This is a genomic window from Peribacillus sp. NPDC060253, from assembly GCF_042727425.1.
Classification (GTDB): Bacteria; Bacillota; Bacilli; order Bacillales; family DSM-1321; genus Peribacillus.
The window spans coordinates 1-57,671 of record NZ_JBHXAS010000007.1; the positions used below are offsets into that span (position 1 = coordinate 1).

At 40.0% G+C, this 57,671-nt stretch carries 52 protein-coding genes, 1 tRNA gene, 1 other RNA gene and 1 pseudogene (1 of these 55 running past the window's edge); 44 read left to right on the plus strand and 11 right to left on the minus strand.

The features are described from left to right. Positions 1-37: 37 nt before the first annotated feature. Positions 38-646, minus strand: coding sequence for an ATP-dependent Clp endopeptidase proteolytic subunit ClpP (clpP, locus tag ACFWE9_RS03215; RefSeq protein WP_230158996.1), 609 nt, complete (start codon positions 644-646; stop codon positions 38-40). 287 nt (positions 647-933) lie between these two features. Between clpP and ACFWE9_RS03220 the strand changes: the two genes are divergently transcribed. The 13 genes from ACFWE9_RS03220 to ACFWE9_RS03280 all read left to right on the plus strand — a co-directional run bounded on the left by ACFWE9_RS03220 (position 934) and on the right by ACFWE9_RS03280 (position 14,635). Further along, positions 934-1,005 (plus strand) — tRNA-Arg (locus ACFWE9_RS03220). 338 nt (positions 1,006-1,343) lie between these two features. Further along, positions 1,344-2,681 (plus strand): RNA polymerase factor sigma-54, encoded by a 1,338-nt coding sequence (gene rpoN, locus ACFWE9_RS03225; protein ID WP_230158995.1) that lies wholly within the window; start codon positions 1,344-1,346, stop codon positions 2,679-2,681. A 15-nt stretch (positions 2,682-2,696) separates the two neighbouring features. Next, a complete protein-coding gene (locus ACFWE9_RS03230) occupies positions 2,697-2,939 on the plus strand; it encodes a glutaredoxin family protein (RefSeq protein ID WP_230158994.1) in 243 nt (80 codons plus the stop codon). A 140-nt stretch (positions 2,940-3,079) separates the two neighbouring features. Beyond that, positions 3,080-4,114 (plus strand): sugar-binding transcriptional regulator, encoded by a 1,035-nt coding sequence (locus ACFWE9_RS03235; RefSeq protein ID WP_230158993.1) that lies wholly within the window; start codon positions 3,080-3,082, stop codon positions 4,112-4,114. A gap of 32 nt (positions 4,115-4,146) precedes the next feature. Next, a complete protein-coding gene (gene gap / locus ACFWE9_RS03240) occupies positions 4,147-5,154 on the plus strand; it encodes a type I glyceraldehyde-3-phosphate dehydrogenase (RefSeq protein ID WP_377355554.1) in 1,008 nt (335 codons plus the stop codon). Between the two features lie 247 nt (positions 5,155-5,401). After that, positions 5,402-6,586, plus strand: coding sequence for a phosphoglycerate kinase (locus ACFWE9_RS03245; protein ID WP_230158991.1), 1,185 nt, complete (start codon positions 5,402-5,404; stop codon positions 6,584-6,586). 46 nt (positions 6,587-6,632) lie between these two features. Beyond that, complete coding sequence (tpiA, locus tag ACFWE9_RS03250) at positions 6,633-7,394, plus strand: triose-phosphate isomerase (protein ID WP_377355555.1); 762 nt, start codon at positions 6,633-6,635, stop codon at positions 7,392-7,394. After that, positions 7,387-8,922 carry a 2,3-bisphosphoglycerate-independent phosphoglycerate mutase gene (gene gpmI / locus ACFWE9_RS03255; RefSeq protein WP_377355556.1) on the plus strand — a complete coding sequence of 512 codons (1,536 nt, stop codon included), beginning with the start codon at positions 7,387-7,389 and terminating at the stop codon, positions 8,920-8,922. The genes tpiA and gpmI overlap by 8 nt, the downstream gene beginning before the upstream one ends. Positions 8,923-8,952: 30 nt before the next feature. Then, on the plus strand, positions 8,953-10,248 hold the full coding sequence (gene eno, locus ACFWE9_RS03260) for a phosphopyruvate hydratase (RefSeq protein WP_230158988.1): 1,296 nt from the start codon (positions 8,953-8,955) through the stop codon (positions 10,246-10,248). A gap of 154 nt (positions 10,249-10,402) precedes the next feature. Beyond that, the gene (locus tag ACFWE9_RS03265) at positions 10,403-11,308 is read left to right on the plus strand and encodes a tyrosine-type recombinase/integrase (protein ID WP_377355558.1); all 906 of its coding nucleotides are present in this window, start codon (positions 10,403-10,405) and stop codon (positions 11,306-11,308) included. 599 nt (positions 11,309-11,907) lie between these two features. Further along, positions 11,908-12,456 carry a GIY-YIG nuclease family protein gene (locus ACFWE9_RS03270; protein WP_377355560.1) on the plus strand — a complete coding sequence of 183 codons (549 nt, stop codon included), beginning with the start codon at positions 11,908-11,910 and terminating at the stop codon, positions 12,454-12,456. 276 nt (positions 12,457-12,732) lie between these two features. Beyond that, positions 12,733-13,992, plus strand: coding sequence for a hypothetical protein (locus tag ACFWE9_RS03275; RefSeq protein ID WP_377355562.1), 1,260 nt, complete (start codon positions 12,733-12,735; stop codon positions 13,990-13,992). Between the two features lie 193 nt (positions 13,993-14,185). Beyond that, positions 14,186-14,635 (plus strand): hypothetical protein, encoded by a 450-nt coding sequence (locus ACFWE9_RS03280; protein ID WP_377355563.1) that lies wholly within the window; start codon positions 14,186-14,188, stop codon positions 14,633-14,635. Positions 14,636-15,097: 462 nt separating this feature from the next. Here ACFWE9_RS03280 and ACFWE9_RS03285 read toward each other — a convergent pair whose 3' ends face one another. Continuing rightward, complete coding sequence (locus tag ACFWE9_RS03285) at positions 15,098-15,733, minus strand: hypothetical protein (protein WP_377355564.1); 636 nt, start codon at positions 15,731-15,733, stop codon at positions 15,098-15,100. Positions 15,734-16,384: 651 nt separating this feature from the next. Between ACFWE9_RS03285 and ACFWE9_RS03290 the strand changes: the two genes are divergently transcribed. After that, positions 16,385-16,948: a recombinase family protein gene (locus ACFWE9_RS03290; protein ID WP_377355566.1), complete on the plus strand. Its 564-nt coding sequence runs from the start codon at positions 16,385-16,387 to the stop codon at positions 16,946-16,948. Between the two features lie 372 nt (positions 16,949-17,320). Continuing rightward, positions 17,321-18,448, plus strand: a complete 1,128-nt coding sequence (locus ACFWE9_RS03295; RefSeq protein ID WP_377355568.1) for an Ig-like domain-containing protein — start codon at positions 17,321-17,323, stop codon at positions 18,446-18,448. 134 nt (positions 18,449-18,582) lie between these two features. Here the strand turns inward: ACFWE9_RS03295 and ACFWE9_RS03300 are convergent, their stop codons facing one another. Continuing rightward, entirely contained in the window at positions 18,583-18,807 is a 225-nt protein-coding gene (locus tag ACFWE9_RS03300; RefSeq protein WP_377355570.1) for an AbrB/MazE/SpoVT family DNA-binding domain-containing protein, read from the minus strand. 847 nt (positions 18,808-19,654) lie between these two features. Here ACFWE9_RS03300 and ACFWE9_RS03305 point away from each other — a divergent pair. Then, positions 19,655-20,788 carry a restriction endonuclease gene (locus ACFWE9_RS03305; RefSeq protein WP_377355572.1) on the plus strand — a complete coding sequence of 378 codons (1,134 nt, stop codon included), beginning with the start codon at positions 19,655-19,657 and terminating at the stop codon, positions 20,786-20,788. 305 nt (positions 20,789-21,093) lie between these two features. Continuing rightward, positions 21,094-21,210, plus strand: a pseudogene (locus ACFWE9_RS03310) (hypothetical protein); the annotation flags it as partial. 316 nt (positions 21,211-21,526) lie between these two features. On the opposite strand, the gene ACFWE9_RS03315 reads toward ACFWE9_RS03310, so the two are convergent. Then, positions 21,527-22,351: a M15 family metallopeptidase gene (locus tag ACFWE9_RS03315; RefSeq protein WP_377355574.1), complete on the minus strand. Its 825-nt coding sequence runs from the start codon at positions 22,349-22,351 to the stop codon at positions 21,527-21,529. Positions 22,352-22,406: 55 nt separating this feature from the next. After that, a complete protein-coding gene (locus tag ACFWE9_RS03320) occupies positions 22,407-22,949 on the minus strand; it encodes a hypothetical protein (protein WP_377355576.1) in 543 nt (180 codons plus the stop codon). 176 nt (positions 22,950-23,125) lie between these two features. On the opposite strand from ACFWE9_RS03320, the gene secG reads away from it, so the two are divergent. From secG to ssrA, 5 genes are all read left to right on the plus strand, one after another. Then, positions 23,126-23,359, plus strand: a complete 234-nt coding sequence (gene secG / locus ACFWE9_RS03325) for a preprotein translocase subunit SecG (protein ID WP_063233970.1) — start codon at positions 23,126-23,128, stop codon at positions 23,357-23,359. A 145-nt stretch (positions 23,360-23,504) separates the two neighbouring features. Beyond that, the gene (locus tag ACFWE9_RS03330; protein WP_377355579.1) at positions 23,505-24,251 is read left to right on the plus strand and encodes an alpha/beta hydrolase; all 747 of its coding nucleotides are present in this window, start codon (positions 23,505-23,507) and stop codon (positions 24,249-24,251) included. A 33-nt stretch (positions 24,252-24,284) separates the two neighbouring features. Further along, entirely contained in the window at positions 24,285-26,654 is a 2,370-nt protein-coding gene (gene rnr, locus ACFWE9_RS03335) for a ribonuclease R (protein ID WP_377355581.1), read from the plus strand. A 66-nt stretch (positions 26,655-26,720) separates the two neighbouring features. After that, complete coding sequence (gene smpB, locus ACFWE9_RS03340; protein ID WP_230158983.1) at positions 26,721-27,188, plus strand: SsrA-binding protein SmpB; 468 nt, start codon at positions 26,721-26,723, stop codon at positions 27,186-27,188. A gap of 123 nt (positions 27,189-27,311) precedes the next feature. Then, positions 27,312-27,673, plus strand: a transfer-messenger RNA (tmRNA) gene (gene ssrA, locus ACFWE9_RS03345). Positions 27,674-27,707: 34 nt separating this feature from the next. Here ssrA and ACFWE9_RS03350 read toward each other — a convergent pair. Further along, positions 27,708-27,944, minus strand: coding sequence for a hypothetical protein (locus tag ACFWE9_RS03350; RefSeq protein ID WP_377355583.1), 237 nt, complete (start codon positions 27,942-27,944; stop codon positions 27,708-27,710). On the opposite strand from ACFWE9_RS03350, the gene ACFWE9_RS03355 reads away from it, so the two are divergent. Next, positions 27,930-28,898, plus strand: coding sequence for a nuclease-related domain-containing protein (locus ACFWE9_RS03355; RefSeq protein WP_377355585.1), 969 nt, complete (start codon positions 27,930-27,932; stop codon positions 28,896-28,898). The genes ACFWE9_RS03350 and ACFWE9_RS03355 overlap by 15 nt on opposite strands. Positions 28,899-29,136: 238 nt before the next feature. Here the strand turns inward: ACFWE9_RS03355 and ACFWE9_RS03360 are convergent, their stop codons facing one another. Beyond that, complete coding sequence (locus tag ACFWE9_RS03360) at positions 29,137-29,613, minus strand: helical membrane plugin domain-containing protein (RefSeq protein ID WP_063233974.1); 477 nt, start codon at positions 29,611-29,613, stop codon at positions 29,137-29,139. Between the two features lie 20 nt (positions 29,614-29,633). Beyond that, positions 29,634-32,573: a formate dehydrogenase subunit alpha gene (gene fdhF / locus ACFWE9_RS03365; RefSeq protein WP_377355587.1), complete on the minus strand. Its 2,940-nt coding sequence runs from the start codon at positions 32,571-32,573 to the stop codon at positions 29,634-29,636. A 332-nt stretch (positions 32,574-32,905) separates the two neighbouring features. Here fdhF and ACFWE9_RS03370 point away from each other — a divergent pair, with 332 nt between their 5' ends. The 17 genes from ACFWE9_RS03370 to ACFWE9_RS03450 all read left to right on the plus strand — a co-directional run bounded on the left by ACFWE9_RS03370 (position 32,906) and on the right by ACFWE9_RS03450 (position 49,455). Next, complete coding sequence (locus ACFWE9_RS03370; RefSeq protein ID WP_230158980.1) at positions 32,906-33,268, plus strand: Na-translocating system protein MpsC family protein; 363 nt, start codon at positions 32,906-32,908, stop codon at positions 33,266-33,268. An 85-nt stretch (positions 33,269-33,353) separates the two neighbouring features. Continuing rightward, a complete protein-coding gene (gene fdhD / locus ACFWE9_RS03375) occupies positions 33,354-34,136 on the plus strand; it encodes a formate dehydrogenase accessory sulfurtransferase FdhD (protein WP_377355634.1) in 783 nt (260 codons plus the stop codon). A gap of 159 nt (positions 34,137-34,295) precedes the next feature. Continuing rightward, positions 34,296-35,168 carry a LysR family transcriptional regulator gene (locus tag ACFWE9_RS03380; protein WP_230159098.1) on the plus strand — a complete coding sequence of 291 codons (873 nt, stop codon included), beginning with the start codon at positions 34,296-34,298 and terminating at the stop codon, positions 35,166-35,168. 155 nt (positions 35,169-35,323) lie between these two features. Further along, a complete protein-coding gene (locus ACFWE9_RS03385; protein ID WP_230158978.1) occupies positions 35,324-36,250 on the plus strand; it encodes an AEC family transporter in 927 nt (308 codons plus the stop codon). Between the two features lie 159 nt (positions 36,251-36,409). Further along, positions 36,410-37,435 (plus strand): tripartite tricarboxylate transporter substrate binding protein, encoded by a 1,026-nt coding sequence (locus tag ACFWE9_RS03390; RefSeq protein ID WP_377355590.1) that lies wholly within the window; start codon positions 36,410-36,412, stop codon positions 37,433-37,435. A 57-nt stretch (positions 37,436-37,492) separates the two neighbouring features. After that, positions 37,493-37,948, plus strand: a complete 456-nt coding sequence (locus ACFWE9_RS03395; protein WP_230158976.1) for a tripartite tricarboxylate transporter TctB family protein — start codon at positions 37,493-37,495, stop codon at positions 37,946-37,948. Between the two features lie 18 nt (positions 37,949-37,966). Beyond that, positions 37,967-39,493 (plus strand): tripartite tricarboxylate transporter permease, encoded by a 1,527-nt coding sequence (locus ACFWE9_RS03400; protein WP_377355592.1) that lies wholly within the window; start codon positions 37,967-37,969, stop codon positions 39,491-39,493. Between the two features lie 81 nt (positions 39,494-39,574). After that, entirely contained in the window at positions 39,575-41,164 is a 1,590-nt protein-coding gene (locus tag ACFWE9_RS03405; RefSeq protein ID WP_230158974.1) for an ATP-binding protein, read from the plus strand. After that, the gene (locus tag ACFWE9_RS03410) at positions 41,161-41,871 is read left to right on the plus strand and encodes a response regulator (RefSeq protein WP_230158973.1); all 711 of its coding nucleotides are present in this window, start codon (positions 41,161-41,163) and stop codon (positions 41,869-41,871) included. The genes ACFWE9_RS03405 and ACFWE9_RS03410 overlap by 4 nt, the downstream gene beginning before the upstream one ends. A 387-nt stretch (positions 41,872-42,258) precedes the next feature. Continuing rightward, positions 42,259-43,311, plus strand: coding sequence for a Delta(5) desaturase DesA (gene desA, locus ACFWE9_RS03415; protein ID WP_377355595.1), 1,053 nt, complete (start codon positions 42,259-42,261; stop codon positions 43,309-43,311). Positions 43,312-43,405: 94 nt separating this feature from the next. Beyond that, positions 43,406-44,527 (plus strand): sensor histidine kinase, encoded by a 1,122-nt coding sequence (locus ACFWE9_RS03420; protein WP_230158971.1) that lies wholly within the window; start codon positions 43,406-43,408, stop codon positions 44,525-44,527. Between the two features lie 12 nt (positions 44,528-44,539). After that, on the plus strand, positions 44,540-45,148 hold the full coding sequence (locus tag ACFWE9_RS03425) for a response regulator transcription factor (RefSeq protein ID WP_230158970.1): 609 nt from the start codon (positions 44,540-44,542) through the stop codon (positions 45,146-45,148). Between the two features lie 142 nt (positions 45,149-45,290). Further along, positions 45,291-45,812 (plus strand): peptide-methionine (S)-S-oxide reductase MsrA, encoded by a 522-nt coding sequence (gene msrA, locus ACFWE9_RS03430; protein ID WP_377355598.1) that lies wholly within the window; start codon positions 45,291-45,293, stop codon positions 45,810-45,812. 202 nt (positions 45,813-46,014) lie between these two features. Next, positions 46,015-46,710 carry a response regulator transcription factor gene (locus ACFWE9_RS03435; protein WP_230161959.1) on the plus strand — a complete coding sequence of 232 codons (696 nt, stop codon included), beginning with the start codon at positions 46,015-46,017 and terminating at the stop codon, positions 46,708-46,710. Beyond that, positions 46,707-48,062: an ATP-binding protein gene (locus ACFWE9_RS03440; protein WP_377355600.1), complete on the plus strand. Its 1,356-nt coding sequence runs from the start codon at positions 46,707-46,709 to the stop codon at positions 48,060-48,062. Before ACFWE9_RS03435 ends, ACFWE9_RS03440 begins: the two co-directional genes overlap by 4 nt. Before the next feature lie 65 nt (positions 48,063-48,127). After that, entirely contained in the window at positions 48,128-48,676 is a 549-nt protein-coding gene (locus ACFWE9_RS03445; protein ID WP_230161955.1) for a PepSY domain-containing protein, read from the plus strand. 296 nt (positions 48,677-48,972) lie between these two features. After that, positions 48,973-49,455, plus strand: coding sequence for a tetratricopeptide repeat protein (locus tag ACFWE9_RS03450; protein WP_230161952.1), 483 nt, complete (start codon positions 48,973-48,975; stop codon positions 49,453-49,455). A 251-nt stretch (positions 49,456-49,706) separates the two neighbouring features. Here ACFWE9_RS03450 and shc read toward each other — a convergent pair whose 3' ends face one another. The 3 genes from shc to ACFWE9_RS03465 form a co-directional block, all read right to left on the minus strand. Next, positions 49,707-51,602, minus strand: a complete 1,896-nt coding sequence (gene shc, locus ACFWE9_RS03455; RefSeq protein ID WP_356715294.1) for a squalene--hopene cyclase — start codon at positions 51,600-51,602, stop codon at positions 49,707-49,709. A gap of 155 nt (positions 51,603-51,757) precedes the next feature. Further along, positions 51,758-53,413, minus strand: coding sequence for a M14 family metallopeptidase (locus tag ACFWE9_RS03460; RefSeq protein ID WP_377355603.1), 1,656 nt, complete (start codon positions 53,411-53,413; stop codon positions 51,758-51,760). 296 nt (positions 53,414-53,709) lie between these two features. Continuing rightward, positions 53,710-54,051, minus strand: a complete 342-nt coding sequence (locus tag ACFWE9_RS03465) for a DUF1450 domain-containing protein (protein WP_377355605.1) — start codon at positions 54,049-54,051, stop codon at positions 53,710-53,712. Between the two features lie 259 nt (positions 54,052-54,310). Here ACFWE9_RS03465 and ACFWE9_RS03470 point away from each other — a divergent pair, with 259 nt between their 5' ends. The 4 genes from ACFWE9_RS03470 to ACFWE9_RS03485 form a co-directional block, all read left to right on the plus strand. Further along, positions 54,311-55,261, plus strand: coding sequence for an ABC transporter permease (locus ACFWE9_RS03470; RefSeq protein WP_377355607.1), 951 nt, complete (start codon positions 54,311-54,313; stop codon positions 55,259-55,261). Further along, positions 55,254-56,201 carry an iron chelate uptake ABC transporter family permease subunit gene (locus ACFWE9_RS03475; protein ID WP_230161946.1) on the plus strand — a complete coding sequence of 316 codons (948 nt, stop codon included), beginning with the start codon at positions 55,254-55,256 and terminating at the stop codon, positions 56,199-56,201. The genes ACFWE9_RS03470 and ACFWE9_RS03475 overlap by 8 nt, the downstream gene beginning before the upstream one ends. Next, positions 56,195-56,953 (plus strand): iron ABC transporter ATP-binding protein, encoded by a 759-nt coding sequence (locus ACFWE9_RS03480; RefSeq protein ID WP_377355609.1) that lies wholly within the window; start codon positions 56,195-56,197, stop codon positions 56,951-56,953. Before ACFWE9_RS03475 ends, ACFWE9_RS03480 begins: the two co-directional genes overlap by 7 nt. Positions 56,954-57,166: 213 nt before the next feature. Continuing rightward, positions 57,167-57,671, plus strand: partial view of a siderophore ABC transporter substrate-binding protein gene (locus tag ACFWE9_RS03485; RefSeq protein ID WP_483878212.1) — the 5' portion only. Its footprint extends 440 nt past the window's final position; only the first 505 of its 945 coding nucleotides appear in the window; its start codon is at positions 57,167-57,169; the stop codon falls past the right edge of the window.

Genomic DNA, 57,671 nt, shown 5'->3' on the forward strand with positions numbered 1-57,671 from the left:
GTCGCTTAACACGCCTTTCGGGGCCTTTTAATCATTATTATTTATTGTCTTTTTTATCTTCAAGATTGCTGCGAGTGATGACTTTGTCAATCAAGCCATATTCAAGAGCTCTTTCAGAAGTCATGAAGTTATCACGTTCCGTATCTCTTTGAAGGACTTCAAGAGGTTGTCCAGTACGTTCCGCTAAGATTTGGTTTAACTTATCTTTCAGGTGAAGGATTCGGCGGGCAGCAATTTCGATTTCCGTCGCTTGACCTTGAGCTCCTCCAAGTGGTTGGTGAATCATGACTTCACTGTTTGGCAACGCATAACGTTTGCCTTTTTCACCAGCAGCCAATAGGAATGCACCCATGGAAGCAGCCATACCAATGCATACAGTGGATACATTAGGTTTGATATATTGCATCGTATCGTAAATGGCCATACCGGAAGTGATGCTTCCACCTGGGCTGTTGATGTATAAAGTGATATCTTTTTCAGGATTTTCTGCTTCTAAAAATAGTAATTGAGCAACAATGGAGTTGGAAACATTATCGTCAATTGCACTTCCTAGCATAATGATCCGATCTTTTAATAAACGGGAGTAAATATCGTAGGCACGCTCCCCACGACTTGTTTGTTCAATAACTGTAGGAATTAAATTCATGTTCATTTCCTCCTTCGATTAAGAGAATCATTTAAATTCTTTATGTATGTATGATACACTTTTTGGTCAATTTAGGTCAAACAAAACAAACCCTATAATTGATAATTTGTTCGACAATTTTCTGACTAAGTCTCCTTCCGATTAAAATCATTCATAATTATGCCGCACAGGGATGAATTTCCACATTATCCATAATACCCAAAAGATAAAGTTTTAAACCTGATAACCCTTGCAAAGGAAGGCATTCTATCATATAATGAAGTCTGTCGAAAAAATATAGTTTTCTCGCCCTCGTAGTGCAACGGATAGAACGCAAGCCTCCGAAGCTTGAAATGCAGGTTCGATTCCTGCCGAGGGCATTACCAATCTCCTGCTTTATTATTGAAGTGGGGGATTTTTTATTGAGCTTTTTTATGCGTAGGCATCGAATGGTCCTTTCTCGATTTTTGATGAATTTACTCGATTCTAGTAAATTTCTATCGAATCGTGGTATGTTGGCAAACACTTGGGATATTTTGGTGTGTATCCCTTGAAAAATGGCGATTTCTCAATAAAAGTAGTTGTTAAAATCTCATTTCTAACATATAGTAGTTTAAAACAAATACACTATTCTGAAAAAAAACGTAAGCGTTTTCATGGGTTTTTGTGTAGAATTTTCTCCTGATAATGTAAAATGGAATGGGGGAGGGATGAATCGATGAGTATGAATATGAAAGCAGGACTATTTCAACAGCAAACATTAAAGATGGCAATGACCCAGGAGCTTATGCAGGCTATTACACTGCTGCAATACTCCGCACAGGAGCTTTCCGCTTTCTTAGAAAATAAAATCGCGGAAAATCCATTACTGTCCCTAGATCAGCCAACATCTGCTTTATTTCAGCCAACCTTTGATCGGAAAAAGGGTAAACGGACTCTTAAAAATACGTATGATGCCAACTATTGGATTGAACAAATCAGTGAAGATACACTTTCACTTGAGCAGCATGTCATGTCCCAAGTGAATCATCAGGAACTTTCCGGTGAGCAGCAAAAGGCGATGTTGCTCTTAATTCATAACCTGGATGAAAACGGTTACTTGCGCATTCAGCTGGAGGATATTTGTGTCCCAGGTATATCTTTAGACGTTTTGGAAGAGAGCCTCTCGATTTTACAGCAACTCGAACCGCATGGGCTTGCGGCGAGAAATCTTCAAGAGTGTCTTTTACTTCAGGTAAAGGCAGAAGGAGTGAATCTGCTGGCAGAATCGATCATAGAAAACCACTTCCTCGATTTTGCTGAAAAGCGTTGGAAAGACTTAAGCAAGAAGATCGGTGTTACGATGAAGGAGATTCAAGAAGTTTTTGATTATGTCCAGACGTTGAACCCGCGACCGGCTTCACTCTTTTTTCAAGAAAAACCTTCCTATATAGTGCCGGATGTGGTCGTGGAGGTTCGTGATGGGATACTGCTTGTAGGGAATTATGATGGCAACACACCCAATCTTAATGTGGATAAAGGGTATTTAAACCGAATGAAGAGTCATAAAGATCAGGGAGTTCAACGCTTTATTCAAGATAAGTGGCAGGAATACCAATGGATCTCAAGAGGAATTCAGCAGAGAAAAGAGACTATATTGAAGGTTATTCAGTGCATAGTCGAAAAACAGCCAGGGTGCTTTCATCACGGACTGAACTACTTGAAGCCCATGACGATGAAAGAAGTCGCAGACGAGCTTGGCATACATGAGTCCACAGTCAGTCGGGCTGTTAAAGGGAAATACGTGCAGACACCATTTGGTACGATAGAAATGCGAATATTTTTCACCACTTCTTTACAGTCAGTCGGCCTTGATGAGGATATGTCTGGCATGCAAGCAAAGAAGAGCCTCCAGGCAGCCATCAATGGTGAAAATAAGCAAAAGCCGCTTTCGGATCAAGATTTGGCTGAAAGACTGAAAGAGGAGCATGGAATTATCCTGGCACGCCGAACTGTCGCCAAATACCGTGAACAACTGGGGATCCCTTCTTCATCTAAACGAAAAAGATATGATTGAAAAGGATGAGTGATTTTGGAATCAAGTGCGTTTGTTTTATATAGTAGGGATAAATGTCCCTTATGTGATAAAGCCAAGCTAATACTTGAAGAAATGAAATTGGAATCGGGAATAGGGTATAAGGAAATTGATATCCATTCCGATGACGATTTGCTTGAGAAATTCGGACTGATGATCCCTGTCATAGAATGGAAAGATGATATCGTTCAATTCGGAAAGGTTGATAAATCAGCTCTAAATAAGCTTTTGGAAAAATAATTTTTCAAATCATTTGAAGAAACATTCCGTTCCTGCTAGAATAAAATATGTAGCAGGAATATTTTTTTGTTTTAAGTGGGACAGAAAATGACTACGCGGGACATTATACGTCCAACTTAAATTTTTAGGAGTTTTAAAATATGCGTACATTACTCGAGGTACAAAGAAAATTATTACCTGATTTCCTTATGGTTATGCAAAAAAGATATGATATCCTGCGTTATATCAAAATGATGCAGCCAGTGGGAAGGCGAAGTCTGGCTGTAAGCCTTAACTTGACTGAGCGGACGCTTAGAAGCGAGGTTGATTTTCTGAAAAGTCAGAGTCTGGTTAATATATTCAGTTCTGGTATGACGCTGACAGATGAAGGGATGGAAATCCTGGATAAGTTAGAAGGAATAATGCGTGAAGTAATGGGTATAGACATAATGGAACGGCAGTTGCAGGAATTGTTACAAGTGGATGAGGTCATCATTGTCTCAGGAAATTGTGACGAAACCCCTTGGGTAAAAAAAGAATTGGGTAAAGCCTGTGCCAACCGTATGAAACAAGAATGGAACTCAAAGAATATCATTGCAGTTACTGGTGGATCGACAATGGCCGAAGTGGCCAATTCGTTGTCACCTGATGAAGCGTCTAAGAAATTGACATTTGTCCCAGCCCGCGGGGGAATTGGTGAGGCAGTGCAGAATCAGGCTAATACGATTGTCGAAAGAATGGCACAGAAGGCGCATGCCTCATACAGAGTGTTATATGTACCCGATCAATTAAGCGGTGAGGTCTATGCTTCCTTCATGAAGGAACCTGCTATTGAAGAAGTCATTTCCAAAATTAAATCTGCTGATATGATCATTCATGGAATTGGTGATGCCATTGCGATGGCAGAGAGAAGAAATTCTTCGCCAGAAACGTTAAAGAAACTGTTAGATGGAAATGCTGTAGGAGAAGCATTCGGTTATTACTACGATGAAAATGGCAAAGTTGTTCATAAAGTTTTGACAGTCGGTATCCAGTTAGATGATCTCAGCCCTGAAAAGCGAGTGATAACTGTGGCGGGTGGGAAAACTAAAGCTAAGGCTATCCGTTCTTACATGAAAGGAGCGCCTTCATCAACGGTTTTGATCACGGATGAAGCGGCAGCACAAGAGTTAATTCAGGGGAATTACACCCCTTAATATATTTGCGAACTTAAAAGGAGGAATTTTTCATGGCAGTAAAAGTTGGTATTAATGGTTTTGGACGTATTGGACGTAATGTATTTCGTGCAGCATTGAGTAATCCTGAGGTGGAAATTGTAGCTATTAACGACTTAACGGATGCTAATATGTTAGCGCACCTTCTTCAATACGATACAATTCATGGATCTCTTAATGAAAAAGTGGCAGTTGATGGGGATTACTTGGTTGTTGATGGCCATAAAGTCAAAGTATTGGCTGAACGTGATCCTGCACAATTAGCATGGGGTGAGCTAGGAGTAGAAGTAGTTGTAGAATCTACAGGTCGTTTCACAAAACGTGCAGATGCAGCTAAACATTTAGAAGCTGGCGCGAAAAAAGTAATCATCTCTGCTCCTGCATCTGATGAAGATATCACAATCGTCATGGGTGTAAACGAAGACAAATATGATGCAGCGAACCACCATGTAATCTCTAATGCTTCTTGTACAACAAACTGCTTAGCGCCATTTGCTAAAGTGCTTCATGAACAATTCGGAATCAAACGCGGTATGATGACTACTGTTCACTCATATACAAATGATCAGCAAATCCTTGATTTGCCTCATAAAGATTACCGCCGTGCACGTGCAGCTGCCGAGAATATCATTCCTACAACAACTGGGGCAGCAAAAGCTGTTGCACTTGTTCTTCCTGAACTTAAAGGGAAATTGAATGGTATGGCAATGCGTGTACCTACTCCAAACGTGTCTGTAGTCGACCTTGTTGCAGAGCTTGAAAAAAACACAACAGTTGAAGAAGTTAATGCAGCATTCAAAAAGGCTTCTGAAGGCGAATTAAAAGGAATTCTTGAGTACAGCGAACTTCCGCTAGTATCAACTGACTATAACGGTAACCCATCTTCATCTACAATTGATGCCCTTTCCACAATGGTAATGGAAGGAAACATGGTTAAAGTATTATCTTGGTATGATAATGAAACAGGATATTCTAGTCGTGTTGTTGATTTAATCGACTATTTGGCTAAAAAAGGATTGTAATTAGAATAATAAAAAAACCTCACCAAGGTGAGGTTTTTTTTATAACACCTCTAAAAAAACTTGGCAGAAGATGATATTATTAGTAAGTCATTAAACAGTCAAGCGTTTACATTTCTTGTTTTTGGATAATTTCCTGGAAACCGACTATAATGAAAAAGAGAAAAGGGGAGTTGGGATATTTACCCTCTCCCTTTTTGGCTAAGAGAATCAAAAATATGATAACAATATCTAAGGAGGTTCTTGGATTATGAATAAAAAGTCGATTAGAGATATTGAATTAAAAGGGAAACGCGTTTTTTGCCGTGTTGATTTCAACGTTCCGATGCAGGACGGAAAGATTTCGGATGATACGAGAATCAGAGCGGCATTGCCGACGATTTCCTATCTGACGGAACAAGGTGCTAAAGTCATTTTAGCTAGCCATCTTGGACGTCCTAAGGGACAAGTCGTTGAAGAATTGCGTTTAGCTCCTGTTGCAAAAAGACTGAGTGAGCTTAGTGGAAAAGATGTACAAAAGGCTGAAGAAGCTTACGGGGATTCAGTTAAGTCCATCATTGATAACATGGAAAATGGTGAGATTCTGTTATTGGAAAATGTTCGTTTCTATCCAGGAGAAGAGAAGAACGATCCAGAATTGGCGAAGTCATTTGCTGCACTGGCGGATGTTTATGTTAATGATGCATTCGGAGCTGCTCATCGTGCACATGCTTCAACGGAAGGAATCGCACACCATCTTCCAGCTGTTGCCGGATTGCTTATGGAAAAAGAACTTTCGGTGCTTGGAAAAGCTTTATCCAACCCAGAACGTCCTTTTACAGCTATAATTGGCGGCGCAAAAGTAAAGGATAAAATAGGCGTTATCGAAAACCTTTTGGAAAACGTCGATCACTTGATTATTGGTGGCGGACTAGGTTATACATTTATTAAAGCTCAAGGTCATGAAATCGGAAATTCTTTATTGGAAGAAGACAAAATAGAATTGGCCAAATCTTTCATCGAAAGCGCTAAAGAAAAAGGCGTAAAATTACATTTGCCAATCGATGCAGTTGTAGCGGCTGAATTCTCACCAGATGCAGAAGCCGAGAATGTCGATATAGATGCTATTCCAGCTGATAAAATGGCTCTTGATATCGGTCCAAAAACAAGTGAATTATTTGCGGATGTAATCAAAGGTTCCAAGCTTGTCATTTGGAATGGACCAATGGGTGTATTCGAGTTCGATAAATTTGCAAATGGAACGAAAACCGTTGCTGAAGCATTGGCGGAAGCAAAAGATACGTACAGCATTGTAGGCGGAGGGGATTCTGCCGCAGCTGCTGAAAAGTTTGGCTTAGCAGAAAAAATGTCCCATATTTCAACTGGCGGCGGTGCATCTCTTGAGTTCATGGAAGGCAAAGAATTGCCTGGCGTTGTAGCATTGAACGATAAATAAGCGTGAACCGTTAAAAATTTCAACTTTAGAAGGGATGAGAAACCAAATGCGTAAACCGATTATTGCAGGAAACTGGAAAATGAATAAAACACTATCTGAATCGACTGCTTTTATAGAAGAAGTGAGCAATCTGATTCCGAAGCAAGATTTAATCGATACGGTGGTATGTTCTCCAGCTTTGTTTTTGGATCAACTTGTTCAAGCAGCAAAAGGAACCGATGTGAAAATCGGTGCGCAAAACATGCACTTCGAAGAAAGTGGTGCCTTCACAGGAGAAATCAGTCCGATTGCATTAACTGATCTCGGTGTATCTTATGTCATTCTTGGTCATTCTGAACGCCGGGAAATGTTCAACGAAACGGATGAAGCCGTCAATAAAAAAGCTCATGCCGCTTTTGCCCACGGGTTAACTCCTATCGTTTGTTGTGGTGAAACACTTGAACAAAGGGAAGCTGGCGAAACGAATGAATTTGTTGGCAGCCAAATAGAAAAAGGCCTAGCTGGATTATCTAATGAACAATTGAAACAAGCCGTTATCGCTTATGAGCCGATCTGGGCGATTGGAACAGGGAAATCTTCATCGGCTCAAGATGCCAATGAAGTTTGTGCACATATCCGCTCAGTTGTTGCTGACAAGTTTTCAAACGAAGCAGCTGCAGCCATCCGAATTCAGTACGGCGGCAGTGTTAAACCTGAGAATATTAAAGAGTATATGTCACAGCCTGATATTGACGGTGCGTTGGTAGGCGGGGCAAGCTTAAAAACTGATTCCTTTTTACAATTGCTGGAGGCTGGTCATTATGAGTAAGTCGCCTGTGGCACTTATCATCTTAGACGGTTTTGGCTGCCGTAGCGAAGAGAAAGGAAATGCTGTTTTTCATGCGAAAAAACCGAACTTTGATCGTTATTGGGAACAGTATCCGCATTCCCATTTAACTGCAAGCGGGGAAGCTGTAGGCTTGCCTGCCGGTCAAATGGGGAACTCTGAAGTGGGTCATTTGAATATAGGGGCAGGACGGATCGTTTATCAAAGTCTGACCCGTGTGAATCTGGCTATTCGTGAAGGTGAGTTTGCAGAAAATCCAACTTTGGTAGAGGCCATGAGCTATACGAAGAAAAAGGGCACGGACCTTCATCTCTTCGGACTTCTCTCAGATGGCGGCGTGCACAGTCATATTGAACATATGTATGCCTTGCTGAAATTGGCGGCTAAAGAAGGAGTTAAAAATGTATATGTACATGCATTTTTAGATGGACGTGATGTCGGCCCGAAAACGGCACAGGGTTATATTAAGGATGCAGAAGCAAAAATGAAGGAATTCGGTGTTGGTCAGTTTGCGACCATATCCGGAAGATATTATTCGATGGACCGTGATAAACGCTGGGAGCGTGTGGAGAAATCCTATCGATCAATGGTGTATGGTGATGGGCCTGCTTATTCTTCTGCGATGGAATGTGTCGAGGATTCCTATGAACATGGTATTTTTGACGAGTTCGTGATACCTTCTGTGATAACGGCGGAAGACGGAAAACCAGTGGCAACGATTAAAGATGATGATGCCGTTATCTTTTATAATTTCCGTCCTGACCGGGCGATCCAGATTTCCAATACATTCACGAATGAGGACTTTCGCTCATTTGACCGTGGTCCTGGACATCCGAAGCATCTCCATTTTGTCTGCTTGACACATTTTTCAGAAACAGTTGACGGATATGTTGCTTTTAAGCCGACAAATCTTGATAATACATTAGGGGAGGTACTTTCCCAAAACCAGCTTACCCAGCTTCGTATTGCTGAAACTGAAAAATATCCGCATGTGACGTTTTTCATGAGTGGCGGACGTGAAGAGAAGTTTCCTGGTGAAGAGAGAATATTAATTAATTCTCCGAGAGTCGCTACATATGATTTAAAGCCGGAAATGAGTGCCTATGAAGTGACGGATGCGTTGATGGAACAAATAGAGGCTGACCGCTTCGATGCGATCCTCTTGAATTTCGCCAACCCGGATATGGTTGGTCATTCAGGGATGCTAGAACCGACCGTCAAAGCGATTGAAACCGTGGATGAATGCCTAGGCAGGATTGTCGATTTAATTGTCTCAAAAGGCGGTACAGCAATCATTACCGCTGACCATGGGAACGCTGATGAAGTCGTAACGCTTGAAGGCAACCCGATGACTGCCCATACAACGAATCCTGTGCCTGTCATTATTACTAAAAATCAGGTAACATTAAGAACAGATGGTATATTAGGCGATTTAGCTCCAACAATGCTTGATTTGCTTGGAGTCGAAAAACCTGTTGAAATGACAGGGAAATCCCTATTATCTAAATAAAATTGTGAATTGGAAAAGGAGAGATTTATAATGCCGTACATCGAACATGTATATGCACGCGAAGTGTTAGATTCTCGTGGTAATCCAACAGTAGAAGTAGAAATCCAAACAGAGTCCGGATACTTCGGACGTGCAATCGTACCATCGGGAGCTTCCACAGGAGAACACGAAGCAGTTGAGCTTCGTGACGGAGATAAATCTCGTTACCTGGGTAAAGGGGTACAAAAAGCAGTTGATAATGTAAATGATGTCATTGCTGAAGCTGTCATTGGTTTGGATGTAACGAACCAAGCAGGCCTTGACCTTACAATGATCGAACTGGATGGTACTGAAAACAAAGGGAACTTGGGAGCGAACGCAATCCTTGGTGTATCAATGGCTGCTGCTCACGCCGCTGCGGAATTTTCCGGTTTACCATTGTATCGTTACCTTGGAGGGTTCAACGCGAAACAACTTCCAACTCCAATGATGAACATCATTAACGGTGGATCACATGCAGACAACAATGTAGACTTCCAGGAATTCATGATCCTTCCTGTCGGTGCTCCTAGCTTCAAAGAAGCAGTTCGTATGGGTGCCGAAGTATTCCATGCATTGAAATCCGTTCTTTCTGCTAAAGGCTTGAACACGGCTGTTGGCGATGAAGGTGGCTTTGCTCCTAACCTTGGTTCAAACCGTGAAGCGCTGCAAGTCATCATCGAGGCAATTGAAAAAGCAGGCTATAAAGCAGGCGAAGATATCTACCTTGGTATGGACGTAGCTTCATCTGAATTCTATAACAAAGAAACAGGCAAATACGATCTTGCAGGCGAAGGCCGCAATGGCGTTACATCCGAAGAAATGGTTGCGTTCTATGAAGAGCTAGTGAATGAATTCCCAATTCTTTCAATTGAAGATGGCTTGGATGAAAATGACTGGGAAGGCCACAAGCTTTTAACTGAACGCATTGGTTCTAAAGTTCAATTAGTTGGTGACGATTTATTCGTAACGAACACAAAAAAATTGGCTGAAGGCATCGAAAAAGGCATCGGTAACTCCATCCTGATTAAAGTGAACCAAATTGGTACACTGACTGAAACGTTTGAAGCAATCGAAATGGCTAAGCGCGCAGGCTATACTGCAGTCGTTTCCCACCGTTCCGGTGAAACGGAAGATGCAACTATCGCTGACATCGCCGTTGCAACAAACGCAGGACAAATCAAAACAGGTTCCATGTCCCGTACAGACCGTATCGCTAAATACAACCAACTTCTTCGCATCGAAGACCAGCTTGGTGACTTGGCTGTATATGCAGGCTTGAAATCTTTCTATAACTTGAAGAAGTAATCATTTTGAGTTATAAAGGGTTGAATTTAGTCGTACAAGACTAACTCGTAGGGCTTGAATTGTTTCATACAAAAACATGAACTTAGTCGTACAGTTTATTACTTTTAACCTCCTATTTATGTGTGGTAATCCACATTAATTAGGAGGTTTTTTTATGTTTATAAAGGATCTATTGAAAGAGTTTTCATTTGATTTACAGATTAAGAACTATTCTAAGCGGACGATAGAGACGTACAAATACAATATCGATCAATTGATTATTTTCTTGGATAAGCAACATGAGATATCTGATATTGAGGATATTTCTTCTTTACACATTAAGAGGTTTGTTCAATATCAATTAGAAATAGGAAACAAATCTAACTACATCAATACGATAATTAAGTCTATGAGAGCATTCTATGGTTATTTATTTAGTGAGGAATACGTCAGTCATAATGTGCTTGCTAAGATAAAACTGTTAAAAGAAGACAAAGTCGTTATAAAAACTTTTACAGATAAAGAAGTTGCTAAGATGATTGAGGTCTATGACTTTAAAAGTTACTTAAACGCACGTAATAAGGTCATTATTGCTATGTTTGTCGATACAGGGATAAGGATGACAGAGTTAATCAATGTACAGTCAGGGTGGATGAATGAGACAAATATTAGGGTGTTTGGTAAAGGAGCAAAGTGGCGTTATGTCCCAATTAGTCTGATGCTCAAGAAGTACATGATTAGATATGAGAGGATAAAGGAAGGCTACTTTAAAAATAAGAAATTAGAACATGACAATTACTTCTTATCAAGAAGCGGAAGACCTTTGACTGGGGTTCAAATACAAAATGTTGTTAGAAATGCTGGTGTCAAAGCAAATGTAAGAGAAGATATTAGATGTAGCCCGCACACATTACGACACTACTCTATTCAATCTAACTTGAGGAATGGATTAGACTTATATAGTTGTTCAAGGATTGCTGGACACGAAAATATTCAAGTAACTAAGAGGTATTTGCAAGGGCTGGAAACAGAGAATATTCTAGAACTAGCATCAAAATCTAGTCCTTTGATGAATTTGTAATCGTATGTTTGTTGAAACTCCATTGCTTGTATCTTCTCGCAAAAGGGTATATGTATTCCCCGATGGGCAACCGAATGGTTGCTCTCTTTATTTTATCCTGAAGAGGGGAAGAGACTTTGTTAATCATCATCTCACTCATCATAAAATGGTAGGTAGCAGGTTAATCCACATAAAACGTTTTATATAATCTCCGATGCGAAGCGAGTATTTGCTACTCTACAACCAACCAAAACACCTACTTTCCAAGTATTTATAATAATAATCTCGAAGCACATATACCGCACTATTGTTTTCCTTAAATACCATTTTTCTTCGACTTACCATCATAACCATAAATTACCTATAAAAAGTTCTTGGTGGACACTTTTACGAGATTCCCTTGATTTTTTCTGACGGATTTTGCGAAAATCGGAAATTTTGGATTTTGTATAATGGAATTATAGACATCAAACTAATATGTTTGAGCAGTATATAGACCCAAATAAGCAATCCAAAACAAATCCAATAAAAGAAAGCGGGGTGATGGAGTTGCTGAAAATCGTAGTGTCGGGCAATGACATATTGTCGAGAGTGAGGGCTTACACTAGCTTCAAATATCATTGTCAAATCAAGTTTTTAGATTTAAATTTACTGACATTCAAAATCATCAAGATCAATTGAAAAAAGAAAGCGGTCTGTACTTCTATCATATAGATGGAAGCTTAAAGTACGTGGGAATAAGTGATGACTTAGGTTTCAGATTTTATGGTGGATATCTTAAAGAAGATAGTAAACAACATCGTAATTCTAAGCTAATGCAATTGATTGATTCAAAGCCAAATGAAATTGAGGTAATATTCAAGACCATGGATAAGGAATTGTTAAAGGAAGAGGAGACTAAAATCATTCAAGATTATATTCCCCTTTGCAATGAGAAAGAGAATCCTAGATATCAAGTACGTCCGATTCAAAAGGTGATTGGTAAAGTTGTGAATGAAACCAATTGTGAATGGTCGTTCGCTGATATGAGAGAGAATCTTTTCAAAAAATGGCGTGGTCAAGTGTCGTTTCAAAGAATAGATGAAGCACTTAGGGATGAAAAGAATAACCTTGGAAAATATTGCAGTAAGAAACGAGGACAAGACATACTAATGCCCAAGAAAAATTGAGTACTGAGTTTTGAGTGTCATTTTAGAAGGTTCTAGTACCTCGAATCATCAATAAAAAGCGAATGAATCAAGGGGGAAAAAACTGTACCGAATCGGGGTACTAAGTACTTTATATTAAGAGGTCGATTCGGTACAGAAATTTATAACATGAATCATCAAAAAAAATAAGGGATACTTGAGCATTGAAATGTTCATTTTTGAAGCCCGAAATTAAAAGGACTGAATTACATGGCTGCCAAAAATAGCGAATCTTAGTCATGAGAAAAGGGAATTATATTGAAGCAGGAATTTACATTAGTAGAATTGGTTAAGAAGTATGGATCAAAGGCTCAGAAAGCATCGTTAAAGAGAAACAAAGGTAATCTTACAGGGAAAGAATTCACTCTCCTCATTAAATCAGTTGAACAAGAGTGGGAATCATACTCGGTTGAAGGTAGAGGGGCAAAGCGGATTATTACATGCAGCGGTAAACGCTCTAAAAAGGCTGAACGAGTTGATAAGCGATCTAACAATGGACAGGGACAACTTGTTGGTGAATTTGAATTGAACTCGCTTGTGGTAAACTATCTGATTCAGAATAATAATAAAGTAAAACCTATGAGTGCGACAAAATGGCTTACTGAACTAGGTATCATTGATGGAAAACTTATTGGTGCATTATATGGTGCTAGAGGTAAACACCTAGAAAAACTGCAAGAGCAGTTCAGCAAAGAAATTATCGATTTCAACAAGGATGATTCAGATATGGATATGTTAGATGAGTTTCTTCAAGTATCATTGAAGCATATGAAATCCAGCCTTGTATCAGTGTTTGGCAAGTTGGCTAAGGTAGAAATCATCATCCATCGGGTAGAAAGATGGGGATGTACAACCAAAAACAAGCATAGGAAACTAACATCAAATGAGATTAAAGAAATAGATATTATTAGAGGTAGTCTGCTCATTTTGCACGGACTTAAAGGTTCTGACCTGTTCATGACAAGAAAAAAAGAAGTTAAGGCTTTCAAGGTAGAATTAGACAAACAATTAGAGGATGAGTTGGGACTTAAATTCTTTTATGATGCACATTACTGCGTAATCCCAGAAAGTGAGTTAGGATTACGAGATTATCTAGATAAAAAGCGAGAGAAAGGTGACTTAGACTTTACACATAACCTAACAGAGCAGTATGCACTAATCATGATAGATATGTTCAAGGACATGTACAGCAAGCATTCCTTAGAACTTGCTAGAGGTAGGCAGAAAAACACCACTAACAATTCTGATATAGATAGAATCAAATGCTTAAAGATAATGACTCAATATGCTCCAATGTGGGAACTACTATTGAAGTACTTTGGATGCACGAGCAGTATGAAATTAAATACATCTGCAGTTGAAGAAGCAGCTCCAACTACAATCGAAGTTGATGGAGTTGAGTTTGAAGTTGCTAAAGAATCAAAGAGAACTAATCCTTTAGCACAGTTCCAAGCTATCCGTATGATTGCTGAAATGAATAAGGAATCAATAAGAATCACAGGCGTGTCTTTTAATTGAGGCTCGCCCCTTTTAGTATATTGGAGTGGATGATTGAACAAATTGGGTAGTAATTCATCGATAGATACACATGTTAATAAAACCCGTCTTTTATTGTTTGCTACAATAAGCTATATTGATTGTGAAAGAATGTACTTAAACTAACGGGGCAGAATAGCTATATAAAGTGATTCCAAAAAAAGGAAGGTTAAATATGCTTTTTCACATTATCGTTGGGTTTATTTTTCCTTGGATTTTAGGTGCTTATTTGGTTAGAAATCAGACAATGCTATTTATTATTTTTTATCCAATTGGTGTAGCTATAAGTATTTTATTAAATGAAATTGGTTTTAACTACTTTTGGAGGATGGATATAGTATTTCAAGAATCATCGTTAACTGGAATTCCATATGATTTAGGTCTTTATCCTATACTTGGTTGTTTATTTATTTGCGTTATTCACTATAAAAAAATGCCTATTCTTATTACATTTTTAGTTTTTACTTTAGTGACAACCTTTGGAGAGTACATACTAGTGTGTTTAGAGAAAATAGTATACAGGAATGAATGGACTATCATTTGGACTGGAGTTAGTTATTTATTGGCTTATTCAATTTTTTATGTTTATTACAAATTAGTTCGTAAGTTTATTTTATTAAATTAACGGGTGCTTACCTCAATAAGAGAGTTGCTTTGGCGCTCTTTTTCTTATGGAGCTAACGGGGCAGGATAGTTGAACAAGGAGTTATGGTGATACAGAACGATCCCTTGCTCTCCCCTGCGCCTGCGTGGGGGAGGCATTATCTCTCTCTTATTATATATTCGTCTCTCTTTTTATATTTAGTCTCTCTTATTACAGTACCACGAAGTGTCTCAGCCCAGACACTCTGTTCCGACCTGCAGGAATGAAGTGTCTCAGTGGGGACACTCTGTTTCATGATGAGAGAACTTAACTAGCACTACGAATTTGAAGATTTAACCCTACAGGAGCGTAAAATTGTTTAGGACAGTTAAAACACTATAGCGGAAGTTAAAGGGTTTACATCAGGGGGTTATCATAATACTGTTGATGTTAAAACGGAAGATGAAAAAACGAATGCCCCTGAGAAGCTATTCTGAGCCATTCTTAAATTTTGAAATCCGCCCAATCCCACGGCTCATTCCTTACTTTACTCCATGAAACTGGCGAGTCGATGTGATAAAATTCTAAAGGATTCTTGTAGATTTCTTTTAGTTGACCATTGCTCCTCCTTACCCAGTAATTACCTTCAGCATCTGTAAAAGCTATTTCTGCACCAGATACAAGGTGCATACCTCCACCGCCACTTGGAGCTATTGCGTAATATTTACCAGGTGGAACTATTGCGAGTGCCACACGGTGTCCATAAGACTCATCGTCTTCTCCATTTTGTGGTAGTCCAGAACCTTGAATAGCAACTAAGGTAATAACAGCTTGATATATAGGTGAATCAGAAACATTTTGAATAGAATAGCAGGTTTCTTTTGAATTTTCGGAATTAATCCAAACAGACACCTTAGTTGCTTGCAATATTTTTTCATTATCTCTGGCAGTTCTCCGATCAGAATGTAACTGCCAAAATGCAAAAATTAAAGTTGCGATTGTACCTAATCCCCCAACCCAAGTCGCAAGATCACCTACTTCAAATTTAAAATCCACAAAATGAATATCTATAGTAAATACTAATAGTCCTAGAAAATAAAAGAAAATTTGAATTGGGAGACACTTCCTTATCATAATCAAATATAGTGCTTTCTTTCAATTATTCCAAATTGACTAAATATATACAATACTTTATTCCGAAATTTAGCGTTAACTAACCTGCAACCGTTAGCTTAAGTTTCTTTCACGATCATATACATTAACAACATCCTACCGCTACCGCGTTGTATATGTATATACTTGTTCTCACATGCCCATTGACGCTCAAAATTGCTTGTGGTGGTGTTTATAGAGTCCTCCCCCCTAGCGTCGTGCTTATAACTGAATCTGAAGGCATAATGACACTCTAGTGGGTAAAAAGAAAGCTACCTCATCCACACACAAGCATTCGTAAATTTTCGACACGACTCAAATAATTGATGTATTTTAGTGCGGTAAAGTGATAAGTTGTATAATGAAAAACTAATGTTGTTCGACAAGTTTTATCGATAACAGAGATGTAACCTATTAAGTGAAATCTAAGGAATAGATATCTCCGCTATAATCTTGTTGTTTTGATAAGTCATTTGTAAATCTAGAGCGTGCCTTAAGTTTACAATCAATAAGTATTACAATATTGTAAATTTAGAGTATTAATTAGATTTACTTTACAAAATGTAAATTAAGTCCTTGAATCTATTTTTACAGTGTGCTATCTTTGATTCATCAGATACATATGGAGGAACGATGAACTTGAACATAGCATATATTAGAGTATCAACAGTTGAACAGAACGAAGCAAGACAAGTACAAGCAATGAAGCAGTACAACATAGATAAGGTGTATCAAGAAAAGGTTTCAGCTAAGAATACAGATAGACCTAAGCTACAAGAGATGTTAGATTTTGCAAGAGAAGGAGATACAATCTACGTTGCAGACTTCTCAAGATTAGCACGATCTACAAAAGACTTGTTAGAACTAGTCGAAATATTAGAATCAAAAGGAGTTCAATTAGTATCCATTAAAGAGAATATTGATACCTCGACCGCAACTGGTAGACTTATGTTAAAGATGATTAGTGCAATTAATGATTTTGAACGTGAAAATATGCTTGAAAGACAACGTGAAGGTATTGCTATAGCTAAAGCAGCAGGAAAGTACAAAGGGCGAAAAGAAGTATCGATTCCAGACTTCGACAAGCAATATCAAAGATATATCATTCGAGAACTATCGAAGTCTCAGCTTGCAAAGGAATTAGGTGTATCAAGACCAACACTAGACAAATTAATTAAAGAGCATCAACAGGTGACTATTTAAAGGGACTTCCAGAAGGGAGTCTCTTTCTTTTTTATGGGTAGGGTAATTAATTATACTCGAAAGCTAATGGGGGGGGGGGGATTTCCCACATTATAAACCCCGCATCTATAGGATAGGTACAATAGTAGGTGTATCCACACGTCACGAATATTTAATCCAACCGCTTAAATATCTTCTTCTAGAAGATAAAGTTCTGTACGAGTGGCATATTTGAGAAATAGGTATTGATGATAGAGCCGAGGACTATTCCTCGGTTTTTGTCATGCATTTTTTGTCAAAATAAAGATAAAGAAATTTATGGTAATTTAGGTACTTATGTATTAGCATAGGAAAAGTAAATGGTTCGTTATAACGAAATAAAGGGGGAAAATTGTGCTTAATAAAGGTATTTTGTCATTGGTTGCTGTAGGTCTATTTGCTTCATCATTATCGGTAGGCACAGTTAAGGCAGAGGGAAATGAAAACGAGTTGATGAAGAAGGCTATTGAAGGTCAGGTTGAAAAACCACTTCCAAAAGGTTTAGTGGATTCTAAAACGTTTAATCAACTTGAAAAAGAAGTAAAAGGTTCACAATCAAAGTCAGGCAAGGGTTATAGTAAAATGAGTGATGATGACTATATTTTTGAAGTTGAGTACAATAACGACTTTGCTTCAGCAGATAACTCGTCATACGAAAAACCAACAATTGGAAGATTGCTTCCTTTGTATGATGTAGATTTTTCTAAAGTGGTCGTTCCTAGTGATGGATTTTTGCTTGTAGCAGGAACAGCATTCTCATATGCTATTGATCTAGGATTTGCAGCAGTACAAAAAGACTATGTTGAAAATAGTAACTTAAAATATCTAGGTAGCGAATATGAAGATGGCGTTGAATATAGAGGGTATGATGTTAAAAAAGGCACATACTATGTAGGTGTTTACGACCGAGATAATGTAGACGATATTGATAATAATACAAGTGATGACATGTATGCTATCGCAACTGGATTTGTAGATGATGTTAAACCATCTAAGCCAACTGTTTATAAGGTTGATAATAACGACAAAGTAGTAACAGGAAAAGCAGAGGCTAGTTCTACAGTTACTGTTAAAAATGGAAGCAAAGTGTTAGGTTCTGCAAAGGCAACATCTAAAGGAACATTCTCTATTAAAATAGCTGTTCAAAAAGCAGGAACTAAATTGACGATCACAGCTAAAGATAGTGCAGGGAATGTGAGTTCAAGTGCATCGGTAACTGTTGTGGACGTTGTCGCACCAAGCAAGCCAACAGTAAAGAAAGTAGATGATAATGATAAAGTTGTAACTGGAAAAGCAGAAGCAAATTCAACTGTAACTGTGAAGGTAGGAAGTAAATCCCTTGGTTCAGGAAAAGCAACGTCTAAGGGTAACTACTCAGTCAAGATTAAAGCACAGAAAAAAGGAACTACACTTTCTATAACTGCAAAGGATAAGGCAGGTAATACTAGTTCTAAGGCAACTACTAAAGTGGTAAAACATTAAGTTAAATGAGAAAGAGTCGGGATTTCATATCTCGGCTTTTTGTTTATAAAAGGAGACAAATTTCTGGCAGATGTTAACGGTGTTATATTAAGAAGTTGAGACAGATTAAAAAAAGAGATGCGTTCACATCTCTTTCATAAACCTTTTTCCTTAAGGTAACCGTCAACGACACGCTTAATAACTTGCTCAAGGTAGTTGTTATTGGGTGTCGTTTTCTCTTTTTTAATGACTAGTGTCTGCAACTCTTGGTTGAACTCCATCTCTACTGTGTCCTTATGGGTTACACCTAACTCTTCAAGATATATAGCAGGAATTATTACACCCAATGAGTTACCGACCTTCACGATCTTTCTCTCCAATTAAATCACCTGCCTACAGGGATTATAACATTGTTGTTGGTTACTCTCTTGTGTTAATGCACGAATATGCAGGGAGTATTGAGATAGTGGATCAAAGAAAGCGTGTTAATGCCTAATATCTTATCCAGAAGCGGAATAGGTTGTTTGGTGATATCAAGCGATCAAAGACAGGTAAAGCACAATGGAAGGGTAATAGGTATACGTATTCACACGAAGGGGGAAAAAGAGGGTAAATAGCTTAGGTGATTTGTTATCTCTGTTATATGATAATGTCGCAAGTCAGTACTTGAAAGATAAATTAACAAGCATACGGTCGGATATAGAGGGAATAGACGATTCTCAAAATCCTTTTTATGTAATTTACGGTTGGAGAAATTCATCGTTACATGGACAAGCTGGATACCCCACAATTGGAGGTACTCTGTTGAATATAGCGATTATTATTGCTTTGGATGAAATAAAGAATAAATACGATGAAATCAGACAGCGTGTGTCGGATAGATTACAATGGGATGCTAGTTGTTATAGACCAACGTCATCTAGAGTACCTTGGAGCTACTATCCACCGTATATGTGAAAAGAAAACAAATTATGGGAATAAGTGAAAGCTTAGTCTTTTTCATACAGGCTTCGAATTGATGAAACGAAACGAGGGGAATTAGGTAGATATCCTAGTTCCCCTCGTTTTTGTTTATAGAAGTCCCTTGTCTTTGAACACTATTCTAAGTCCTTGATTGACTAATTCTGATTAATGCCACAAAATCGCTCCTGATTTTTTAAAGTGATATCAGTAATAAAAGGGAAATGGTAAAATATAACTAGAAGAGAAAGGAGCTGATATGTCGTTTTGAACCCCAATTTTATGACCCAAAAAGCACTATCCAACAAAGTTGGTTGGTCAGAAGCAAACGGAAGAAGATGGATAAAAATTTTCAAGCAGTTTATTCCTGTGCAATATGATGGTATAAATAAGTATTTTAATGAAGAGTCCTTTAAGGTTCTTTCAATAATAAAAGAAATGAGCGAGTATGGATATACAAGCAATGAAATACTTGAGATATGTAAAAAGAATGGCGTACCAAAAAACTCTCAAATTCTAAAAGAATTGACGAAAAGGAAACATGTGGTCGACTTAGATGTGAAAACGTTAGCTAATTCAATACCTAGTCAAAAAGAACTTGCAATGGCGATTTTAAAATTTATTAATGATATAAAGCCATACACTACTACAATGATAAATGAAGGAGTTGCAGGACACTTTTCCTTAACTGATGAACAAAAGAACATAAATTATCCAGACAGAAAAGAATATATATTCTCGCATAGAATGAGACTGGCTAGATATTCATTAAAGAAACAAGAATATATTGAAGAAATAAGTAAATACACGTACCAAATCACAGAAGATGGTTTACAATTATTGACCGATGATTTTGAAGACGTAAAAGAAGAAATCAATGAACTTGAAAATGTTATAGACCCATTTGATATTATACGAGATAAAGTAGAAGAGATTGAAAGCGATCTTATTTGCGATTTAATTGAACATCTTAAGCAAGCTCACTGGAGAAGACTAGAAACAATTGTTATTGAGCTTCTTACTGCAATGGGGTATGGTGATGGTCAAGTTACTGAGAAGACAAATGATGGTGGTTTAGACGGTGTAATAAAGGAAGACAAGCTGGGTCTTGATAATATTTACGTTCAAGCCAAGAAGTGGGAGAATTCAGTCGGTAGACCAGATGTTATGAGTTTTTCTGGAGCATTAGACGCTAAAGGTGCTAGGAAAGGTATATTCATTACTACATCGAATTTTACTAAAGGTGCAGAAGAATATGCTGACCGTCTTGAGAGTAAAAAAATAATTTTAATAGATGGTAAAAGATTAGCTAGGTTAATGATTGAAAATGATATTGGTGTAAGTATAAAGAAAAAATTTGTTGTTAAAGAAGTGGACTTCTCTTATTTTGAAGGAGAGTAAGAAGGTTAATTAGAAATAGAATAGAGTATTGGAAATAACAGGGTGTAATATGATCAATTGAAAGTGGTTAGATACGGTATTCGGCTATAACATATCCGCTTTCATAATCTAATTTATTTATTAATTCAAATGCCATTTTACCTCTTTTTGGTTATTTTAATATACAAGTTATGTTATAATTTGATTTAAGTTGTACATAGCTTGAGTTGATAAAGATAGCTTTGTTCGAATTAAGTAATACAACTACATATATAATAGGAAGAAAAAATTAATGAACGTTGATATTATCATGTTTTTATTGAAGTTCCATGTCCCGTACAGACCGTATCGCTAAATACAACCAACTTCTTCGCATCGAAGATCAGCTTGGTGACTTGGCTGTATATGCAGGCTTGAAATCTTTCTATAACTTGAAGAAGTAATCACTGCAAAGCCAGCTTCTGACGAGAAGCGGATGGAGTGAGCACCTCCCATTCAATGTGGTAATCCACATTTTGAATGGGAGGTTTTTTATGTATACGTAGGGGTGGAAAGTAAGGACGTTTGAGGCTTGCATTCATATTAGTCAGTCCCTATTTTTAATGGAACATATCTAACTATCATTAACATGATAATTACAACTTTTACTAGATTTTAGCAGCGGTAACGCTACCAAAGTAGCGTGGTTTAAGCCATTTAATCAAACGTTTGATTAATACATTTCAGACAAAAAAAGGTGCCGCATCTGGGCACCTTTTTTTAATTATCCGACACAGCTTCTACTGGAACGGCATTATAGTATTCTTCTAATGTACTCTTCGTTTCAAAAATTTCAGTTGCAGCATCAACACCGACATAGCGGATGTGCCATGGTTCGTATTTATAGCCTGTGATGTTTTCCTTGCCTTCTGGATAGCGGATGATAAATCCGTATTCATGGGCGTGTTCAGCAAGCCAGGCGGCTTCATTCGTGTCACCGAAGCAGTCCTGGGCGGCACATGCACCGTCATGGGTCGTGACGTCAATCGCTAGACCTGTTTCATGCTCGCTTGTCCCAGGCATTGCACTGTAGGTTCTCGCTTTTTCTTCCCCGTCTTTAGCCACATAGTTGTTAAAGACAGCGATTTGCGTTTGATGTGAACGGTAAGCGGAAACACCGGCAAAGTGCATGTTTTCGTTTTCGGCAGCTTGGAACAACTCTTCAAGTGCCTCTCCCGCTTCTTTTCGCATCATTCTTTTTTCAATTTTATCTTGAAAGATGAAATCCACTTTTGGATAGATAAGGTCATCAGGTTTGTAATCTTCCGGCAGGCTGTATTGTTTATTGACAAGTACAGGTATGCTTTTCGGGTTGGCTAATGTCTGAAGTCCATCCTGTGCGGGTTTAACCGTTTCATCAACTTCTACCTGGCGTTGGGTCGTTTCTTTTGAATCATTATTCTTATCAGTTTCTGTCTCCGTATTCTGGGAGCTCGGCTGTTCTTCTTTTGGCTCTTTTTTATCCTCGTTTGATTGGTCGAATGAGCATCCGGACAATAGAATGAAGGATGATAGAGCAGTTGCTGCAAATACAGATTTTAACATATGGAAGGCCCCTTGCTTTTAATATAAGATTTCCAATAAAGGTAGTTTTGAAAGATTATCGTGATAAGTAATCCCTTGTTAATTCACTTTGATATTTATCCAGAAATAAGCCAATCCAGATGACCATCAACAAAAAAGGATAATCATTTCGGATTGCGGTTTCCACGACGGGATCTGACCAAAAATGTGAAAGGAAACCAGATGACATTCTGATTGTCTCGAATGTGACCAGGGCATGAAGAGATAACCAAAGAATCGTAAGGGTATTTGTCCCAAACCCAATGACCGCTGCTATGATGCTCAGCAAGACGGCTGCTGCCCCGATTAGGAGGACATTGAAGCTGGATTGGAAAAAATCGATACCGCTATTGGAAAGTCCATTATAAATAATAGCAGTAAAATAAACGGTTGTCGTGATATATGCAGCAAATAATAAGTATCGATTTCCGTGATACTTTGCAAGCAGCAATAAAAGCGGTGATAGGATGATTAATAAGACACTTATAAGATTGCTTCCGCCTGTCCATAAAGAATATCCGGCAACCGCCGAGAATAGGATGGTCAGGAGATCAAGAATCCGAAGTATGGACTTAAACATGGTGACACCTCTTTCTTCTCTTTATGTAAAGTATCTCAAATTTTTATTCAAAAAGAAATCAATGACTATGGATGTTTAGGAATTCTTACCATTACAGTATAACAAAGATTGTAGATATTTAGTGTGTGTGGTAAAGTTAAAGTAAATGTTTATGGTTCTTCAGGAGGTGTAATTGCATGCATGCATTTCTCATAACGCTTTTAGTGATTGTCAGTATCGCCCTTATTGTGACGGTATTACTTCAATCAGGTAAAAGTGCAGGTTTATCAGGTGCGATAGCCGGCGGTGCTGAGCAGCTATTCGGAAAGCAAAAAGCACGCGGTTTAGATCTTGTTTTACACCGGGCAACGATAGTATTAGCCATTTTATTCTTTGCTTTAACTTTACTTGTTGCATTCTTTGATGTGTAATGGATCAAAAATGAGTCTAGCTAAATAGCTAGGCTCTTTTCTTTGCACAATAGTTGTATGAATAGATATAGTAATTTTAGTACTTAATGATAGGATAGGGAAAGATTTTTTTGGATGCTATTTACTGATAAAGGAGCTTATAATCATGAAAATCAAGCTGCAGCAGCCCTTTACTTTTGAAGGCGGAAAAAGAGCTGTCTTACTATTACATGGATTTACGGGAAATTCCGCTGATGTACGGATGCTTGGGCGCCACCTGGAGAAGCATGGATATACGTGCCATGCCCCGCACTATAAAGGCCATGGTGTGCCGCCAGAGGAGTTAGTGGAAACGGGTCCAACTGATTGGTGGAAAGATGTCATGATGGCCTATGATTTTTTAAAAAGCAAAGGCCATGAAGAAATTGCTGTTGCAGGACTCTCTTTAGGAGGCGTATTTTCTCTTAAATTAGGTTACACTGTACCTATAAAGGGTATCGTATCAATGTGTGCGCCTATGTATATCAAAAGTGAAGAAATGATGTATAAAGGAGTTTTGGAGTACGCCAGAGAATTTAAGAAGTATGAAGGAAAAACACCAGAGCAAATAGAGCTGGAAATGGACCACTTCGCTAATAAACCTATGAATACATTAAAAGCCCTTCAGGAATTGATAACGGATGTAAGGGAGCATGTCGATCTAGTCTATGCACCGACATTTGTCGTTCAAGGGCGGCATGATGATGTCATCAATCCGAAAAGTGCCGATATTATTATCGACGCCATTGAGTCACCTGTCAAAAAGCTCAAGTGGTATGAAGAATCCGGTCATGTCATAACTCTTGATAAAGAACGTAACCAATTGCATGAAGATGTATTAGAATTTTTAGAAAGTCTGGATTGGTCCGAATAACAAAATTATCATACCCTGAATAGGAGGGTTTTTATGGAAGATAACATTCAAGAACACATTAATAAGCTTCTGACGTATATGACCGACGAAGCATATAAGCCATTAACCGTACAAGAGCTTGAAGAGGCTTTGAAAATCGAAGACTCGGCAGACTTCAAGAATTTCGTTAAGGCGTTAGTTAAGATGGAGGAAAAGGGTTTGGTCGTCAGAACGAGAAGCAATCGTTATGGCCTGCCGCAAAAAATGAATTTATTTCGCGGTAAATTAACGGGGCATGCAAAAGGCTTTGCTTTTGTGACACCTGAAGATAATCCAGGAATGGATGATATATTCATCCCGCCAAATGAAACGGGTACAGCGATGCATGGAGATATCGTCATGGTCCGTGTATCTTCAGAGACATCAGGATCGAGACAAGAAGGTACTGTCATCAGAATCCTTGAACGCGGAATTACACAAGTGGTGGGTACATACTCTGAAAGTAAAAGCTTCGGTTTTGTCATCCCTGATGACAAAAAGATCGCAAGCGATATCTTCATTCCGCAGCATGCTTCACATGGAGCGGTAGAGGGCCATAAGGTTGTCGTCAAGCTTACTTCTTATCCTGAAGGACGCGTAAGTGCTGAAGGTGAAGTCATTGAAATTCTTGGACATAAGAATGACCCTGGTGTGGATATTCTTTCCGTGATCCATAAATATGGCTTGCCGATGGAGTTCCCAGAGGACGTCATGGATCAAGCCAATGCCGTTTCGGATACCATTGAAGAAAGTGAAATAGGCAACCGCAGGGATTTGCGGAATGATGTTTTGGTAACGATTGATGGAGCGGACGCGAAGGATTTGGATGATGCCGTTACGGTTTCGAAGCTTGAAAATGGCAATTACAAGTTGGGTGTACATATTGCCGATGTCAGCCATTATGTAACGGAAGGTTCACCGATCGATAAGGAAGCTCTTGAAAGAGGAACGAGCGTTTATTTGGTGGACAGGGTCATTCCGATGATTCCGCATCGTTTATCAAATGGGATTTGTTCTTTGAACCCACAAGTCGATCGCTTTACACTGTCTTGTGAGATGGAGATCACGCCAAGTGGGCAAGTCGTCAACCATGAGATTTTTGAAAGTGTCATTAAAACGACGGAACGGATGACATATGGAAATGTGAACAAAATTCTTGTGGAAAAAGATGAAGAACAGCTCGAACGTTACGAAGCGTTAGTGCCGATGTTCCAGGATATGGAGAAGCTAGCGGCCATTCTTCGTAAAAATCGGATGAACCGCGGTGCAATCGACTTTGACTTCAATGAAGCAAGAGTTATCGTAGATGAAGAGGGACATCCGACTGATGTTGTTTTACGGGAAAGATCGGTTGCGGAAAAGCTGATTGAAGAATTCATGCTTGCGGCTAATGAAACCGTTGCAGAGCATTTCAACCGTCTTAAAGTACCGTTCATTTACCGTATTCATGAAGATCCCAAACCGGAAAAGCTGCAGCGTTTCTTTGAATTCATCACGAACTTCGGGTATATTGTACGAGGATCGGCCAATGATGTTCATCCGAAGGCGTTACAGGAAATCATCGAGGCAGTATCCGGTAAGCCGGAAGAAACGGTCATATCCACCGTTATGCTTCGTTCAATGCAACAAGCGAAATATGATCCGGAGAGCTTAGGCCACTTTGGATTATCAGCTGAGTTTTACACACATTTCACATCGCCGATTCGCCGTTACCCCGATTTGATCGTACACAGGTTGATCAGGACCTATTTGGTGGAAGGGAAACTCGATGAGGCTACGAAAGAGAAATGGAATGCCATTTTACCTGATATTGCCGATCATACATCGAAACGTGAACGCCGCTCCGTCGATGCCGAACGGGAAACCGATGATTTGAAGAAAGCGGAATATATGCTTGATAAAATCGGAGAAGAATATACCGGGATCATTGGATCCGTTACGAATTTCGGAATGTTCGTCGAGCTGCCAAACACCATTGAAGGACTTGTCCATGTCAGCTTCATGACGGATGATTATTACCGCTTCGATGAGCGTCAGCTTGCAATGATCGGGGAACGCACAGGTAATGTGTTCAGGATTGGCGATGAGATCAACGTACGTGTTTCCAACGTCAATAAAGAAGAACGCGCCATCGATTTTGAAATTATTGGCATGAAGGTAAGCCGTCCGCGTCCATCTGGCGAGAAGAAAATATTCAAGGCCAATTCAGGTGAACGTAAACGGGGCCGTGGTGGCAATGGTGGACGTAACGAAGGGAAAGGCGGCGGCCGCGGAGGTAACCGCAATGGAGATGCGCCTTCTTCCGATAAAAAACCGAAAAAGAAGAAAAAATTCTTCGAAAATGCGCCGGCAGCCAAGCGCAAGAGAAAACCTAAAAAGAGATAAGATTGAGGTGAGGGGATGATTCATTCCTCCTCTCACCGCGATTGGATGTAAAAAGGGGAGAGTACGATGCCAAAAGGCTCAGGTAAACAACTAGCACAAAATAAAAAAGCATATCATGATTTCTTCATTGAACAAACATTTGAAGCAGGCATCGTTTTGAAAGGGACCGAAATCAAGGCAATCCGCGCGGCCCGAGTGAATTTGAAGGATGCCTTTGCTAAAATAGAAAATGGTGAAATCTATCTTCATAATATGCATGTCAGTCCTTATGAGCAGGGAAACCAGTTTAACCATGACCCGTTGCGGACAAGGAAGCTTCTTTTGCATAAGAAAGAAATCAGTAAATTGATCGGTACAACAAAGGAAACAGGTTATACCATCGTCCCGTTGAAAATGTATTTAAAGAATGGCTTTGCCAAAGTTTTAATTGGAATTGGAAAAGGGAAGAAACAATATGACAAGCGTGATGACCTGAAGAAGAAGGAAGCAAAACGTGATATTGAACGTGCTTTCCGTGATCGTCAGAAGATGTAGAACTGCCAAGACCTTACAATTGATTTTTTGAAGCAATCTGTTATAATTAAACCTGTACCGATGACAATTGAATATCAGCCAACTTGCTGACTATTCTTCTCTCGTACGCTCCATTTCAATCATGGGGACGTTACGGATTCGACAGGGATAGTTCGAGCTTAAGTTGCGAGTCGAGGGGATCGGCCTCGTTAAAACGTCAACGCCTATAACTGGCAAACAAAACAACAACCTAGCTTTCGCTGCGTAACAACAGTCGTTAGCTGTTCCTCCCTCCATGGCCCACGTGGTAGGGTAAGGGACTCACTCTAAGTGGGATACGCCGGAATCCACCGTCTGAGGATGAAGGAAGAGACCAATCAGACTAGCTGCTCTGCCGCCTGTCGATAGGCTAATGAGTTCGCGAAATGCGAATATATCGACTACACTCGTAGAAGCTTAAGTGCCGTTATGTCTGGACGTGGGTTCGACTCCCACCGTCTCCACCAATACATATATTGGTGGTTTTTTATTTGTTTTTTTTCAATCAATTCGTTTGCTTTTGTCGAAAAATCGATATATCGAATAATTCGTAGATATACCAGGATTTTTAGATGATATATCTCCATTTTCGTTGATATATGGCTGAATTCGGAGATATACCTCCATTTTTCGAAGATAATCGGTAATATCGCTTTCCATTAAAGGAATATTCCTTGCTAGTGTAGAATCAATTGGGAGAAACCAAGATTGGAGTGATGAAAATTGATTGTAAAACAACGAAAAGTCCCCCTTACTATCCTTAAATTACGTGCTTTAGTGCGCAGGCTTCCTCCGAATCATCCTAAAATCTCCTCAATCATGAATGATCTCAATAAAAGGGAAGCGGGCTATAAAGGGGAAAAGTCCATTGACTTTCCGCTAAGCTTTCTTGATTCGAAAAGATACTTTATCTTCCACGATTTAAGGCTGCAGGAGCAATCCCGTTTTTTTCAACTGGATACCTTATTAATCTCGAAGAAATTTGCCCTTATTATTGAAGTGAAGAATATAGCTGGCATGATTTATTTTGATTCGCATTTCAATCAGCTCATTCGAACGAAAGATGGAAAAGAGACGGCTTTTCCAGATCCCCTCATTCAAGTCAGCCGCCAGGAATCACAGTTGAAGAATTGGTTCTTGAAAAATGGCTTTCCCTCACTACCTATCCTTTCTTTGGTTGTTATCAGTAATCCCCAAACGATCATTCGTACTTCTCCTGAAAACCGTAAACTCCATTACAAAGTTATCCATCCCGATGTGTTGCCCTCAAGAATCAACGTAATGGAGGATTCCATTACAGGTTCCATTTTAGGTGAAAAAGACTTAAAGAAAGTAGTTCGGATTATAAATAAGCATCATATCGAAGCCGCCTCTTCCATTCTGGAACGATACAATCTTACCGAAGAAGAACTTATCAAGGGAGTGATATGTGAGAATTGTAAGGGGAATCAGTTATTTAGAAGGCATAGCACATGGTTTTGCAATCAATGCCAACTATTCAGTAAAGATGCACATATCCAGGCTTTACGAGATTATTTTTATCTAATAGGCTCGACTATAACGAATCGGCAGTTGAGGGATTTTTTAAACATTTCCTCCTCATCCAGTGCAACGAGGATTTTGCAATCATTGAATCTGACAGGCCGTGGTGCGAATAAGGGGAGGGTGTACAGCCTTTTTTTTAATGAGTAAAAAACAGAGGTTGACCCTTAGGAGTCAACCTCTGTTCAAAATTATACTTTATTAATTATATCTTCTGTTAAAGAAGAGAATGTTTCCTCCAACGTATGAATCATCCAATCTACGGTGGATGCACCGATGGTTAATTTCTTCCTGAACTTTGGCTCAAAGGACATTCTTGAATGGTAAGTAAGATTTCTAGCTGGACTGTTTTTGATATTCCTTACCATGTTTAGTGCAGATTCCAACTCTATTCTTTCAATTCCTTACCCATTCCCTTTAGGAAGTGGACGCCAAAACCTATTGCCCGGTTTATGTCGGGATCATTCAACGTTTTCATTAAATCCAACACGCCGATTTTCTTATCGGCCTGGAGGAATTTGTTTCCTTCATCGATTCCTGCCAGTGCACTGTTTAGCAGTTTCGTGGATTGTGCGGCATCGGCGTTCATCAAGGCTCCTGTTGCACCCATAAGGGTATTGATCAGGTTTGTTACAGGTTGTCTTGTGACTTGTTGAAGCGCGATTTTTGCAATTTGTTCTTTTCCTTGAAGCATGGAGGTCGCGGCTTCGAATACTCCTGAGTCATTCAGTTCATTGACAATTTTAAACATATTGTTTAACGCATCTTCATTATTGGTGATCAGCGTTTTTAGTTCTTCTAGTTTTTGTAGCTTTATTTCTTCCTCAGTAATGGGATTATGGATTTCCGTAATGGGAGCTGCCATGACCTTTTCACCCTCCTTGTTTATTTTTCCGTTAAGTGAACATACCCTGGACGAGCCCACTTACGTTCAACCTCAACACCATTTTGGGGATGACGTTTTTTATTCCGTGGGTTGGTACCCGGCAGTGGGATTTCTCCGCTTGTACTTAATACTTCCATGCGGACCATCGTTTGTTTGTAAGCAGGAGTGCTTGTACGGTTATCATACACAGGGCCTGTCAAGAAATTAATGGCTGAGTCTTTATCCACTGAGTTCATTGGCAGGAAAAGCTCATTTGCTTGTACTCGGTCTGTAATCAGAACCTTTACTTTAACGGCTCCGAATGGTGAAGCTAAGCGAACAAGTCCGCCATCACTGACTTTTCGTTCTTTTGCAAGCTCGGGAGAAACCTCAACGAATATATCAGGAACTTTAGATTGAATGCCCTTGGATTTATTCGTCATATTTCCTTCATGGAAATGTTCAAGCATACGTCCATTGTTGATATGAAGATCATATTCCTCTGGGAATTGAGCAGGTTCCACCCAATCAGATAGAGCAAAACGGGCTTTCTTATCAGGGAAGTTGAAGCCATCCACATAAAGAAGCGGCGTGCTGGTACCATCATGGCTTCCCCATAGGAAGCTGTTCCAACCTTCAAGGACTTCATAATTCGCTCCGCTAAATAGTGGAGAGAGGCTTGCCATTTCCGCATAGATTTCACTAGGGTGCTTGTAGTTCCAATCCGCTCCTAAGCGTTTAGCAATCTCTTGGGTGATCCACCAGTCTGCTTTAGCTTCTCCTAAAGTAGGCAGTGCTTGGTATAAACGCTGTACACGGCGCTCCGTATTGGTAAACGTTCCGTCTTTTTCAAGAGATGGTACTCCTGGTAATACGACGTCTGCATATTGTGCGGTTCTGGAAAGGAAAATATCTTGAACAACAAAGAAATCCAAGCTCGATAATACGTTATGAACGTGGTTGGCATCAGAATCGACAAGTGCCATATCCTCACCGACAAGGTACATTGCTTTCATATCGCCTTTTTCAATTGCGTGAAGCATTTCGATATTGTTCATACCTGGTTGTCCATCAATTTTTACTCCATATGCTTTTTCGAATTTAGCCCGTGCTGCATCATCAGAAATATGCTGATATCCTGGAAGCCATGTTGGAAGAGTACCCATATCACAAGCACCTTGTACATTGTTATGGCCGCGAAGTGGATACGCTCCAGCTCCTGGACGGCGGTAGTTTCCTGTAGCTAGTAAAAGGTTGGAAATTGCAGCGGAAGTATCGGAACCACCAGTGTTTTGTGTTACACCCATTCCCCAAAGGATGCAAGTCCCGTCAGCATCACGAATCGTTTCAGCTACTTGAATTAGTGTTTCTTTTGTTATTCCTGTTTTTTGTTCTGCATATTCCAAAGTATATTTCTTAAGTATCTCTTTATAATCGTCGAAGAAATTCACATTTTCATTGATGAATTCGTGATCATGCCAGCCTTGATCGATTATATATTTTGTAACGGCCATAAGCCATACTTGGTCCGTACCTTGCTTTGGTCTCATAAAGATATCAGAACGCTCTGCCATTTCATTTTTCCGAAGATCTGAAACAATCAGTTTTTGACCATGAAGTTTATGGGCCCGTTTAACGCGTGTTGCTAATACCGGATGGCCTTCTGCAGGGTTAGCACCGACGATGATGACAAGTCCTGCCGCTGCGATATCTTTAATCGTGCCAGCATCTCCACCCATTCCGACTGTACGGAATAATCCGTCTGTTGCTGGCGATTGACAATAACGGGAGCAATTGTCGATGTTATTCGTCTCGAAAACTTGTCGTGCCAATTTTTGTATCACATAGTTTTCTTCATTCGTGATCTTGGATGAAGAAATGAATCCGACTGAATTACTGCCGTGCTGTTGCTTGATCGAACCAAATTTTGAGGCAACCAAATCAAGTGCTTCATCCCAACTTGATTCAACGAATTTCCCATTTTTACGAATCAGGGGCTTAGTCAAGCGTTTCTCGGAGTTTACGAAGTCCCAGCCGAATTTCCCTTTAACACATGTGGAAATGGCATTAACAGGGGCTTCATGAGTAGGCTGGACTTTAAGGATTTTACGGCCTTTTGTCCAAACTTCAAATGTGCAACCTACCCCACAGAACGTACAGACCGTTTTTGTTTTCTTCGTCCTTGTATCACGCATTGCCGCTTCAATTTCCGAAATGGCAAAAATCCCACTGTATCCAGGTTCCACCTCTTTAACAAGGTCAATCATGGGTTCAAGCATGTCGCTTTTCAAACCTGACATGAAACCAGCCTCACCCAGCATTGATTTCTCCATTAAAGCATTACAAGGACAAATGGTGACACACTGTCCGCAGCCTACACATGATGAGTTGTTGATTTCCGTTCCTTCATCCCAGATTACCCTAGGGCGATCTGCTTCCCAGTCGATGGAAAGCGTCTCATTGACTTGTAGATTTTGGCAGACTTCGACGCATTGCCCGCATGCAATGCATTGATTGGCATCATAGCGGTAAAATGGATGGGACATATCGACGTCACCCAATTTCACTTTCGGTGTATAAGGATATTTTTGATGTTCGATTTCCATTAATTCTGCCGTGTTATGAAGTGTACAATTTCCATTATTATTATCACATACTGTACAGTATAATGAATGATTTTCCAGGATCCGGTCCATTGCTTCGGTTTGGGCTTCTTTTGCCTTTCTTGAGTCCAAGGCAATATCCATGCCGCTCACTGCCACTGTCGAACATGATCGGACGAGCTTTCCGTCGACCTCGACGATACAAGTGTCACATGTTTGGATTGGATCCACTTCAGGGACATAACAAATTTGCGGATGGGCTATCTCATTTTGATTGATAACTTCAAGGATTGTTGATCCGGTTTTTGCCGTATGCTCCAACCCATTAATTATTATAGTAATATACGAATCACTCATAATATATCCCCCTTTTAGAGCTGAAAATACGTAAAAAAACCACCATGATTACACCTCCAGCTCTAAAACGGTTGTGTAAGTCATGGTGGAATAGTTTAATAGCAAAACTTGCCAATATACCAATCATACCATTATGTATAGGTATTGAAAAAGATAGGGACACAACAATACAATATTGCATACCCAACTTTCATCACTGATATTATACCTTTAATTCCAGAAAGAAACAATCCTGTATAAGGGCTGCAACTTCCAAATTCCTTTTGTTTTTTGTTGATTTATGATAAGACAATTAAGAAGAAGAAAATTCCTTGATTAGGAGTGAGGTTAATTTGTCAAAAGTAATTCATGAATTCAATGATATAATCCGCAAGCTTCGCAAGGAACTATTCGGGAAAGGTCCGGAACGCATACACACGGTTTTCGTCGAAAACATGGCCGTTTCTACATTATATGGGAATTTGACTCCGACGGAAATGTTCATATCAAGATCAGAGGAAGGAAGGGATATGGTCCATTCTGCTCGAACCAAAATGATTCAGGATGTGTATTCGGAGAGTCCTCCTGATGGAATGGAAGAACTGGTTGGGGCTAATCTGGTCCATTTGTTTACAGACATCAAAGTTAAAGAGAACATAGCGATTTCCGTATTTGTATTTGATAAGAATTTAGCGGATAAACTAAACGGGCATTGACCAGGTATGGTAAATCGATGTTCCTTACCAATGGTCGATTGGCTCCTGGATATTAAAAGGGAGTGGAAACGTGAAAGCGATTGAAATGAAGAGGGATATCATCCGGATAACCAAAGGCAACATGAAGCGAACGGAAGATACGATCGTAACGGAGTTTCCCGTTACAGTGAAAATAAATGGCCAGGAATTCGTTACGATGGTTTGCACACCTGAGTACATCGAAGATATGGTGATTGGTTATTTGGCTTCTGAAGGCATCATCAAAAAATATGAAGAGATAAAAGAAATCTGGGTCCAGGAAAAAGAGGGATTTGTTCATGTGAAGACAGATAAAGTGAACCCTTACTACCAGGACTTTCAAAATAAGCGATATATAACGTCTTGCTGCGGGATGAGCAGACAAGGTTTCGTCTTTGTGAATGATGCGTTGACTGCCAAGAAAATGGATAATGTATCGGTAAAACTAACACCTAATGATTGCTTCCGCTTGATGAAGGACTTACAAAATTCTGCTGTCACCTTTCAGAATACGGGCGGAGTCCATAATGCTGCATTATGTGATGTCGATGGCCTCGTATTGAGCAGGATGGACATCGGACGGCATAACGCTTTGGACAAAATATATGGTCATTGCTTGAAAAATGGTATTTCGATAGAAGGAAAAGCCATCGTGTTCAGTGGCCGGATTTCATCGGAAATTCTATTGAAAGTGGCGAAGATCGGCTGTGAACTGATACTCTCGAAATCCGCTCCAACGGAATTGGCTTTGGAGTTGGCTGAAGGATTGGGAATTACCACGGTCGGATTCATTCGTAATGATTCCATGAATATCTATACTTGCCCAGAGAGAATTCAATTAAATGAATGACTGAGCATCCCCCGCTTGAATGGGCAAGAGAATGCGATTATGGGAAGGTCCTTGCCTGCATGGCTTGGGCTTTTTTACTTTGTAAAAGGATATAACCAACATGCCATTTATGGTAAGTTTAATAAAACAAACAGGAAAATCGGTATCGGGGGAAGGGTTATGAATGAAAGGGATTGGCATATTTTAAAGGTGTTACATGAGCACAAGAATATTACTAAAACGGCGCAAAGTTTATATATCTCTCAACCTTCTTTAACGAAACGAATTCAACAAATGGAGAAGGAATTCAATTTAAAAATTGTTGAGCGGGGAACAAGAGGAGTCCAATTCACCCCTCAAGGGGATTACTTGGCAATCTGTGCAGATGAGATGCTGATCAAGCTCCGGCAGATAAAAGAGACAGCGTTCAATATGGGTCAGGAGATCAGTGGAACATTACGGTTGGGTGTTTCCAACTATATTACGCTGCATAAATTGCCCGGCCTTTTGAAATTATTTCGTGAACGATATCCTAAAGTGGATTTCCATGTGACTACAGGTTGGAGCAAGGAAGTATTGAACCTCATTTACAAGGAAGAAGTCCATGTCGGGATTGTCAGGGGGGACTATCAATGGGCAGGGGCAAGGCATCATCTTTTTGAGGAAACGATTTGTATTGCTTCCAAGGAAAAAATCGAAGTCCGGGATCTGCCCTCAATGCCGAGGATTGATTATGGGACAGATGCTCTTTTAAAAACAATGATCGATAATTGGTGGAGAGACAATTTTTCAGGGCCTCCTTTGGTAGGGATGGAAGTGGACAAAGGGGATACATGCAAAGAAATGGTCAGGAATGGACTGGGATATGGAATCCTTCCTAGTGTTTTATTGGAGAAAGACCAAAATCTCCGTCAAATGGATTTGAAGGATAAGCAAGGAAATCTGCTTATAAGGAATACGTGGATGTTATATCATGAAAAGTCGCTGGAATTAAGGCTGGTCAAAGAGTTTGTCCAATTTGTCAAGGACGTCGATTTCATGAAGGATATTTAAAAAGGCACAGAAACTTCTGTGCTTTTTTTTTGTCATTCCATTTTTGAATCGGTAACGATAAATTTTTGGTATTTTAATTGTGGGTTTCTCGGCATTATGATAGATGGGAGATGTAAATCAACGGAGGTTTGCCTAAGGAATGGAGAGGTAGTCAAATGAGTGTCCTGTTTCTAATCGTATTGAATGTCATTGTGCCGGTCTTTTTCCTTATAGGGGCGGGGGCCATTCTTCATCGTAAATTCAACCTGGATATGAATACGTTATCTAAATTGAATCACTTCCTGCTCATGCCGGCCATTAGCTTTGTCAATATATATCATAGTAATATGGGTGGGGGAATGATCGTCCAAATATTTGGCTTCCTTGCTCTGCAAGCTGGAAGTCTCATCATAGTGAGTACAGTGATTGCCAAACTCGCGAAGTTTGATCAAAGTCTTTCTGCCACGTTTAAAAATAGTGTGGTCCTAAATAACTCAGCCAATTTCGGACTCCCCGTCAGCCAGATGGTTTTTCATTCCAATCCTCTAGGTCTGTCAATCCAAGTCATCGTGATCATCTTTCAAAATCTATTGAGTTATACCTATGGATTGATGAATTCCGTTTCCGTTCATACAAAAAGTGCAAAGGGTGCCATGCGCGAGTTCTTGAAGAACCCCGTCATTTATGCTCTCTTACTCGGTTTCCTATTACAAGAGGCTTCTTTCGATATTCCTCTGTTTTTATGGACCCCAATTGATAATATCGCGAGTGCATTCATAGCCATTGCCCTGATTACATTGGGGGCACAGAGTGCTTACTTGAAAATAACCCATTTCCCACTTCCGCTTATTCTTAGCTTGATTGGACGCTTAATACTCTCACCATCCATCGCATTCCTGATCATCCACATGCTTGGTTTGGAAGGGACTGTGGCTCAAGGGTTATTTATCGCGAGCTCATTTCCAACATCAAGGAACAGCGCTTTATTCGCTTTAGAGTATGGCAACCATCCGGAGTATGCGGCACAGACGGTCTTGATGTCCACTTTATTCAGCAGTATAACGGTAACATTGGTCGTATATCTATCAAAAATTCTATTCTAGTTGGACTGCTCTTAATGGGCAGTCTTTTTCCCCTTTTCCTGCTATAAAACTTTATGAACAATATGAAGATTATGGAATTTATGCATTTTAGTTTAATAATTAAAGAAAATCAAGATATTTTTGTAGAATGAAGAAAACGCTTTCAAAAGGGGGATTCATATGTTTTCTCGTAAAAAGATTTCTGCGGTACTATTGGCAAGTTCGTTAGCTTTAAGTTTAGGTGCATGTGGCAGTAGTTCGGATACATCAGGCGAAAAGAAAGAAAGTACAGGTTATCCGAAAAAAGCCATAACGATCGTTGCTCCTTCGGGTGCAGGTGGAGGATGGGATTTAACAGCCCGTTCATTTACGAAGGTCTTAGGTGAGACAAAACTGGTGAAGCAGCCTTTAACCGTCGAAAACAAACCTGGTGGCGGGGGTGCTGTCTTCATGGCCGATTATGCAACACAGCAAGCGGATAATAACGACATGCTTTTCGTGAACTCACCGCCTGTCATCATCAATAATCTTAAAAAAGAGGGCAACAGTCCTTATGGATATAAAAATACGACTCCTTTGGCACAGCTGACAAAAGATTACGGAGCGATAGTGGTAAAGGCGGATTCTGAATTCAAGGATTTGAAATCCTTGTTGGAAGTGGTGAAGAAAGATCCGCGCAAGTTAACTTTTGCAGGAGGATCGGCTCCGGGATCCATGGATCATTTGATTTCCATTCTTCCGGCATATGAATACGGATTGGATCCAACTAAGCTTAAATATGTCTCCTACGACGGCGGAGGGGAAGCGATTACGGCATTGCTTGGAGGGAATGCAGATGTAATCGGAACGGATGCCTCCAGCGTCAGGGAATTCTTAAAAGCAGGAAAAATCAGAGTGTTGGCCGTAACCTCGACGAAGCGTCTTGGTGGAGATCTGAAAGACATACCGACGGCAAAGGAACAGGGTATAGATGCGGAATTCACGATTTGGAGAGGCGTATTTGGACCTCAGAATATGTCTGAAGAAGCGAAAACATTTTGGGACAAATCCATTGCGAAGTTAGTGGAAACTTCTGAATGGAAGAAGGAAGTGGAAGTTCAAGGATGGGAACAAGAATATAAAAATAGTGAAGAATTCGGCAAGTTTTTAGAAGAACAGGAGAAACAAGTGCAGCAATTATTAGAAGCCTTAGGCATGGAAAAATAATGGGGAGGAAGGAGGTGCTTTCACCTTCTTCTTATTTTCTGAAATGGGGGGACAAGGATGGACGTGAAATTTGATCGCTTTGCATCTGTAGCCTTTCTGGCTGTTGGAGTGCTGTTTATGATAGGAAGCAGGAAGCTTGCCAGCTCGTCATATGGAAGCTCGGTAGGGCCGGATATTTTTCCATTTGTACTAGGACTTGTTCTTGCTGCTTTAAGTATACGCCTGTTCTATGAGGCATATCGGAGCAAGAGACAAGAAGCGAGAAAGGAAAAGCTGGAGTATAAGCCGTTTATCATCATTTTCCTCTCAACCTTACTTTATATTTTGACATTGGAAACGATAGGGTATGTCATTACGACTTTTCTCTTTTTGTTTGTTTGCTTTCAAACGATGGAACGGAATAAATGGGTGACATCCCTCATCATTTCCGCAGGATTTTCCGGAATCATCTATTTTTTATTCGTGAATGTTTTAAAGGGAACACTGCCGGGTTGGCCAATCTGGTTTTCATAAGAGGAAGGGGGATGGGAAGTGGGAACTTTTGATTATTTATTACAAGGATTTGAAACGGCACTTACTTGGTATAACATACTTTTTGCATTTTTCGGAGTATTGATTGGTACCGCTGTAGGCGTTTTGCCGGGAATCGGGCCGATGAGCGGTGTGGCTCTTTTAATTCCGGTAACCGCATCGATCACAGGCGGACTTCCACCAGAGCAAGCTGCGACAAGCGCCATCATTTTACTTGCAGGTGTTTATTATGGAGCGATGTATGGAGGGTCGACAACGTCCATTCTATTAAATACACCTGGCGAATCCTCTTCTGTCGTCACCACTTTGGATGGCTACCAAATGGCAAAGAAGGGCAGGGCGGGGAGTGCATTATCCATTTCAGCCATCGGTTCCTTCGTTGGAGGGATCGTCACCCTTATCGCCATGATTGCGTTAGCTCAACCATTATCGACGATTGCCATTAAATTCGGGCCGGCTGAGTATTTTTCGCTCATGCTTCTAGGCCTAGCGGCTGTCAGTGGACTGGCGGGGAAATCCGTAACCAAGGCACTGATCATGACGGTCTGCGGTTTGTTGATCGGGACGATAGGAATTGATAATGTATCCGGGATCGCCCGTTTTACCTTTGACCTTCCTTGGCTTTATCAAGGGATCGAATTCCTGACGATTGCAGTAGGTCTATTCGCCCTTGGAGAAGTTTTCAAGACGATATTGGAAAAAGAAGAGGACGATGGGGAAATTACGAAGATCAATAATTTGATTCCTTCCAAAGAAGAATTCAAGGAATCTGCGGGTCCCATTGCTAGGGGATCGCTCTTAGGTTTCTTTGTAGGAATCCTACCCGGTGCAGGGGCAACTCTTGCTTCTTTCTTCTCTTATCTTATGGAAAAACGCATTTCAAAAAAACCTGAGAAATTTGGTACTGGAGCGATTGCAGGAGTAGCAGGGCCTGAGACGGCTAATAACGCAGCTTCTGGTGGAGCGATGATTCCACTATTGACTCTGGGGATCCCAGGTTCTGGTACAACAGCCATCTTAATGGGGGCGCTCATGATGTACAATGTTCAACCTGGTCCATTATTATTCGAAGATCACCCTCAGGTAGCTTGGGGACTGATCGCCAGTATGTTCATTGGGAATCTGATGCTCCTCATCCTTAATCTCCCGCTCGTTAAGGTTTTTGCGAAAATCATTGAAACGCCCAAGAAGTACTTGATCCCGATCATTATCGCGATTTCCATCTTTGGTGTATATGCCGTACAAGTATCCACTTATGATTTATTGCTATTATTAGGATGCGGGGTTTTGGGTTATTTCTTGAGTAAAAATGATTACCCTATCGCGCCATTGGTATTGGGGTTGGTATTAGGCCCGATGATAGAAAACAATATGCGCAGGGCCTTGACCATATCCGATGGGGATTACAGCTTGTTTTTCACTAGGCCGCTTTCACTTGCCTTCCTGATTGTAACGGCACTATGGCTGCTCATTCCGGTTTTACTTAAGAAACGAGGGAAAGATGTTGTCATTAATATAGAAGGTTAATGAACAATATTTTCTGAATGTTTCGAAAAACTCCTTTTTTAAAGGGGTTTTTTTTTATATGATGTAAGAAGAGGTGGTTGAATGCGTTTACATACTAAGCTGATGCTGGGCATCTGCACGTTAATCATCTTAATTGGTGGAATCTTTGAAGTTATTTTTATAAATATCTTGGAAAGTAACCTGAAGCAGGAAACAGGGGAAAAAGCATTATCGGTTGCCCAAACCATTTCTTTGCTGCCTGAAATTCACCAGGCTTTTCGAACGGATAATCCTTCTGTAATCATCCAGCCCATGGCAGAAAAAATTCGCAGACAGATTGACGCGGAATTCATTGTTATAGGGGATGAGAATGAAAAGCGCCTGTCCCACCCTGATCCAAACTTGATTGGAAAGAAAATGGTAGGGGGAGATAACGCTGAGGTTTGGAATGGGAAATCCATCATCACGGAGTCAACCGGGACATTGGGTCCTTCCATAAGGGGGAAATCCCCGATAATGGCAGACGGAAAAGTAATTGGGGTAGTTTCTGTCGGTTACCTTCAGAACGATATTGAAAAAGAAGTGTCCAGTATACAAAGAAAGATAGTTTGGACCATTTCTTTTATTTTAATAGGAGGTTTATTAATAGCCTTCTTCATTTCCATAAATATAAAAAAGGCGATATTAGGGCTGGAGCCGAAAGAGATTGCTTGGATGTTTCAAGAGAAACATGCCATTTTGGAGTCGATTCATGAAGGAATCATCGCCATTGATGTTCATGGGAAAATTACGGTTGTCAATGAGACGGCGCATAAATTCCTTCATATTCCTAAAGATGTTGAGCTTCGCGGGAGAAAAATTGAAGAAGTCATTACACATACACATCTGCTTGATGTAGTCAGCACAGCACAGGCAGAATATGATCAGGAATTTATGATTGACGGTGAGATTTTTTTGGCTAGCCGCATTCCCATTTTAAATAAACACGGAGAAGTCATCGGCGCTGTTGCAAGTTTGAGGAATAAATCCGAACTATCCAACCTACTTCAAGAGCTTTCCCATGTAAAGGCGTATGCAGAGGGGTTAAGAGCGCAGACACATGAATATTCCAATCGGCTCTATACTCTTCTTGGTCTGATTCAACTGGAGTCCTATAAAGAAGCGATAGATTTTATTTCGAAGGAAGTCGATGTTACCCAAGGTTTCATTCACTTTCTAATGAAGGAAGTGCCCGATCCGATTATTGCTGGGTTCATCTTAGGGAAAGTAAGTTTAGCCAGTGAGCTTAAAATTGATTTTACAGTTGATAGGGAGAGCAGTTTTAAAGATATTCCATCAGAGATAAATCGGGATTTATTAGTGACGATCATCGGTAACCTGATCAACAATGCCTTCGAAGCTGTGAGGGACCAAAGGGAGGGAAAAAAGGTATCGTTGTTCGTCACGGACTTAGGTAAAGAGTTGATCATTGAAGTGGAGGACAATGGAAAAGGGATGGATCCAGAAATTGCGGAACAAATTTTCCTAAACGGTTTTACGACAAAAAGCCATCAAACCAATTCAGGTATCGGCCTGAGCCTTGTTCAGGAAGCGATTGATGGATTAGGAGGATCTATCACTTTTTCAACGAAAGAAGCGGAATATACGATCTTTACTGTGGCCATACCAAAAAACAGAGGGGTGATTAAATGAAAGCCGTTCGTGATATAGAAGTTTTAATCGTAGAAGATGACTTACGGATTGCCGAGATACAGAAGCTATTCATCGAAAAGATTGAGGGGTTTCAAACGATCGGGATTGCGTCAAGTTATGTCGAGGCCAAAAGCTTCATTGAAATCATGCAGCCGGATCTATTACTGCTCGATATGTATTTTCCGGATATGAATGGCCTCGATATCCTAAAAGAAATCAAGCAGCAAAGCAAACAAAGTGATGTCATTATGATAACGGCGGCAAAAGAGATCGAAAAAGTCCAGGAAGCCATCAAGATTGGCATATTTGATTATATTATCAAGCCTGTCGTATTTGAACGCTTTAAGCAGTCCCTACTCCGATATCAAGAGTATCACATGAAACTGTCTGAATTAGAAGAAGGCAATTTTCCCATGACGCAGCAACAGGTGGACAAGCTTTTGCGAAAGGAAGTGAATGGCAACAGGGAAGGAGAACAGATTTCACTGCCGAAAGGGATCGATAGGATGACTTTGGAGAAGGTGATGCTTGTGTTGGGAAAAGCATCAGCTGGGTTAACTGCAGAAATAGTGGCGAAGGAAATGGGCGTGAGCAGGACAACGGCCAGGCGCTATCTTGAACACTTAATGTCGGAGGAAAAAATTGAAGCGGATTTAACATATGGCACGGTAGGAAGGCCTGAACGGGTATATGCCGTCAAAATATAAATGGGTTCGCCGGATGGCGGATCTGTTTTTTTTTTGTTGGATTAAGTACATAGTCTGGCAGAAAATAGATTGGGATTGATTCGAAATTTGTATGGAATGTACATGAGATTTTGAGTGAATTTATTATTTTTTGACGTGTAAAAATGATAAATGGGGAGAAAATACGTGTGAAAAGTGAAAGGGTAGACAAGTATATGACAATTGTCATGCCAGCCCATTGACGTTTATGACTACAGATGAACGGTGATCATTCCTATACTTAAGGAAGAAAGAGAGTGTCATTGAACACACGCTGCCGAGGCATGAATGAAAGCTGCCTTAAAAATGTAATCTCATCAATCCAATTAAACACTCCAGGTTTTAATATAGAGTTAAGAGGAGGAAATCATGAGTAACCATAATCAAAAACAATTGAGAAAAGACGTTGCGCCTTTTGAAAAATCCAATATTAAATCAAGTGTAAAACAGCTTATAAATACTTTTCCACCATTTTTCCTATTATGGTTTTTAGCTTATCAAAGCTTATCGATTTCATATTGGCTGACCCTGGCCTTTTCGGTTCTTGCTTCAGGGTTCGTGGTCAGGATCTTCATCATATTCCATGATTGCTGTCATCAATCGTTCTTCAAAAGCAGGAAAGCGAACAATATCCTAGGTACAATCAGTGGGATCGTCACATTATTTCCGTATGAGCAATGGAAGCATAGTCATTCCATACATCATGCAACCAGCAGTAATTTAAACAAACGCGGTACAGGAGATATTTGGATCATGACCGTTGATGAATATGTATCTGCCACATTCTGGGGACGTCTAGCTTACCGTTTATATAGAAATCCGATCGTCATGTTTGGTTTAGGGCCATTTTATCTATTCCTTGTGTCGAATCGCCTGAATGTAAAAGGTGCAAGAAAGAAAGAACGAATGAATACGTATTTGACAAATGCGGCCGTCGTTGTGATTTATGGTATATTATGTTTGGCTATCGGATGGCAGGCATTCTTGATGATCCAAGTACCGCTTCTTTTTGTAACGGGATCATTGGGCATCTGGCTGTTCTATGTACAGCATCAGTTTGAAGATTCTTATTTCGAAGAGGAATCAGAATGGGATTACGTGAAGGCTGCCATTGATGGAAGTTCTTATTATAAGCTTCCAAAGATTTTACAATGGGTAACAGGAAATATCGGTTTTCACCACGTGCATCACCTTAGTCCAAGAGTACCAAACTATAATCTGGAAAAAGTCCATGATTCTACCTTGCCTTTGCAACAGGCAACGACAATCACTCTTGGTTCAAGCTTAAAGTCGCTTCGCTTCCGCCTTTATGATGGCGAAAACAAAACGTTTGTAAGTTTTAAAGAGATGAAGCACCGTCTAAGCGATACAAAATCAAAGGTAGGAATCAATAACAAACGTCCAAGCCTTCAAGAAAAATAAATAGCTTATCAAAAAACCATTCAATTTCCATTGGATGGTTTTTTGATAAAACCCTGTAGTATATACTAGAAGTAAAAGAAAATGAGGCTGAGCCATGCAAAGTTGGTATCATATTTTTCCGAAGAACACAGGGCTAAGCCCATATGTGTGGATCATTTTTTGTATCCTTCCTTTTTATTTCATTTTTAAATCTTCATCGATGCTGGAGATTGTTTTTGGGATCGTCATGATCATTTTATTTTTCATTTCATATGGCCTCTCATTCGTTTCGAAGGGATGGCCCGTATACGTTTGGACTGCGATACAAATAGTCATATCCATTTCCATGACCATATTTTTCAGCTACATTTACTTTTCACTTTTTTTAGCATTCTTTATTGGGAATGTTCAAAATAAGGTTGGTTTTTTCGTATTATATTCAATCCAGCTATTAGCTACCATCGTATCAGTCAACATTGGGTTCATCATGAAAGATCCTACCTTCTTTTCGCAGTTTCCCTTTATGCTCATTTGTGTAGTTGGGGTGATTCTTCTTCCATTCAACACTTATAATCGGAATAAACGGGATAGGCTGGAAGAACAATTGGAAGATGCACATAAAAGAATATCCGAGCTTGGCAAAATGGAAGAACGTCAGCGAATTGCTCGTGATTTACATGATACACTTGGTCAAAAACTTTCTTTGATAGGCTTGAAAAGTGACCTTGCAGGGAAATTGATCGATTTAAATCCGGATTCTGCTAGGAAGGAAATCAAGGATATCCGCCAAACGGCGAGGACGGCACTTAAAGAAGTACGGGAAATGGTATCAGAAATGCGTGGGGCCAAGCTAAGTGATGAAATCATCCGGATCAGGCAAATATTGAAAGCGGCAGAGATCGATTTCAATTTGGAAGGCACCACGGAATTGCAAGATACCCCATTGCTTGTTGAAACGGTTTTAAGCATGTGTTTGAAAGAAGCGGTTACCAATATCATCAAACATAGCCGTGCCGACTCCTGTAATATCGTTATAGAAGAATTACAGACAGGAGTGACGATCAAAGTCCAGGATAATGGAGTGGGGCTTTCACATAAATCAGAGTTTTTTAAAGGCAATGGACTTCAAGGCATGAAAGAAAGGCTTGAATTCGTTAATGGCAGCCTGGATATTCAATCAACTGATGGAACCACTCTCTACATTAGGGTTCCGAATGCAATAAAAAATAATGGATAGGTGGGATTAACATTGATTCGAATCGTAATTGCTGAAGACCAGCGGATGCTACTAGGTGCACTGGGTTCTATCCTTGATTTGGAAGAGGATATGGAAGTTGTCGGAAAAGCGAGCAATGGGGAAGAAGCAATGAATCTCGTCAATCGTTTAAAGCCGGATATCTGCATTACGGATATTGAAATGCCAGTTAAAACCGGGCTTGATGTAGCAGAAGAGATCAAGAATCAGGGCCATCAATGCAAAGTCATCATTTTAACCACTTTTGCACGTCCTGGGTATTTTGAAAGAGCCAGAAAGGCCGAGGTAGGGGGATATCTTCTGAAGGATAGCCCAAGTGAGGAATTGGCGAACTCGATCCGTGTCATCATGGATGGTCGGCGCATTTATGCTCCTGAGCTGGTGGATATGGCTTATGAAGAAGAAAACCCTTTGACTGAAAGAGAGTGTCAAGTACTGAAGTTGATAGCAGATGGTAAGAATACAAAGGAAATTGCCAGCCAGCTTTATTTGACTAATGGGACGGTTCGCAATTATATTTCGGTGATTCTCGATAAATTGGATGTAAGCAATCGAGTTGAAGCGATTGTAAGATTCAAGGAAAAAGGCTGGTCAAAAGATTGATTAAAGGATTTGCCAAAGAGGGAGATCCTTTTTGGCGCGATTAGCCTGTTGGCTCCGTAAATCAGAATCAAAAAACACATGGTTTCGGTTAGGATATGATATATTAATTTTTATTCATTAGTATAGGAAGGAGATGACCATTATGCAAAAAGCTACATTTGCTGGAGGTTGTTTTTGGTGCATGGTGACACCATTTGAAGAACAACCCGGAATTGGAGGAATCGTATCCGGTTATATGGGAGGACAGGTTGAAAACCCAACTTACGAGGAAGTGAAGACGGGGAAAACGGGTCATTATGAAGTCGTTGAAATCACTTTCGATCCTCGATTATTCCCTTATGAAAGGCTGCTGGAACTGTATTGGCAGCAGATTGATCCAACAGACGACGGCGGTCAATTCCATGACAGGGGAAGTCAGTATTTAACGGCCATCTTCTATCATGATGATGTTCAAGAAAAATTGGCCAATGAAGCAAAAGAACAGGTAGCAGCCAGCGGGAAGTTCAAGAAACCGATCGTAACGGAAATCCTTCCGGCCCAAACCTTCTATCCTGCAGAGGAATACCATCAAGACTATCATCAAAAAAACAAAGAGGATTATAAAGCGGACCGTGAAAAGTCAGGACGCGATGAATTCATTGACCAACATTGGGTTGGTAAATAAAAAGGACCGGGTGTGTGTTTTCACATTCGGTTCTTTTTATTGAAAGGACATGGATCTCCCATGCGTAATTCATGTGAAACACTTGCTTTGCGCAAATGAAATAATAAAAATAAAAGACTTTTAAGGTTTTTATACGAAGGGTTAAATTTCTCATGATATTTTCATTTTTGTTCAGTACACTAAGGGGTAGGTGGTGGTAATCATGAATAAAAGGATTTTGATTATAGAAGATGAAGAAAAAATCGCGAGGGTCCTAGAGCTGGAACTTAAACATGAGGGTTATCAAACTGAATCGGCTTTTACCGGAAAAACAGGTCTGGAGAAGGCGGAAGCAAAAGAGTGGGATTTAATCTTATTGGATGTGATGCTGCCCGAGTTGAATGGCATAGAAGTACTTAGGCGTTACCGGAAAAAGAATGACTCAACACCAGTCATCCTCCTAACGGCAAGGGATGCCGTACCTGATAAGGTGAATGGCCTGGACCATGGTGCAAATGATTATGTAACGAAACCGTTTGAAATTGAGGAACTGCTGGCCCGAATTCGAGCTTGTTTTCGTATGAATACAGGAAAAGTGCAATCTGATGATAAAGCGGATAGTCTCGTGGTTCATGATCTGCAATTAAATTTAGGAACAAGGGACATTCTCAGGCATGGCAAAAGGATTGAGCTGACTTCCCGCGAATTCGACCTGCTTGTTTATCTATTGCAAAATAAAAACCAAGTATTGTCTAGGGACCAAATCCTGACCAATGTTTGGGGGTATGACTTTGTAGGGGATACGAACGTGGTTGATGTGTATATCCGTTATTTACGGAAAAAGATTGATTATCCGTTTGACTTGCAGCTGATACATACTTATCGCGGTGTAGGGTATAGCTTGAAGGAGCCAATATGAAGATTCGGACGAAAATCCAATCGTATTCCAGTCTTTTTTTAAGCGTCATGCTCATATTGTTGAGTATCATCGTTTTAATCGCCTTTTTTTGGATATCAGTTGAGAGGGAACAAGATCTGCTTGAAGATCAAGCTTCATTGATTGAAGAGAATATCGTGACGAAAGATTTGATTTCCGGTGATCCCGATTTATTGGAGCCATATACCCCAGACGATGGAATGGTGCGGATATTTGACACTGATGGAAAGTTGGTAAAGTCATTTACGGATGAAGAAGACCTTGAGGGGCTTAAGGTTCAATCGGTTAACGAAAAAGGATTTGATTTCACGGAGGTTGACGGGGACTATATGTTGACTTACCGCCATCCTTATCCCGAAGAAGGGAAGAAGTTAGGGATGATCGAGGTTACACAGCCGCAGGATACGCTCCTTGATCATTTATCGACTCTCTCTCTTGTATTAGGTGGTGCATCCCTTTTTGTCATTCTTCTATCCATTCTTGCTGGTAAGTGGTTGGCCAATCAAATTCTTAAACCAATATCCATCATGAGCGGGACAATGATGGATATAGAGAAAAGTGGAGAATTCAAAAGGATACCGCTATCGGATCAATCAAAGGACGAGCTACAGGTAATGGGAGCTTCATTCAACATGATGATAGAAAGGCTGGAAAGGAATTATAATCAACAGCAACAATTCCTTTCGGATGCTTCACATGAATTGAAAACACCGATAACTGTCATTGAAAGCTATTCCTCACTATTAAAGCGCTGGGGAATGAAGGATGCGGCGATTCAGGAAGAGGCAGTGGAGGCGATCCATCATGAAGCGATCCGGATGAAACAGCTGACGGAACATCTTCTGCGGGCGGCTTCCCAAGCGGAACCTACAGTCGATTTGGAGGAAAAAATCGAGCTTATATCATTTTGTGAACAGATTGCCCAAACGTTTAGACGGACGGGCAATCGTGAAATAAAGATCCAATCCGAGTTTAAGGAAATATTTGCTATGAGCATATCCAGTAAGCTTGAACAGGTACTGGTCATCCTATTGGACAATGCCATGAAATACAGTGAATCGGGAATAAGAATCATGATAAAACGGCAGGGAAATGATATTTTCATTGGCGTGAAAGATCAAGGTACAGGTATATCACCAGAACATCTCCCGCATGTATTTGAACGGTTTTATCGAGTAGATTCATCGAGGGCGAGGAAAACGGGAGGCAATGGACTCGGTCTTTCCATCGCGCGATCACTTGTCGAGTCATTCGACGGCAAATTGGAAATTCAAAGCGAAGTGGGAGTAGGAACGGTGGTGACAATCATTCTTTCTCATCAAATTCTAATCTAGCGTTCATGTTCGTTTCATGAAGAATGGTTATTCTTAAGGTAACAAATTAAAGGAGGAATTCATTCATGAAAAAACAGTGGAGCACGATAAAGGAAAGTATCATTCAAAGGAAAAAGGTAATCATGACGGTATCCATAGCAACCGTATTGCTTTTCGGCGGTGCTGCTGGAACGGCAGTATATGCAGTCAATAAGGATGCGCTATCAGAGGACGAGGCTGTCAAAATGATTTCAGAAAAACTAGGTGGGGAAGTTACTCAATTTGAAAAGGATTGGGATCAGCCAATGACCTATGAAATGACAGTTAAGACGAAAGAAGGCTATCAAGATGTGGACGTGGATGCTGAAAAAGGAGAGATTCTTTCTCAGGAGATGGAAGACGATGATGAGGAAGAAATGAGTACACAACAAGCGGTGGAAACGGCAAAAATCAGCAGTGATCAAGCTGAAAAGATAGCCCTGAAAAAGGTGGATGGCCAAATAACGGATGTAGAGCTGGATTCTGAGAATGGCATCCTTGTGTACGAATTTGAAATAAACCAGGGGAAAAAGGAATATGATGTAGTAGTGGATGCATCCACGGGAGAAATATTGAAAACCGAGTTGGATGATTAATCGAGTGATCGGTGAATTATGAATGACCTTGAACTGATATGTATGGAAGGATTTGCCATGAGGCAGATCCTTTTTTTAAACAATCTAACTTGCCAGGATGAACCGAAGTGGAATTTGTACGGGTATTGAAATCCCGCCCATTAACTAACCTCCAAGTAACATCATATTAATTTCTGCCTTCTAGATTGTTTGGCGCTTAGTTTCCCATTTTCCAACATCTAAATGATTAAGAAGGAATTAAATAGAGGCATCGCGAATAGGGCAATTAAGGAATCTTATTCAATGGAGGAATGGCAATGGGAAATTTAGAAATGGCGCTGTCCTTAAGAGGAAAGAAAGAATTCGAAAAATCCAATCGATTATTGATGGATCTGGCAAAGCAAAATCCCGTCGATGCAGTCATACAGTATCAATGTGCCTGGAGTTTGGATATTCTCGGACTGGAGGTAAAGGCGGTGCCCTATTATGAAGCTGCCCTCAAATTAGGTTTGCCGGAGGAAGACGCAAAAGGAGCCTACCTAGGGTTGGGTAGCACATATCGCACCATTGGGGAATATGAAAAAGCAAGACAGACATTGGAATCCGGGCTGACGATGTTTCCTGGGGATAAGGCTTTATTGGTATTCAGGGCCATGGCATTTTATAATTTGGGACAACATGATCTTGCGATGGAATCATTATTGAAGATAATTGCAGAAACCTCCAAGGATCAAGAAATACAATCTTATGCGAAGGCCATAGAATTCTATAGTGATAAACTGGATACAGTCTTCACATAATAGTGTTCATCCCCAAACTATCCACAAAGCCTGCATAAAACAAATCATTTTTACATATCCGAAATGAATTAATCGACAACATTCAACAAAAATGAAGGGCAATTTTTATCGATGGCTTGCTTTTAGCCATTTTACCGGATAAATGAATGTGGATAACCTTGAATTGTGGATAACTTTCTAGTGTTATTCACTACTTTTCCACAGGTCATCCACATATTCACGTTTATATGTTAAAAACACTGTAATCACGACTATGCAATCAGAAATTTGTTTTTGTAATGACTTAAGGCTAAAAGGGGATAAATATAGCGATAGCTATGATAATGGATATACAAAAAACCTGCCATTCCCTGCCCAGCTGGATAATCATTGGTCCAGCTATCTTTTTGACCGGCACGGATGAGATAGGAAATGCCCTTTTCAATTTCGGCTGTCGGCATATCGGATTGAGAAATCAATGCATCCACAGCCCAGGCTGTATGTGTCAGGGTACTGGCCCCGAGGGGGATATATTGTTCCTTGATGTCACTGTAACAAGATTCACCCCAGCCGCCATCTTTATTTTGAGTTTTTTTCAACCAAGCTAAGGCTTTTTGGATCGATGGATGTCGAGAGGATTGTCCTGCGGCCTTCATTCCAGTCAGTGCAGACCATGTGCCATATAGATAGCAGATTCCCCAGCGCCCATACCAGGATCCAGCATGCTCCTGGTTCTCCAATAGCCAATCCACCGCTCTTTTGCTGACTTCTTCAGGCTTCTTCATATTTGTATAGTTCCCTAGGAACTCCAGCGTTCTCCCTGTTAAATCGGCAGTCGAAGGGTCAGTCAGGAGATATTTGGAACCCTCTACAGGAATAAAATGCAGCCATTTATGGTCGTTATTCCGTTCGAAGGCAGGAAATCCGCCATCATCATTTTGCATGGAAATCGTGAAGGAGACGCCACGCTGCCAGCTGTCCCGATTATCAGGTTTTGTTTGCAGTTGTTTAGCCAACGCACGCAGTGAGGCAGTGGTATCATCCACATCCGGATTCATTGTATTTAAATCCGAGAACCCCCAGCCACCTGGAATTACGTTAGGGTTATGAATCTGCCAATCTCCATACATATAATGCTGGCGCGACAATAAGTATTGATTTGCATCCTCAACAGTTTGGTCTTTGGAAGGGATTCCTGCTTCTTGAAGGGCGTAACTGATTAAGGAGGTATTCCAAACATGGGGCGTTGTAAACTGGATATGTGTATGACCGTCAATAGAGCAGGCCATTCCCTTCAAACCAGCAACCGCTTTTAAAATCACCGGATCGTTTTTCGAATACCCAATTGAAAGGAGGGCAAAAATCATGAAAAAGGTAGAACCGAAATAATTGTACAGCGTTCCGTCTGGTTCCAGCCTGTCGAGCATAAACCTTTTCGTTGAATCCAAGGCTAAGGAATGCAAATAATCCGGATATCCAATTAACGTTTTGACACCTGATTGAAGTTTGGAGAAGAAGGATCGAAATTCATCGGTACGATATTCCTCCCATGCATGTTCCTCTGAACGTTCCGCCCTTGTTTGAAATAAATCTTTTAAACTAGGTGTGTTCGAGGTCTTGATCTGAAACTTTTTATGACCAAGTAAAAGCAGTGGAATCAGGTTGACCCGTCCATATACGGAAAGATCAAATATGCTGACGAAAAAGGTTGGCGGCAGTAAGACAACTTCGAGAGGAATGGGGAAAAAGCGGGGCCATTTATATTGTCCGGTGACTGTAAGCATCATTTTGGTTAACAATTTGGCCTGTTTGATTCCACCTTTGGAAAGAATGAATTGTTTGGCTTTCCTCATATGTGGATCCCGCTCATTTCGGAGTCCGCTAAAAAGAAGGCCATAGTAGGCCTCGATCGTAACTGTAACGTTACCATCCTTCTCGTCTTGGAAAAGTTTCCATGACCCGTTATCCGTTTGCCTGCTTTCGATTCTTTTCACTAAAGCTTCTATAAGTGAAGCATCGTCCATATCTAAACTTTTCAATAATATAATCATATAGGCATCTGCCGTTATTCCAGTGTCAAAGGGATAATTCCACGAACCATCAGCGGATTGGTCTTGTTTTATGCAATCAACAAGACGGTTCATTTCCAATTGTACATGTTGGTTCAAAGACGTTCCTCCTCTAAAATATTTTCAGTTTATATGTATATTCGGACGTTCCATATTGCATTCAAGAAATCATTTTTCCGAACCGTTTCTGAACACATAAAACGCTTTGGCAATGAAAGCTGCCAAAGCGTCTTTTAGGTATTCTTCAAGAAGCACTATTTAACCGGTAATGAAGACTTTTGCATATAGCGGTAAATCGGGAGTTCCTTCCCCTTGTCAGCAGGGATGAAATTGAATGTCACATAACTGTCTATCCCTTCAGGTTCGAGTGCAAGGGAGATGAAGTTGGCGTCAGGCTGTGCCATGTCAAATACATAGCTACCTTTTGGGATATCCCGCTTTTTCGATGTTACGGCGGTCGTGACTTCCCTTGTGGAATGTCCGCTTTCAAGTTCAGTTGACACCTTTAAATCCTTGACTCTGTAGCTTTCGACGGATACTTTCATCGATTTTTTTAATTTTTTCACTTCTACACCCAATAGCTGAAGTTTCTTGGCGATATCTTTATATTCAGGTGGAAGGATATAAGCTGTCGGCCTATCTCTAACAAGGGTAGGGTAGGCTTCAGTAGAATCAACCCAATCTATGGAGGTATCGGCCAGTTTAGCGTTCGCTAAATCGACTACTGTCAATTTTTGATTCTTAATCAATTTGTTTTCGCTGGTAATGACAATTTTGTCCTTATCATTTACTTTTCGCCCTTTTTGTACGACTTCATTTTCTGCCTGTTTAACCGCCTTTTTAACTTTATTAGCCTGTTCGGCAGCCGTTTTTATGAATGCCGCCTGTGCTGTAGCTTGTGCAAAAACACGACGTTTAAAGTCTGCACGGCCAATATTGATTCCCCTTGTTTCAATTAAATAGGTCATTGTATTTTTCAAACCGAGGGCGTTTCGGCCGATCCGAGCTTCCGTACTCCCTTCAGTGGCGGTGAGGACTCCTTCATCAGAAGTATCGAGTGTATAGTAATCGTGATAGGAAAGCTTTTCTTTATCCAATGTCTTAAAAACATGGGGTAAAAGCAGTTCATCGGAAGCCTTTCGTAGCTGTTCTGGAATATTTAAATTTTTGGCTGAGGAGATGAGTAAATCATAGGAAGAGATCGACCCATTTGCACCTACCTTTTTAAGGGGAGCGGGATTCACAGTGTATTCATGTACATCAAGAATGACCTCAGGTTCGTACTCGTCGATTGACTGGTGTATCGTCTGAACTTCAGGGTACTCGACTTTTAAATAATCCCTATTCGCATCCATGTCATTGGAGGTATATCGTTTGAACTGATAAGAGCCGTCTGGATTAACGCGTGGGACGATGGCAATATTCACTTTATCAAGCACATCACCAAGCTTGCCTTCAGCCAACCATTGTGCAAGGACTAATGTAGATTCACCTGCAGCGGGTTCATTGCCATGAATCTGACCTTGTATCCATATCAATGGTTTATGGGTATCATTTTTCAGCTTTTTTGAATCCTTGCTGAAAAGTAGCATCGGGATATCGCGTCCTTCTGTGGATTTACCTATCGTCCTGACTTGGATGTTCTTATTTTTACGGGTGAGGGACTTGATATAACCAATCATTTCTTCTTGGCTCGTAAAGGCAATCTTGTCTTGATTAAAGGCAGGGGTCTTGAAAGAAACGTTAGGGTCAGGGAAAAGGTGGGAGAGGTTATCAGGTTGAATATAGCTTGGACCATTTCCATAATAAGGGGTGAAATCTTCTGCCTTGGCGATGGTGTTCTGGCCAGGCAAGCCAGTGACAAGACCTAGTGTGACAACTGATACGATGGTTGGTATGATTTTTTTCACGAACGTCCTCCTCATTTACCTTTTTCCATAAATTATCATATATATTGCTAGTTATACAGTATAAACGCTGGAAATAGTAAAAAACAGGAAGTATCTACTAGATTGATAAAGCCGTTCCATGGCTTGTAGCCCAGGAAGTACACTCGGCTGCTCTTTATATATAGAGTGAATTTCGCAGGGGATGTTTTAGAAGGTTTTCCATAATAGGTGACTCTGATTCATCCGGCTAAACAAACGATAATAAAATAGTTGAAAGTAAAAATAGGTACGGATCAAGCAATTAGCTTGGCCGGTACCTATTTTAATTCAGCTTGTAACTGATGTAAAAGATCCTTTGAATCTTCCCCGCTCATTATTTGGCCGTTCACTTTTGCGTAGGGGGTTGTCTTACAAAGTTTACATTCACTTAAGCATTCATATTCCTTATATTGAATCCTCGGATTCGCTAGGAACTTACCATATTCAGTAACAGTTTGTTCATTAAGGAAGAGATCTAAATTATTTTGGCAAAATTCAATCTGGATTTTCTCTTTTTTAGTGAACACTTTGGAAAAGAAATTTTTCATTATATCGCTACTTTCGTTAGAAGAGTAAATATTTGTTATTTTGATTTTATCATTTTCTGTAACGAAATGCATGAAAGGATAATCCAAATTCACTACAAAAGACTATCCATAATTTATCAAAGTAATTCCCTTGTATATGTTGACACCTGTCAAAGTAATGATAGAATAAGAGTTAATGTGATAATGATAATGAATCTCATTATCACAAGTGGAAGATCCTTGTAACTAATGATTCTGTTTCAATGGGTGTTTACAATAGTCTGTATTCATATATCTTTAATTAAAAATATTATCGCTGTATTTACTGAGATAGGAAGAGTAGGAAATGTAGATGAAGATAAGATATTTAGTCATGGCGTTAATTGTTTTATCATTTACTTCATTATTCATTGGTGTAAAAGATATTACCCCTCTTGATTTATTGAATCTAAGTGATGATAAAGTGCAAATCATGCTGCAAAGCCGTTTTCCTAGAATGGTGACAATAATCATTGCCGGCGTGGTGATGAGTATAAGCGGCCTGATCATGCAGCAATTGAGCCGCAATAAGTTTGTGTCACCGACGACTGCCGGTACCATGGATTCTGCAAGGCTTGGACTTCTTCTTGCCATTATCATTTTTCCTTCGGCAGCACTTACCGAGAAAATGGCATTCGCTTTCATATTCGCATTGGCAGGTACATTCTTGTTCATGAAAATTCTTGATCAAGTTAAATATAAGGATACGATTTTCATCCCATTGGTTGGTTTGATGTTTGGCAATATCGTCGGATCCATCGCGACTTTCTTTGCCTATAGATATGATTTGATCCAAAGCCTCAACACTTGGATGAATGGGGACTTCTCGATGATCATGTCGGGAAGGTACGAACTTATATATGTAAGTATCCCTCTAGTCATTCTCGCATATTTCTTTGCCAATAAATTCACTGTGGCAGGGATGGGTGAGGAGTTTGCTATCAACCTAGGACTCAATTATAAGCTTATCGTCAATTTTGGGTTAATCATCGTTGCTTTATCCTCAACTGTCGTCCTGTTAACGGTGGGAACGATTCCTTTCATAGGCTTGATCGTACCAAATATTGTATCCCTTTACCTTGGTGACAATTTAAAAAAGAGTCTTTCTCATACAGCATTGCTAGGGGCAGTATTCCTATTGATCTGCGATATTCAGGGCAGGATCCTCATATATCCATTTGAAATCCCGATCGGACTCGTAGTTGGTGTGATAGGAAGCGCCGTATTTATCTATCTGATAATGAGGAGAAAGGCATATGAATAATAAAATTAGAATCATTATATTAGCTGTTCTTGCAGCAACTTTAACGGCAGGTTATATCTTTTGGGACCTTGGCCCGAATTGGGATTATGCACTGCCAAGAAGGGTTATCAAAATCATCGCCATCATCGTGGTTGGTTGTGCAATAGCTTTTTCAACAGTGATTTTCCAGACAGTCACGAATAATAAAATCCTGACACCAAGCATTTTAGGGTTGGACTCCATGTATATGCTGATCCAAACGGGAGTGATTTTCCTCTTCGGTTCAACGCATATCATGATCATGAATAAAAATCTCAATTTCCTGATTACACTTGCGGCGATGCTTATTTTTTCCAGCCTGCTGTTCAAGTTCATGTTCAAGAAAAACCGCAATATTTACTTCCTATTGCTGATCGGCATCATCTTTGGGACCTTATTCGGCAGCATGTCTTCATTTATGCAGGTATTGATTGACCCGAATGAATTTCAAATCATTCAAAATAAAATGTTCGCAAGCTTCAATAATGTCAACACGGACCTGTTAACGTTAGCCATTATCCTCATGATAGCTGCAATGATCTATTTCATGAGATTTTTGAAGTATTTAGATGTCATGTCCCTTGGAAGGGACCAAGCCATAAACTTGGGTGTGGATTATGATTTTGTCACGAAACGGGTTTTAATCGTTGTTACGATTTTAATTTCCATTTCAACGGCCCTGATCGGTCCGATCACGTTCCTCGGATTACTTGTTGCAAATGTGGCTTATCAATTCATTAAGTCCTATCAACATAAACATATCATCCCGGGTGCAATGCTGATCAGTGTGATTGCCTTGGTCGGCGGCCAATTCATTGTAGAGAGGATCTTTACGTTCTCTACCACATTGAGTGTCATTATCAACTTTGTTGGCGGTGTCTATTTCATCTATCTTCTATTAAAGGAGAATAAATCATGGTAGAAGTGAAAAATTTATTCAAAAAATATAATAATAAAACGGTTGTCGAGGATGTTTCCATTGAAATTAAGAAAGGGAAAATCACTTCCTTCATCGGTCCTAATGGAGCGGGGAAAAGTACAGTCCTTTCGATGATCAGCCGGCTCATTACCCGGGATTTGGGAGAAGTCTTGATTGACGGCAAGGATATGGGGAAATTCAATAGCAATGAACTTGCAAAAAAGATCGCCATCTTAAAGCAGGCTAATCACATCAATATCCGTTTAACGATTCGTGAACTCGTCGCCTTTGGCCGGTTTCCCTATTCACAAGGTAAACTGACTAAAGAGGATTGGGTTTATGTCGATGAAGCGATTGAATATATGGAGCTAGCCGATATGCAGGATAAATTTCTTGACCAGCTTAGCGGCGGACAACAACAACGGGCATTCATTGCCATGGTTATTGCACAGAACACGGAGTATGTACTTCTTGACGAACCTTTGAACAATCTGGATATGAAGCATTCCGTCCAAATCATGAAGGTATTGAGGAGATTGGCTGATGAATTAGGAAAAACGGTCATTATCGTCATTCATGATATTAATTTTGCTTCCTGTTATTCCGACTATATTGTCGCATTGAAGGATGGCAAGGTTGTTCATAATGGACCTACCGAACAAGTCATTAATTCGAATGTATTAAAGGAAATCTATGATATGGATATTGAAATCCAAAATATCAATGACAATAAGATTTGTGTGTACTTCACTTAAGTTTCATGCCATTTGGTTTTAAATTACTTTCAGTTCGTAACCGTTCCAGGATCATTTTGTACCCTCATTAAGCTATTAATAGTTGGCGGGCGCCCAAGATAATAGCCGCTTCCTGTTTATATGGCAGGGAATAATGGTGAGGGGATTCCTGGAAAGGTGAGGATTCAATATGTAATTTTAAATAATAAAATATTTTTCGAGGTGACCATAATGATTAAGAAGTTATCTTTACTACTTTTAATTGCAATGCTGGCTGTAGTGGCTGTAGCTTGTGGAGCAGATAAGGAAAAAGAAGAATCAGGCACGAAGAAAGAAAGTGCTAAAAGCGAAGAAATTACAGTTAAGCACCAACTAGGGGAAACGAAAGTAAAAACAAACCCTAAAAAAGTCGTTGTATTCGATATGGGTGCTCTTGATACTCTTGATAAATTGGGTGTGGAAGTAGCAGCTGTTCCTCATGATGGCCTTCCAAAATACCTTTCTAAATATGAAGGCACAACTGAAAATGCTGGCGGATTAAAAGAGCCTGACTTCGAGAAAATCAACGAAATTGCTCCTGACTTAATCCTGATTTCTGGCCGTCAATCTGAAGCATATGAAGAATTAAGCAAAATTGCCCCTACTGTATTTGTGGGTGTAGATACAACAAAGTATATGGAATCCTTTAAAGAGAACGTAACACTTTTGGGTAAAATCTTCGATAAAAAAGAAGAAGCAG

What these genes read in the sequence shown, in the direction of transcription:
- clpP (WP_230158996.1), bottom strand. Translation starts at nt 646, where the DNA reads ATGAATTTAATTCCTACAGTTATTGAACAAACAAGTCGTGGGGAGCGT.
- rpoN (WP_230158995.1), top strand. Translation starts at nt 1,344, where the DNA reads ATGAGTATGAATATGAAAGCAGGACTATTTCAACAGCAAACATTAAAG.
- ACFWE9_RS03235 (WP_230158993.1), top strand. Translation starts at nt 3,080, where the DNA reads ATGCGTACATTACTCGAGGTACAAAGAAAATTATTACCTGATTTCCTT.
- gap (WP_377355554.1), top strand. Translation starts at nt 4,147, where the DNA reads ATGGCAGTAAAAGTTGGTATTAATGGTTTTGGACGTATTGGACGTAAT.
- ACFWE9_RS03245 (WP_230158991.1), top strand. Translation starts at nt 5,402, where the DNA reads ATGAATAAAAAGTCGATTAGAGATATTGAATTAAAAGGGAAACGCGTT.
- tpiA (WP_377355555.1), top strand. Translation starts at nt 6,633, where the DNA reads ATGCGTAAACCGATTATTGCAGGAAACTGGAAAATGAATAAAACACTA.
- gpmI (WP_377355556.1), top strand. Translation starts at nt 7,387, where the DNA reads ATGAGTAAGTCGCCTGTGGCACTTATCATCTTAGACGGTTTTGGCTGC.
- eno (WP_230158988.1), top strand. Translation starts at nt 8,953, where the DNA reads ATGCCGTACATCGAACATGTATATGCACGCGAAGTGTTAGATTCTCGT.
- ACFWE9_RS03265 (WP_377355558.1), top strand. Translation starts at nt 10,403, where the DNA reads ATGTTTATAAAGGATCTATTGAAAGAGTTTTCATTTGATTTACAGATT.
- ACFWE9_RS03280 (WP_377355563.1), top strand. Translation starts at nt 14,186, where the DNA reads ATGCTTTTTCACATTATCGTTGGGTTTATTTTTCCTTGGATTTTAGGT.
- ACFWE9_RS03315 (WP_377355574.1), bottom strand. Translation starts at nt 22,351, where the DNA reads ATGTTAAAATCTGTATTTGCAGCAACTGCTCTATCATCCTTCATTCTA.
- ACFWE9_RS03320 (WP_377355576.1), bottom strand. Translation starts at nt 22,949, where the DNA reads ATGTTTAAGTCCATACTTCGGATTCTTGATCTCCTGACCATCCTATTC.
- secG (WP_063233970.1), top strand. Translation starts at nt 23,126, where the DNA reads ATGCATGCATTTCTCATAACGCTTTTAGTGATTGTCAGTATCGCCCTT.
- ACFWE9_RS03330 (WP_377355579.1), top strand. Translation starts at nt 23,505, where the DNA reads ATGAAAATCAAGCTGCAGCAGCCCTTTACTTTTGAAGGCGGAAAAAGA.
- rnr (WP_377355581.1), top strand. Translation starts at nt 24,285, where the DNA reads ATGGAAGATAACATTCAAGAACACATTAATAAGCTTCTGACGTATATG.
- smpB (WP_230158983.1), top strand. Translation starts at nt 26,721, where the DNA reads ATGCCAAAAGGCTCAGGTAAACAACTAGCACAAAATAAAAAAGCATAT.
- ACFWE9_RS03360 (WP_063233974.1), bottom strand. Translation starts at nt 29,613, where the DNA reads ATGGCAGCTCCCATTACGGAAATCCATAATCCCATTACTGAGGAAGAA.
- fdhF (WP_377355587.1), bottom strand. Translation starts at nt 32,573, where the DNA reads ATGAGTGATTCGTATATTACTATAATAATTAATGGGTTGGAGCATACG.
- fdhD (WP_377355634.1), top strand. Translation starts at nt 33,354, where the DNA reads ATGAAGAGGGATATCATCCGGATAACCAAAGGCAACATGAAGCGAACG.
- ACFWE9_RS03380 (WP_230159098.1), top strand. Translation starts at nt 34,296, where the DNA reads ATGAATGAAAGGGATTGGCATATTTTAAAGGTGTTACATGAGCACAAG.
- ACFWE9_RS03385 (WP_230158978.1), top strand. Translation starts at nt 35,324, where the DNA reads ATGAGTGTCCTGTTTCTAATCGTATTGAATGTCATTGTGCCGGTCTTT.
- ACFWE9_RS03390 (WP_377355590.1), top strand. Translation starts at nt 36,410, where the DNA reads ATGTTTTCTCGTAAAAAGATTTCTGCGGTACTATTGGCAAGTTCGTTA.
- ACFWE9_RS03395 (WP_230158976.1), top strand. Translation starts at nt 37,493, where the DNA reads ATGGACGTGAAATTTGATCGCTTTGCATCTGTAGCCTTTCTGGCTGTT.
- ACFWE9_RS03405 (WP_230158974.1), top strand. Translation starts at nt 39,575, where the DNA reads ATGCGTTTACATACTAAGCTGATGCTGGGCATCTGCACGTTAATCATC.
- ACFWE9_RS03410 (WP_230158973.1), top strand. Translation starts at nt 41,161, where the DNA reads ATGAAAGCCGTTCGTGATATAGAAGTTTTAATCGTAGAAGATGACTTA.
- desA (WP_377355595.1), top strand. Translation starts at nt 42,259, where the DNA reads ATGAGTAACCATAATCAAAAACAATTGAGAAAAGACGTTGCGCCTTTT.
- ACFWE9_RS03420 (WP_230158971.1), top strand. Translation starts at nt 43,406, where the DNA reads ATGCAAAGTTGGTATCATATTTTTCCGAAGAACACAGGGCTAAGCCCA.
- msrA (WP_377355598.1), top strand. Translation starts at nt 45,291, where the DNA reads ATGCAAAAAGCTACATTTGCTGGAGGTTGTTTTTGGTGCATGGTGACA.
- ACFWE9_RS03435 (WP_230161959.1), top strand. Translation starts at nt 46,015, where the DNA reads ATGAATAAAAGGATTTTGATTATAGAAGATGAAGAAAAAATCGCGAGG.
- ACFWE9_RS03440 (WP_377355600.1), top strand. Translation starts at nt 46,707, where the DNA reads ATGAAGATTCGGACGAAAATCCAATCGTATTCCAGTCTTTTTTTAAGC.
- ACFWE9_RS03445 (WP_230161955.1), top strand. Translation starts at nt 48,128, where the DNA reads ATGAAAAAACAGTGGAGCACGATAAAGGAAAGTATCATTCAAAGGAAA.
- ACFWE9_RS03450 (WP_230161952.1), top strand. Translation starts at nt 48,973, where the DNA reads ATGGGAAATTTAGAAATGGCGCTGTCCTTAAGAGGAAAGAAAGAATTC.
- ACFWE9_RS03465 (WP_377355605.1), bottom strand. Translation starts at nt 54,051, where the DNA reads ATGCATTTCGTTACAGAAAATGATAAAATCAAAATAACAAATATTTAC.
- ACFWE9_RS03470 (WP_377355607.1), top strand. Translation starts at nt 54,311, where the DNA reads ATGAAGATAAGATATTTAGTCATGGCGTTAATTGTTTTATCATTTACT.
- ACFWE9_RS03475 (WP_230161946.1), top strand. Translation starts at nt 55,254, where the DNA reads ATGAATAATAAAATTAGAATCATTATATTAGCTGTTCTTGCAGCAACT.
- ACFWE9_RS03480 (WP_377355609.1), top strand. Translation starts at nt 56,195, where the DNA reads ATGGTAGAAGTGAAAAATTTATTCAAAAAATATAATAATAAAACGGTT.